Annotated in this window: 35 protein-coding genes (1 of these 35 running past the window's edge); 9 read left to right on the top strand and 26 right to left on the bottom strand. The window is 62.6% G+C overall.

Annotated features, from left to right (window positions below):
• Positions 1-86: 86 nt before the first annotated feature.
• The gene (locus ARC39_RS23610; RefSeq protein ID WP_068118794.1) at positions 87-902 is read right to left on the bottom strand and encodes a sugar phosphate isomerase/epimerase family protein; all 816 of its coding nucleotides are present in this window, start codon (positions 900-902) and stop codon (positions 87-89) included.
• Between the two features lie 234 nt (positions 903-1,136).
• Between ARC39_RS23610 and ARC39_RS23605 the strand changes: the two genes are divergently transcribed.
• From ARC39_RS23605 to ARC39_RS23580, 6 genes are all read left to right on the top strand, one after another.
• The gene (locus tag ARC39_RS23605; protein ID WP_068118789.1) at positions 1,137-1,991 is read left to right on the top strand and encodes a transketolase; all 855 of its coding nucleotides are present in this window, start codon (positions 1,137-1,139) and stop codon (positions 1,989-1,991) included.
• Entirely contained in the window at positions 1,988-3,016 is a 1,029-nt protein-coding gene (locus ARC39_RS23600) for a transketolase family protein (RefSeq protein WP_068118786.1), read from the top strand. The genes ARC39_RS23605 and ARC39_RS23600 overlap by 4 nt, the downstream gene beginning before the upstream one ends.
• 27 nt (positions 3,017-3,043) lie before the next feature.
• On the top strand, positions 3,044-3,796 hold the full coding sequence (locus tag ARC39_RS23595; protein ID WP_068118784.1) for an SDR family NAD(P)-dependent oxidoreductase: 753 nt from the start codon (positions 3,044-3,046) through the stop codon (positions 3,794-3,796).
• Positions 3,797-3,904: 108 nt separating this feature from the next.
• On the top strand, positions 3,905-4,876 hold the full coding sequence (locus ARC39_RS23590) for a TRAP transporter substrate-binding protein (protein ID WP_068118782.1): 972 nt from the start codon (positions 3,905-3,907) through the stop codon (positions 4,874-4,876).
• Positions 4,873-5,445: a TRAP transporter small permease gene (locus ARC39_RS23585; RefSeq protein WP_068118779.1), complete on the top strand. Its 573-nt coding sequence runs from the start codon at positions 4,873-4,875 to the stop codon at positions 5,443-5,445. Before ARC39_RS23590 ends, ARC39_RS23585 begins: the two co-directional genes overlap by 4 nt.
• A 13-nt stretch (positions 5,446-5,458) precedes the next feature.
• The gene (locus ARC39_RS23580; RefSeq protein ID WP_068118777.1) at positions 5,459-6,715 is read left to right on the top strand and encodes a TRAP transporter large permease; all 1,257 of its coding nucleotides are present in this window, start codon (positions 5,459-5,461) and stop codon (positions 6,713-6,715) included.
• On the opposite strand, the gene ARC39_RS23575 is transcribed toward ARC39_RS23580, so the two are convergent.
• The 6 genes from ARC39_RS23575 to ARC39_RS23550 all read right to left on the bottom strand — a co-directional run bounded on the left by ARC39_RS23575 (position 6,709) and on the right by ARC39_RS23550 (position 15,057).
• On the bottom strand, positions 6,709-7,773 hold the full coding sequence (locus ARC39_RS23575; protein ID WP_236545370.1) for a LysR family transcriptional regulator: 1,065 nt from the start codon (positions 7,771-7,773) through the stop codon (positions 6,709-6,711). The genes ARC39_RS23580 and ARC39_RS23575 overlap by 7 nt on opposite strands.
• Before the next feature lie 308 nt (positions 7,774-8,081).
• Complete coding sequence (locus ARC39_RS23570; protein WP_068118774.1) at positions 8,082-8,804, bottom strand: SDR family oxidoreductase; 723 nt, start codon at positions 8,802-8,804, stop codon at positions 8,082-8,084.
• Positions 8,805-8,844: 40 nt separating this feature from the next.
• Positions 8,845-10,302, bottom strand: coding sequence for an aldehyde dehydrogenase family protein (locus tag ARC39_RS23565; protein WP_068118771.1), 1,458 nt, complete (start codon positions 10,300-10,302; stop codon positions 8,845-8,847).
• A 17-nt stretch (positions 10,303-10,319) separates the two neighbouring features.
• On the bottom strand, positions 10,320-12,845 hold the full coding sequence (locus tag ARC39_RS23560) for a branched-chain amino acid ABC transporter ATP-binding protein/permease (RefSeq protein WP_068118768.1): 2,526 nt from the start codon (positions 12,843-12,845) through the stop codon (positions 10,320-10,322).
• A gap of 1 nt (position 12,846) precedes the next feature.
• Complete coding sequence (locus ARC39_RS23555) at positions 12,847-13,725, bottom strand: branched-chain amino acid ABC transporter permease (protein ID WP_068118765.1); 879 nt, start codon at positions 13,723-13,725, stop codon at positions 12,847-12,849.
• 57 nt (positions 13,726-13,782) lie between these two features.
• Complete coding sequence (locus ARC39_RS23550; RefSeq protein WP_201455798.1) at positions 13,783-15,057, bottom strand: ABC transporter substrate-binding protein; 1,275 nt, start codon at positions 15,055-15,057, stop codon at positions 13,783-13,785.
• A 136-nt stretch (positions 15,058-15,193) separates the two neighbouring features.
• Here ARC39_RS23550 and ARC39_RS23545 point away from each other — a divergent pair, with 136 nt between their 5' ends.
• A complete protein-coding gene (locus tag ARC39_RS23545) occupies positions 15,194-16,171 on the top strand; it encodes a LysR substrate-binding domain-containing protein (RefSeq protein WP_068118761.1) in 978 nt (325 codons plus the stop codon).
• A 2-nt stretch (positions 16,172-16,173) separates the two neighbouring features.
• On the opposite strand, the gene ARC39_RS23540 is transcribed toward ARC39_RS23545, so the two are convergent.
• The 9 genes from ARC39_RS23540 to ARC39_RS23500 all read right to left on the bottom strand — a co-directional run bounded on the left by ARC39_RS23540 (position 16,174) and on the right by ARC39_RS23500 (position 28,256).
• A complete protein-coding gene (locus ARC39_RS23540) occupies positions 16,174-16,539 on the bottom strand; it encodes a cupin domain-containing protein (protein WP_068118758.1) in 366 nt (121 codons plus the stop codon).
• A 21-nt stretch (positions 16,540-16,560) separates the two neighbouring features.
• Complete coding sequence (locus ARC39_RS23535) at positions 16,561-18,336, bottom strand: thiamine pyrophosphate-binding protein (protein ID WP_068118751.1); 1,776 nt, start codon at positions 18,334-18,336, stop codon at positions 16,561-16,563.
• 13 nt (positions 18,337-18,349) lie between these two features.
• On the bottom strand, positions 18,350-20,047 hold the full coding sequence (locus tag ARC39_RS23530; protein WP_068118812.1) for an FAD-dependent oxidoreductase: 1,698 nt from the start codon (positions 20,045-20,047) through the stop codon (positions 18,350-18,352).
• A gap of 622 nt (positions 20,048-20,669) precedes the next feature.
• Positions 20,670-22,067, bottom strand: a complete 1,398-nt coding sequence (locus ARC39_RS23525; protein ID WP_068118749.1) for a hypothetical protein — start codon at positions 22,065-22,067, stop codon at positions 20,670-20,672.
• Entirely contained in the window at positions 22,064-24,199 is a 2,136-nt protein-coding gene (locus ARC39_RS23520; protein WP_161471007.1) for a TRAP transporter permease, read from the bottom strand. Before ARC39_RS23520 ends, ARC39_RS23525 begins: the two co-directional genes overlap by 4 nt.
• Positions 24,200-24,227: 28 nt before the next feature.
• Positions 24,228-25,238 (bottom strand): TAXI family TRAP transporter solute-binding subunit, encoded by a 1,011-nt coding sequence (locus tag ARC39_RS23515; RefSeq protein ID WP_078059447.1) that lies wholly within the window; start codon positions 25,236-25,238, stop codon positions 24,228-24,230.
• 37 nt (positions 25,239-25,275) lie between these two features.
• Complete coding sequence (locus tag ARC39_RS23510; protein WP_068118744.1) at positions 25,276-26,178, bottom strand: sugar ABC transporter substrate-binding protein; 903 nt, start codon at positions 26,176-26,178, stop codon at positions 25,276-25,278.
• A 264-nt stretch (positions 26,179-26,442) separates the two neighbouring features.
• Entirely contained in the window at positions 26,443-27,417 is a 975-nt protein-coding gene (locus tag ARC39_RS23505; RefSeq protein WP_068118741.1) for a D-2-hydroxyacid dehydrogenase family protein, read from the bottom strand.
• A 17-nt stretch (positions 27,418-27,434) separates the two neighbouring features.
• On the bottom strand, positions 27,435-28,256 hold the full coding sequence (locus tag ARC39_RS23500; protein WP_068118737.1) for a universal stress protein: 822 nt from the start codon (positions 28,254-28,256) through the stop codon (positions 27,435-27,437).
• A 164-nt stretch (positions 28,257-28,420) separates the two neighbouring features.
• Here ARC39_RS23500 and ARC39_RS23495 point away from each other — a divergent pair, with 164 nt between their 5' ends.
• Positions 28,421-29,311 carry a LysR family transcriptional regulator gene (locus ARC39_RS23495; RefSeq protein ID WP_068118735.1) on the top strand — a complete coding sequence of 297 codons (891 nt, stop codon included), beginning with the start codon at positions 28,421-28,423 and terminating at the stop codon, positions 29,309-29,311.
• A gap of 32 nt (positions 29,312-29,343) precedes the next feature.
• Here ARC39_RS23495 and ARC39_RS23490 read toward each other — a convergent pair whose 3' ends face one another.
• The 7 genes from ARC39_RS23490 to ARC39_RS23465 all read right to left on the bottom strand — a co-directional run bounded on the left by ARC39_RS23490 (position 29,344) and on the right by ARC39_RS23465 (position 38,334).
• The gene (locus ARC39_RS23490) at positions 29,344-31,029 is read right to left on the bottom strand and encodes a thiamine pyrophosphate-binding protein (RefSeq protein WP_068118733.1); all 1,686 of its coding nucleotides are present in this window, start codon (positions 31,027-31,029) and stop codon (positions 29,344-29,346) included.
• Positions 31,026-32,138 (bottom strand): 4-oxalomesaconate tautomerase, encoded by a 1,113-nt coding sequence (locus tag ARC39_RS23485; protein WP_068118732.1) that lies wholly within the window; start codon positions 32,136-32,138, stop codon positions 31,026-31,028. Before ARC39_RS23485 ends, ARC39_RS23490 begins: the two co-directional genes overlap by 4 nt.
• A 9-nt stretch (positions 32,139-32,147) precedes the next feature.
• Complete coding sequence (locus ARC39_RS23480; RefSeq protein WP_068118730.1) at positions 32,148-34,160, bottom strand: tripartite tricarboxylate transporter permease; 2,013 nt, start codon at positions 34,158-34,160, stop codon at positions 32,148-32,150.
• 63 nt (positions 34,161-34,223) lie between these two features.
• The gene (locus tag ARC39_RS26320) at positions 34,224-34,889 is read right to left on the bottom strand and encodes a type 2 periplasmic-binding domain-containing protein (protein WP_236545369.1); all 666 of its coding nucleotides are present in this window, start codon (positions 34,887-34,889) and stop codon (positions 34,224-34,226) included.
• 63 nt (positions 34,890-34,952) lie between these two features.
• A complete protein-coding gene (locus tag ARC39_RS26315; protein ID WP_236545367.1) occupies positions 34,953-35,321 on the bottom strand; it encodes a hypothetical protein in 369 nt (122 codons plus the stop codon).
• Between the two features lie 166 nt (positions 35,322-35,487).
• Entirely contained in the window at positions 35,488-37,290 is a 1,803-nt protein-coding gene (locus ARC39_RS23470) for a gamma-glutamyltransferase family protein (protein ID WP_068118728.1), read from the bottom strand.
• A 12-nt stretch (positions 37,291-37,302) separates the two neighbouring features.
• Positions 37,303-38,334, bottom strand: coding sequence for an AbrB family transcriptional regulator (locus ARC39_RS23465; protein ID WP_236545365.1), 1,032 nt, complete (start codon positions 38,332-38,334; stop codon positions 37,303-37,305).
• 923 nt (positions 38,335-39,257) lie between these two features.
• Here ARC39_RS23465 and ARC39_RS25895 point away from each other — a divergent pair.
• Positions 39,258-39,476, top strand: coding sequence for an Lrp/AsnC family transcriptional regulator (locus ARC39_RS25895; protein ID WP_068118721.1), 219 nt, complete (start codon positions 39,258-39,260; stop codon positions 39,474-39,476).
• 156 nt (positions 39,477-39,632) lie between these two features.
• On the opposite strand, the gene ARC39_RS23450 is transcribed toward ARC39_RS25895, so the two are convergent.
• The 3 genes in view from ARC39_RS23450 to ARC39_RS23440 are tightly spaced (at most 57 nt apart) and all read right to left on the bottom strand, a layout consistent with a single transcriptional unit that may run on beyond the window.
• Complete coding sequence (locus tag ARC39_RS23450; protein ID WP_068118719.1) at positions 39,633-40,409, bottom strand: CPBP family intramembrane glutamic endopeptidase; 777 nt, start codon at positions 40,407-40,409, stop codon at positions 39,633-39,635.
• Positions 40,402-40,983 (bottom strand): hypothetical protein, encoded by a 582-nt coding sequence (locus tag ARC39_RS23445; RefSeq protein WP_068118716.1) that lies wholly within the window; start codon positions 40,981-40,983, stop codon positions 40,402-40,404. Before ARC39_RS23445 ends, ARC39_RS23450 begins: the two co-directional genes overlap by 8 nt.
• 57 nt (positions 40,984-41,040) lie before the next feature.
• Positions 41,041-41,130 carry the final stretch of an alpha/beta fold hydrolase gene (locus ARC39_RS23440; protein WP_068118713.1) on the bottom strand. It continues 1,026 nt past the right edge of the window, so the window shows 90 of its 1,116 coding nt (coding positions 1,027-1,116); its start codon lies beyond the right edge, outside the window; its stop codon occupies positions 41,041-41,043.

Here is a 41,130-nt window from a genome sequence, read left to right as displayed (position 1 = left end):
TTCGATGCTCCGTATCAACCATATCTCTCCTCCCTCGTTCCTGGCGACCAATGGACTCCCCAGCGGGATGCATTGGACGTTGGGTCTCAGCGACCTTCGATGAATTTCCGCGCCGCTGCGACGGTGCGCTCCAGCCACGGTTGTTCCTGCGCGATCGTCTCCTCCAGTGATCCGCCGAGTGGCAACCAATGTTCGAGGATCACGCTCATGTCCTTGGGGCAATGCGCCAGCTGGTCAAGAATCCAGGGAATATCCGCGCGCCCATCTCCAAGCGGCACGCCGCGGACTCGGAAACCCACGCCGTAAGGATCGGGTTCGATGACGTAGTCCTTCAGGTGGAGATTGATGGTGAAGGGAGCCAGCATCCTGATCGTCTCTTCCGGCCACTCCTTGGCGCAGATCGAATTGGCCACATCTAGGCACACACCCAGCGCATCGTCCTTCACGGTTTCCAGAAGCTCCACCATGCGGGGCGACGGATAGTTGAAATGGTTCTCGATGGCGATGCGAATGCCTGCGGATTTCGCGTTATCGACAAGCGGGCGAAGTTGAGCTGCCAGCTCCGGCACCGGGACCTCGCTGTCGGCCGCATCCAGCGCCACGCGCAAGATCTTCGACTCGATGACCCGGCAGATGCCGAGATACTGCGCCACCTGCGTCGCGTTGAAACACTGCGTGCCGACTTCGAGCGTGATGCCCTTCTCACGCGCCATTGCGGCCAGCCGCTCGAGTTCCGTCTCGCTGAGGCTGTCCAATGGCATGTTGTCCGCATACTGGACGAGATCAAGTCCGAGCGCCTCTGCGGCCTCGAGAACATCGAAGGGCGTCATCGACCGCGCCGGTATCTGATCCTTGATTCCGATGCTCCAGCGATAGGCGTAGCTTCCCAGACCAAGGCGCATGTTGTTTCCTCCTCAACCGTCCGCGCGATCATGGGCCGGGACTGCTCCGGCGATGCGCTCGTGCTGCGCCGTGCCGGTGCGCGCAACACTGGCCTCCTTGTTCGACGAAATGAGGATGCGATTATATGTAGCTCTCCTACACAAGATTTTAATTCTAGTTTGTATCCCCCTGGCACATCCTGGCGCATGGTCCTCTCCACCGGATGCACCCGAACGCATCCGAAGGGAGGGGAAATGGCGATCACGGACACGGCCGGCAATCGGTCGAATGTTTCCTTGGCGCGCCGCGCCTACAACATCCGCCGCAAAGCCATTCAGATGGGCGAGGTCCAAGGCCAGGGCTATGTCGGCCAGGCGCTCGGCGTGGCCGATGTGCTGGCGGTGTCCTTCTTCCACGCTGTCGAGTTCCGCGCCGAGGAGCCGGAATGGGAGGGGCGAGACCGCTATCTCCTGTCCATAGGCCACTACGCAATCGCCTTCTATGCCGCCTTGATGGAGGCAGGCATCCTTCCGGAAGAAGAACTCGCTACCTACGGCATGGACGACAGCCGGATGCCGATGTCGGGCATGGCAAGCTACACGCCGGGAATGGAGATGAGCGGCGGCTCACTGGGACTCGGCCTTTCGGTCGCCGTGGGCCGCGCACTTGGCCTCAAGCGCAAGGGGAACCCGGCACTGGTCTTCAACCTGATGTCCGACGGTGAATTGGGCGAGGGATCGACCTGGGAGGCGGCGATGGGTGCCGCGCACCACAAGCTCGATAACCTGGTCTGCATCGTCGATTTCAACAACCAGCAAGCAGATGGCGCCTCGACCGGCATGCTCTCCGCCGAGCCGATAGATGCGAAGTTCACCGCATTCGGTTGGTTCGCCCAACGGGTCGATGGCAACGACATCTCTGCGCTTCGGGAGGCCTTTGATGCCGCCCGCGCTCACAGCGGCCCGGAACCACGGGTGATCGTCTGCGACACGCGGATGTGCAAGGGCGTTCCGTTCCTCGAATCCCGCGAGATCACCCATTTCGTCCGGGTCGAGCCCGACGAGTGGCAGAAGGCCCTCGCAGTGCTGGACGAGGAGGCTCCCGAATGACCGCTGCAACCCGCGCAAGAAAATACGAGCCCCGGAAGGTGCCCGACGGCCGGCAGGCCACCTCCGCCATGATCGCTTCTTTGGAAGCGGAGGGCTATGGCACCGTTTCCGCGCCGTTCGGCAATGCGTTGGCGAAACTTGCGGAGACGGACGACCGGATCGTCGGCCTCTCGGCGGACCTCTCGAAGTACACCGACCTGCATATCTTCGCCCAGGCGCACCCGGATCGGTTCTATCAGATAGGCATGGCCGAGCAGCTCTTGATGGGAGCTGCCGCCGGGCTTGCACACGAAGGGTTCATCCCCTTCGCCACGACCTACGCCGTCTTCGCCTCCCGCAGAGCCTACGACTTTGTCTCGCAGACCATCGCCGAGGAAGGCTTGCCGGTGAAGATCTGTTGCGCGTTGCCCGGGCTGACCTCGGGCTACGGGCCGAGCCACCAAGCCACTGAGGACATCGCGATATTCCGCGGCCTGCCGGACATCGCCATCGTCGATCCCTGCGACGCGACGGACGTGGCGCAGATGGTGCCCGAACTGGTCGCTTGGAACGGCCCGGTCTATGCCCGCCTCCTGCGTGGCCAGGTCGCAAACGTGCTGCAGAAGCACAAACCGGACTACCAATTCAAACTGGGCCGCGCCCAGATGATCCGGGAGGGCAAGGACGCGCTCGTCATTTCCACTGGTATCATGACGATGCGTGCGCTCGACGCGGCCGAAGACCTTGCCCGCGACGGAATCGACGTCGCCGTGCTGCATTGCCCGACGATCAAACCGCTCGACACCGAGACCATCCTGGCCGAGGCCGGCAAGGGGCGCCTCACGGTGGTCGCGGAGAACCACACCCGGCTCGGTGGCCTCGGTGAGGCGGTCGCGACGACGCTGCTCACCGCCGGCGTGCACCCGGTCTTCCGCCAGATCGGCCTTCCGGATGCATTCCTCGAAGCCGGCGCCCTGCCGACGCTGCACGACATGTACGGGATCTCCCGCCGCGCCGTTGCAGAGCAGATCAAGGGCTGGCTCTGACCGCCCAAGCAAGAACGGAGACAGAAGATGGGACTACTTGAAGGAAAATTCGCGGTCGTCACCGGCGCCGCCTCGGCACGCGGCCTCGGCAAGGCGACAGCGAAACTCTTCGCCGAGCATGGCGCGACCGTTGCCATCCTCGATCTCGATCAGGCGCAGGCCGAGGCCGCGGCAGCAGACCTCGGCGAGGGACACGTCGGCATGGCTTGCAACGTCATCGACAAGGCGCAGGTCCAACATGTCATGGAAGCGTTGATCGAAAAGTGGGGCCAGGTCGATATCCTCGTAAACAATGCCGGCATCACCCAGCCGCTGAAGTTCATGGAGATCGAACCGGAGAACTACGACGCGGTGACCGATGTCAGTCTGCGCGGCACGCTCTACTGCTCCCAGGCCGTCGTCCCTCACATGCGCGAGCGCAAGAGCGGCTCGATCATCAACCTGTCCTCGGTGTCCGCACAGCGGGGCGGCGGCATCTTCGGCGGCCCGCACTATTCGGCGGCAAAGGCAGGTATTCTTGGCCTGACAAAAGCCCTTGCGCGCGAGGTCGCCCCAGACAACGTGCGTGTGAACGCCATCTGCCCCGGCTTCATCGCCACAGATATCACCCAAGGAAAGCTCACACCCGAGATGAAGGCGCAGGTGCTTGCGGGGATCCCGATGGGGCGCGCCGGGGAAGCCTCGGACGTCGCCGGCTGTGCGCTCTTTCTGGCATCGGAATTGTCAGCCTACTGCACCGGCACCGAGGTCGATGTGAACGGCGGTTCGCTCATTCACTGACCCCCGAAACCGCGGTCGTCGCCAGCGGAGGATAACAGGCGGCGGCCAAAGGGAAACGGCAGCAACCTTGCTGCGTGAACAACCAATATTCCTAGGAGGAGGAAATCCATGAAAACTGTACTTGTCACCGCGCTGATGGGCGCGACCGTGTTGGCCGGAACGGCCGCGCAGGCGGAAGAGGTCATCTTCGCCCACGGCTCAAACCCCGGAAACCCGCGCTTCGTTGCGGCCGAGAAATGGGCCGAACTTTTCAGCGAGTGCACCGGCGGCGAACACACAGTCAATGTCGCTCCGTCCGCAACACTCGGCGATGATGCTGAAATGCTGACCTCGGCCGCCGCCGGCGTGATACAGATCACCGCCAATAGCCAGGGGCCGATGTCCCAGATCGTGCCGGAGATCGGCCTGCTCGGCCTGCCCTTCCTGTTCAATGATCTGCCGACGGCCTGGGAAGTGCTCGATGGCGACGTCGGAGATATGCTCGACGAGCGTGCACAAAACGCCGGGCTGACAATTCTCGGTTTCTGGGACAACGGCATCCGAAACATCACACACGTCAACAAGAACGTCCCCGAGCCGGGCAGCCTGGCCGGTATGAAGATCCGCACCCCTCCCGACCAGATGACCGTGGACATCTTCGAGGCGCTCGGGGCCGCGCCGGCGCCCCTGGCATGGTCCGAATTGCCGACGGCGCTGCAATCCGGTGTGTTCGACGGGCAGGAAAACCCACTGGTGAACATCTACTCGGCCAAGCTGCACGAGATCACGCCCCACGTCACAATGACCGGCCACAAGTATGAGACGACTCCGGTCGTCGCCGGACTGGCCTGGTGGTCGGGTCTCGACGAAGCCACTCAGGCCTGCGCACTCGAGGCGACGGCGGAAGCCGGTGCGATGCAGCGCCAGATGGTGGCGGACAGCGACGCCGAACTCATGCCAAAAATGGAAGCCGAAGGCGCGATCTTCGCCGAGGCGGACAAGGCGGCGTATCAGGCGGCGACGTCATCGGTCTACGAGAAATACGCGGAAAACTACCCAGAGCTCGTCGCCGCGCTCCGGAAAGCTGCAGGTCTTGAATGACCCCCGGGGACAAGGCATCCCCGGAACAACGGGGGAAGGGGCCAAAGCGCCCCTTCCTCTTCTGGATCACGGGCGTTTCGACGCTTCTTGACTGGAGCGGCCGGATCATTGCCGCCACATGCCTCGGCTTCATGTTCGTCGCGCTTCTTGTGAACGTTATCCTGCGCTATGCCTTTGGTTCGGGCATCGCATGGGCCTATGAAATCCATGCGCTGCTTTTACCGTGGCTCGTGGGTGCAGGCATCGTCATCGCGGCCGCGCGGGGCCGCAATATCTCGATCACACTGATGTCCGACCTGCTGGCGCCGAAGCCGCGCTCAATCCTGTTCCTGGCAATAAACGTGACAATCCTCGTGATCGCGCTCAGCGTCCTGGAGTCGAGCCAACCGATCCTGAAGGCGTCGAAATTCCAAACTCTTTCCACGCTCGGAATCAAACAGATCTGGGGATACTCGAGTCTCGTCTACGCTTTTGCCGGCATGGCCGTGATCGCCTTGATCGACATCATCCGCCTCCTGGCTGGCGACGACACGTACGATACCGGCCCCGAGCGCGCCAGCCTCAGCTGAAAAGGGGACCTCGATGACCGCGCCGTTGATCTGGATTTTCTTCCTGCTGTTGGCTTTCTCTGTGCCAGTGGCACACGCGATGCTGGGCGGGGTGGCCGCGGCGTTGTTCATCGACGGCAAGCCGATGGCGGTGATTGTCCAGCGACTCTACACGCCAACCCAGAGCTTCCCGATGCTGGCGATCCCGTTCTTCATCATGGCCGGAAGCCTGATGATGTCCGGCAAGTTCGGCGTCTATCTCGTCAACATCGCGCGCCTGCTCGTCGGCAACTTCAAGGGCGGGATGGGGCAGGTTTCGATTATCGGTTCCGTGATGTTCGGTGGTGTTTCTGGCTCGGCCGTCGCCGATGCCTCCGCGCTCGGCAATGCGCTGATCCCGGTGCAGCAGAAGGAGGGCTATCCGAGTGGTTTTGCCGCTGCGATCAACTCTGCCTCCTCCACCGTCTCGGTACTGATACCGCCCTCCATACCGCTGATCCTCTACGGGCTGGTCTCCAACGTCTCGATCGTCGATCTCTTCGTTGCCGGGATCCTGCCGGGCTTGTTGCTCGGCACGGGCATGTTCACCATGGTCTGGTTCGTTGCGAACCGGAAGAACCTGCCCCGGTCGCCACTAGCGGGCGGGTTCCGGGCCTTTCGCAGCCAGATCCTGACTGCCATCCCGGCGCTACTCATGCCTGTCTTCGTGATCGGCACCCTCCGCTTCGGCATCGCCACGCCCACCGAGGTCAGCGTCATGGCCGTCGCCTACGCGCTCATTGTCAGTGGCCTCGTCTACCGCGACCTGTCCTGGCGTGGCCTTTGGAATGCGGCGGTCGAAACCGCAATGATGACCGGCGCGGTCATGTTCATCATCATGGCTTCCTCGACCATTCAATGGGTGCTCACCGCGGAACGCGTACCGCAAGACCTCTCGGCGTGGGTCGCGGCCACGTTTTCGGAACCGTGGATGGTGATCCTCGCGCTCAACGTCGTAATGATCGTGGTCGGCGCCTTTCTAGATCTGCCGGCAGCCGTCTTGCTGCTGGGACCACTCTTCGTCACGATCGGCAACGCCATCGGTCTCGATCTTGTGCAGCTTGGCCTGATGATGGTCGTCAACCTGTCGGTTGGCCTCTATACACCACCGGTGGGCACGACCCTGTTCATCTCGACCGCAATCGCGCGATGTCGAGTAGGTGAAACCGTACGGGCGTTGGTACCCTTCTACCTTGTCGCTCTCGTCGTCCTGATGCTGATCTCCTATGTTCCCGCGCTGACCATCTACTGAGTCTCTCTGTGACCGTGACGCGGCGCTCCGGACGCACTCGCCTCGTCCAGCGCTGGCTCCTCTTCGGCAACGATCACACAGCCAAGGCTTTTCAGGTGGTCGCGCACCGCCGTCTCGTGGCGAGCGCCCTCCTCCAGTACCCAGTCGATGAACCGCCGCACGATGCGGCGGTTCGTATGTCTCGGCGGGCAGACCACCCGGTATCCGGTGAACTCGATCACCTCGATATCGCTTGAAAGCGGAACAAGCGCCCCGGAGGAAAGTTCCCGCCAGGCCAGCACTGCGCTTTCTAGCGTCACCCCGGCACCGTCGGCGGCAAGCTGGATTGCCATGGACGAGCGATCGAACCGTAGCGAATACAGCGACGGCAGCGTTACTTCGTGCCCTCGGTTTCGGTCCAGCCAGGCATCCCAGCGATAGCAGGTTTTTACGCTGTCGATCAGTTGGGCGTTCCGAAGCTGCTCCATGGGGTCTGAGCTGATCTCCCTCAGTGCAGCGAGATAGTCTGGCGAGCACATCGGCAGAACGAAATCCTGCATCACGTCCACTTCGTGCAAGCTTGTGCGGGTATCCTTGCCGTAGCGAAGGTCGAGATCCACGACCTCGGTGTCAAAGTCGGAGTACTCCGGCGTTGCGTCGACCCGAACACTCCAACCCTCGTTTTGATCGAGGAAAGACTTGATCCGCAGCCCGAGCCATCGCACGCCAAACGAAGGGCTTACGCGCATGATGAATTGCCGTTGCTGGTGCTGGCGGACGATGGCTGAGTGGACATCCGCCACAGTTCGGAACGCCTTCGAGACCGCAATGTAGAGCCGTTCTCCCTCTTCGGTCGGCACGAGGCGGCGGTTGTCCCGCCGAAAGAGCTTCACTCCGAATTGTTGCTCCAGCAGCCGGATCTGCTGACTCACCGCGGAATCGGTGACGCGAAGCTCTTCGGCCGCCTTGGACACTCGTCCGAGCCTTACAATCGCCTCGAAATACCGCATCGCGTTGAGATTGACATCGTTGAGCATCTGCACATCCAGGAACTGGCCCGCCGTGCTCTGGCTTGCCACTTCCCGACCCTATCACCGCGCAGCGACCCACGTCATCTCCTGAGGTATTGTTGGTGGTGCGGTGGAAGCGCCACCGCTTGGGGAATTGACTGTCTGCGTCCCTGTGCCGAAATCGCGCAAATGCACGGCCAGCACCAGCCGGCGAAATTCGCCTCGCCCGAATGTGCCAATACCGGAACGGCGACGGCTCAAGGCGGTGTTGCCCGCCGTTGGGAGAAAACGTGGCATCTTTCGAGCACCTGTAAGTCGCTCGGACCGACCGGACTATCGATGACCGCTGCGTCGGCCTGGGTCGAATGCACCAGGGCTTAAACGAGCCCGCCGTTGGGCTGGACGATCTGTCCATGTACCCAGGACGCCTTGTCGGAGGCGAGAAAACTTACGACCTCGGCAACTTCCTCTGGCAATCCCACACGGTTGAAGGGGCTCAAGGCGCCGGATCTCTGGATGGCGGCCTCGTCCTTGCCGGAGCGGAAGAGGTCCGTGTCCACCGGGCCTGGCGCCACCCCGTTCACACGGACATTGCGCCCCGCCAGTTCCTTGGACATCGCGCGCAGCAGGCATTCCACGGCGGCCTTGGTTGCCGAATAGGGTCCGAGACCGGGCGCTGCCACACGCACAAGCGACGTGGTCAGGCCGATGATCGTGCCGCCATCGGCGACGTTTGCAGCAGCGGCTTTCAGAACGTTGAAGGCACCGACGATATTGACCTCCACCAGATCTCGAAAACGCTCATCAGGAAAGCTCGCCATCGGTCCGGGCGGCACGTTGATCCCGGCATTGGCGACGACGCAATCGGGTGCCCTGCCATGGCTTGCCGCCACCGCCTCGAACACGGCCGAGACCTCGTCGGCGTTGCGGATATCCGCCCGGTGCAGGCTGATGCTGGCCCCCTCCACCTCGAACGGGGACGGCGGCGTGGCACTGGCATGGGTGAGTGCGACATCGAAGCCGTCGCGGGCGAGTGCCGCGCCGATGGCGGCGCCGATGCCGCGGGATCCTCCGAAGACGATGGCGAGTTTTCGTGTCATGAGATATTCCTTTCGCTGAACCCGGCCCGAATGCGACCGGTCAGGTGGTGATTGTGACGATACGCTGTTCGGTCATTTCCTCGACCGCATATTTCGGCCCCTCGCGCCCGAAGCCGCTGTCCTTCGTGCCTCCGTAGGGCATCAGGTCGACGCGGGAACTCGAGGTCTCGTTGATATGGACCCCGCCAACCTCCAGCCTCCGGGCGAAATCCATTGCGAGGGTCAATTGGTTCGTGAAGATTCCAGTCGCCAGACCGTAAGGCGTGGAGTTGACGATGCGCACCGCTTCATCCTGGCTGTCGAAGGGGATCAGGCATAGCACCGGGCCAAAGATCTCTTCGCTGTAAACCTTCATTTCCGGCGTAACGTCGGTCAGCAGCGTGGGCGGCACGACGGCGCCGTTTCGCGGTCCTCCTGCAAGGCGCGTGGCCCCCTGCGCGATGGCCTCCTCGATCCAACTCTCGACCCGGCACGCTTCGGCCTCGCTGATCAATGGCCCGGTGAGCACTCCGTCGTCAGACGGATCACCATGACGAACTCTCTCGACCTGCGCCTTCAAAAGCTCCACCGTTTCTGCGAACCGGGAGCGGTGGATGAGGGCGATTTGTACCGAAGTACAGACCTGCCCGGCCTTGCGGAAGGATGCGCCAACAAGTTTTGGCACGGCGTCCTCCACCACCGCATCATCACAGAGGATCGTGAAGGCAATCGAACCAAGCTCCATCTGTGTCCGGCGCAACCCGGCGGCGGCCTGAATCTTGCCGCCGACTGCGGTCGAGCCCGTAAAGGCGATGAAGCGCACGCGCGGATCTGCAATAGCCGCCTGTGTGACATCCGCGCCCCCCAAGAGCACCGAAAGGAAACCCGGTGGCAGGCCGGCTTCGACGAGTATCCCGGCCAGCTTCAGCGCCGTCATCGGCGTCGCGCTGGCGGGCTTCACCACCACGGCATTGCCGGCGGCGAATGCCGGGGCAACCTTGTGGGCAACCGTGTTGAGCGGCGAGTTGAAGGGTGTGATGGCCAGCACCACACCAAGAGGAACGCGCAATGTGAAGGCCATGCGGCGGCCCTGGTTCGGGGCACCGGAAACCGGCACCACTTCGCCGCGCAGCCCGCGTGCTTCTTCCGCCGAGAGCCGCAGTGTCTCCAGGCATCGTCTAAGCTCTCCCCTCGCGTCGGCGCGGGTAAACCCGGTTTCCAGTTGGATTATGCGTTGCACTTCCTCCGCCTGTTCGGACAGCAACCGTGCCGCCCGGTCGAGGATCGCTCCGCGTGCATAAGCGGATGGCGCACCGGCGCGAAAGGCCGCCTCAGCTGCATCTAACATCTGCTGCACCTGTCCGGGATCGGCCTCGGTGGCCTCGGCAACAGGCGTTTGCGTGAACTTGTCCAGCACGCGGAAGGGTTCTCCGCGCCCGGCGATGCGCTCTCCGGCAATCAGCAAGTCCAGCCGGGCAAGCGGATTTGCGGTCGTGGCATTGGCGAGATCTTCGCTCATGGCATGTCCCTTCTTCGTCAAAGCCAGAGAATTTCTTTGCGGTAATCGAGATCGTGCAGAAGCTCGGAAGCGTCCCCGTCATGAAAGACGGCACCCTGCTCCATCGCGTAGACCCTGTCCGCAAGCGCAAGAACGAGGTCGAGATTGTGCTCAACGATGACCACCGGAACCTCCGTCCGGAGCCTGTCGAGAACGCGGAACAGGTCTTCGATGACCGCCGGTGCAAGCCCCTCGAAGGGCTCGTCCAGCAGCAACAGCCGGACATCGGCCGAAAGCGCGCGGGCGATGGCCAGCATCTGCTGCTCACCGCCCGAGAGGAAATCAGCGTGTGAGTTGATGCGCTCTTTCAGGCGGGGGAAGAACTCGAAAATCCGCTCCTCGGTCCAGTAGACGCCCGACTGCCCCTTCGGTCGGGCAAGATGGCCAAGCGCGATGTTGTCCCGCACGGTCATGCCGGAGAAGAGGCCCCTGCCCTGCGGTACATAGCCGATCCCGGCGCGGGCGATATCGGGCGCAGGCTGTCCGGCGAGTTCCTGCCCGGCGAAACTAACCCGCCCCTCACGTGGGCGCACCAGTCCAGCAACCGATTTCAGGAAGGTCGATTTGCCAGCGCCATTGCGGCCCAGCAGCGCCACGATCTGGCCCGGGCGCACCTCCAGTTCCGCGCCGTTCAGGATATGGCTCTTGCCGTAATAGGTGTGAAGATTTTCCACCTTGAGCACGGCCTCGCCCTGGGCCGCGTGATGCGGGGCAACGGGCGTCACCGTGGGGGTGCCGCTGCCGGTATAGATCTCCTGAACGCGCTTGTCCGACCGGATCGTTTCAGGCGAGCCCGCGAGCAGAACCGCCCCCTCGTTCATCACCGTCACCACATCCGAGAAGCCGAGGATGCGGTCGATATCATGCTCGACAATCAGCACGGGAATGTATTGCGCCATGGTGGTGACGAGGCGTGAGACGCGCTCGCGTTCGGCCGCTGCCAAGCCCGCCAGCGGCTCGTCCAGCAGCAGCATTTGCGGCTTGGTCGCCAGCGCGATGCCGAGATCCACCAGCCGCTGGCCGCCATAGGAAAGATCTGCGCCAAGCGTTTCCTCGATCCCTTCAAGGCCGAGGAACCGGATCAGTTCGGCGGTCTCGCCGTTGATGTCCTCGAAGCTCTCCGCATCGCGCCAGAAATTGAACCGCGCGGGATGCTTGGCCTGAAAGGAGAGGCGCAGGTTCTCGCGGATCGAGATCCCCTCGAAAAGGCTGGTAATCTGGAAGGAGCGGGCAAGCCCGGCCTGGCTGATCTTCGCCGGAGAAAGACCGTCGATCCGAGTCCCCATCAGCTCCACGGTGCCTTCGCTCGGCGCATGCTCGCCCGAGATCAGGTTGAAGAGCGTGGTCTTTCCGGCGCCGTTCGGGCCAATCAGCGCGTAGATCTGGCCCGGGGCGACGGAGATATCGGCCTCGCGCACCGCACGGATACCGCCGAAGTTCTTCGACACGCCATGCGCGGCCAGCACCTCCGCCCGCTCGGAGGGCGCGGGCCGCAGGGTCTCCGGCAGGTCCAGCCCTTCATAGATCTTGCGCTGGCTCATCGCAGCCCCGGTGGTGGGCGGCGGGTTCAGCCGGTGATGGATTTTGTCCACGATACCGATGATGCCGCCGGGCAGGTACATGACGAAGGCGACGAAGACGAGGCCGAACCAGAAGAGCCAGTCCGACGACCAGGTGGACAGCACCTCGCGGAACATCACGAAGAAGAGCACACCGACAGCGGGGCCGAGGATGCGGCCATGCATGCCGCCGATCACCACCATCGCCAGCAATTCGCCGGAGAATTCGATGGCGGTTGCCTCGGCGGTGACGATGTAATGCTGGAAGCCCGAGAGTGTGCCTGCCAGTGCCGTGACCATGGCCGAGAGCACGAAAACCGCGAGTTTGTAGCGGTCCACCTCGTAGCCCTGGAATTCCGCGCGCGATTGGTTTTCCCGGATCGCAACGAGCACATGGCCGAAGGGCGAGCGCACCACCCGGATGAGCAGGTAGAGCACGCCAAGCCCGAAAGCGGCGGTGAAGTAGTAGAAGGTGAGATTGTTGGAGAGATCGAGCGGCAGCAGCGTCGCGCGGTCGAACCCGCCAAGCCCATCCTCGCCCCCGGTCAGTGCGGTCCAGCGGAATGCGATGGAAAACGTGAGCGCCGAGAGCGCCAGCGTCATCAGCGCGAAATAGACCCCGCGCCGGCGCAGCATCAGCGCGCCCAGCACCAGCGACAAGAGGCCGACGAAAACGGTGCCGAACAGGATCGGCAGCAGGATCTGCCCGTGAAAGACGTGGATCTGGGAGAGCGCCGCCGCGTAGCCGCCGATGCCGAACCACGCGGCATGGCCAAAGGAGACGAGCCCCGTATAGCCCATCATCATGTTCAGCCCGAGGGCTGCGATTGTCAACACCACGATCTGCGTGGCGGTCGAATTGGTGAGGCCGAAGACCGGCATCAGCGCGGGCAGAAGGAGGAGAAAGACGGCGGAACCGAGAAGTGTCAGGTGCTTGCTCTGCATCTCAGCTCTCGAATTTCTGGATGGATTCGCCCAGCAGCCCGCGCGGACGCAGCAGCAGGACAAGGAACATCAGCACATACATGGAAGCCTCGGAGGCCGCTGGCAGGAAGAAGACCGTCACGCCCCGAACGACACCCACCAGCATCGCGGCGGCAACCACGCCCCAGAAGCTGCCAAGCCCGCCGATGATGACGACGACGAAGGCAATGGTCAGGATCTCGGCCCCCATCGCCGGATGTACGGTGGTAATCGGCGCGACCATCGCGCCGCCGAGAGCGGCAAGGCCAACACCGAGCATCACGACCGCCGTCATGTAGGGTTGCAGGCGAATGCCAAGCGCCGCGACCATGTCCGGATCCTGAATGCCGGCGCGGACCACCCGCCCGAAGGAAGTGCGGTTCAGCAGCAGCCAGATCCCGGCAAGAATGCAGGCGATCACGAGAAGCATCAGCAGCCGGTATTTGGAGAAGAGGAAGGAGCCGAAGATCACGGAGCCGCGGATCTCCTGGGGCAAGGTCGCCGGCAGCGGCGCCGAGCCCCAGATCATGCGGATCGCCTGTTCGGCCACCAGCGCGAGGCCGAAGGTCACCAGCAGGCTCAGGATCGGGTCCTTGCGATAGAATTGGCGAAGAACGAAGCGCTCGAAGAGGATCCCGAGCAGCGCAACGAGAAGCGGCGAGATCACCACGGCGCCGGCAAAACCCAGCGTGCCGACGAGCTGCACGAAGACGTAAGCCCCCAGAGCATAAAAGGCGCCATGCGACAGGTTCACGATTCCGCCGACGCTGAAAATCAGCGACAGCCCAAGCGCGATGAGCAAGTAGTAGCCACCCAGAACGAGGCCGTTGACGACCTGTTCCAGCAAGAAGACGATCTGCATTTCAGTCCTGTATGTCGAGGCGGAGCGCGCCCGGCTTCCGGGCGCGCCAGAGTGGTCTCAGAGCTTGCAGGACAAGCCTTCGGTGGAGGGGTAGATTGCCTCCAGCGGTGTGCCCTCTGCCGGAACCGTTGCGTTCAGGTCCAGCATATCATGCACGTCGTCATAGCTGCCCGTTTCCTTGACCGTGAAGGCATAGGCCTCCTGGATCAGCTGGTGATCCTCGGCGCGGAAATGGGCCCGGCGGTTTTTCATGATGTCGAACTCGGCACCGGATTCGAAATACTCGATCAGCGCCGGCGTTTCTGCCCCGCCGGTTTCCATCATGCCCTTGGCAGCAATCTGCATCGCGACATAGGAGATCCAGGAGTGGTTCTCCGGGATCTTGTCGTACTTGGCCTGGAACCGCTCGACGAACGCCTTGCTTTCCGGCGTGTCGAGCGTGTGCAGCCAGACCGTTGGCCAGGTGCCGGAGAGGTTGCCGATGCCCGCCGCCCAGGCGTCTGCGGTGTTCAGGTTGAAGCCCACCATCGGGAAGGGCAAACCGAACTCGGCATATTGCTTGACGAAGTTGGTGACCTGGTTGCCCGCGAGATTGAGGCAAACGACATCCGGGTTGGCCTGACGGACCTTCAGGATGAAGGGGCTGAAGTCCGTGACGTCAGTGGCGATCAGCTCGTCGCCGATCAGTTCCGCATCATTGGCGTCGAAGAAGTTCTTGGCCGCCGCCAGAAGGTCGTGACCGAAGACGTAGTCGGCCGTCAGCGTGAAGAACTTCTTTCCCGCGACCATGCCCTGCTGCTGCAAGGCCGTTCCCACGGCATTGACCATCACGGTGTTTGGAATGTCGGTGCAGAACATGTAGGGCGAGCAGCGTTCGCCGCGCAGCACGTCGGAACGCGGTCCGACGGCGATGAAGAGCTTCTGGTTGCGCGCGGCGACCTCGGAGATCGCAAGCGACGTGGCCGAGCTGATCTCGCCGAGGATGAAATCAGCACCGTCCTGCTCCAGCATCCGCTGCGCCTTTGTGGCGCCGTTCTCGGGGTTGATCGAGTCTTCGCTCATCAGCTCGATCATCCGGCCGTTGATGCCGCCGGCAGCATTGATTTCCTCGGCGGCCATCTGTGCGCCCTCGACGGCCCAGCCCCCGAGCGTGCCGAGAAAGCCGGTCATCGGCGTGAGGTGCCCGATCCGGATCGGGCCGCTCTGGGCCCGCAGAAGGCCGGGCGCGCCAAGCGTGCTCGCAGCGACAGCCCCGGCACCGAGTTTCAAGGCGCTGCGACGATTGAAGCGTGTGAATGACGGTTTCGGGGCCCGTTGTTTTTGATTTGTCACGATTGTCCTCCCTGAGTTGCAGCCACTCGTTGGCGCTGCGCGTCGAGGGTATCAGTCCGCGAAAACGACAAATAATAGGGAATTCGGAAGTGGGTATAAGCTGGACTTATCCCTTTCCGCCGCCGTAAGCTCCGGCATGGATATCCGCCAGTTGCGCTACTTCGCCAAGATCGTCGAACTGGGAAGCCTGTCAAAGGCTTCGCAAGTGCTCCATATTGCCCAGCCAGCCCTGAGCCAGCAGCTTGCGAAACTGGAGGACGAGGTCGGAAAACAGCTTCTCATACGCTCGCCCAAGGGGGTGACGCCCAACGAGGCCGGGCAAGCCCTCTATCATCACGCGCGGCTGATACTGCGCCAATTCGATCAGGCGATGACCATCGCCCGCTCCGACAATGGAGAGATCAAGGGCGTTGCCACGATCGGGCTTCCGGCGACGACGGTCGCGGCGGTCGGTCTGCCGCTGGTCAAACGCGTGCGGGAGAAATTCCCCGGAATCTCCATCAATGTCGTCGAGGCAATGAGCGGCCATTTGGATCACCTGATCCGACAGAACCGGCTCGACCTTGCCGTGCTTTTTACGCGCGACATGCCGTCGGACCTGTCAGTCGAGCCGCTGATGGTGGAGGAATTGTTCCTGATCCTGCCCGATTCCAGCGAGCTTCTGCCCGGACGGACCGAGCTCACGATGGAAGAGATGTCGAAAGTACCGCTGATCCTGCCGACGGCGGATCACGGGTTGCGCAAACGGATCGAAGCCGAATTCGAGAGTCGCGCGCTTTTCCCGAATGTCGTGGCCGAGATCGACTCGCTGTCGCTGCTGATGAACTGCGTGAACGACCATATCGGCGGGACGGTGAAGCCGATGGGCGCAATCATCCAGGAGACACAGCGTGGCCGCAAATTCCGCTGCCTGCGGGTCTCGGACGCGCAACTCCGGCGCTCCAACTTCCTCTATTCGCTGCCACCGGACTCGCTCAGTTCGGCCGCCACGGTGGTTGCGAATGAGCTGCGTATCGTCATTGACAAACTGGTCAAGGGTGGGGAATGGCAAGGCTTTTTGCCGCGCCCTGAACCCGCGCCGGATACGCCGGAGGTGTTGGGCGAACCGGCCTAAGCCTATTCGTCGACAACCGGTGTGGTGACAACGATGAAGGTGAGGTCGCCGAGCCCGGTGTTCTGGATCGAATGCCAGTCACCGGGCGCGATGAAGATGATGTCATTGGCCCGGACGACGAACCGCTCCTCGCCAATCTCCATCAGCCCCTCGCCTGCGAGGATGTGATAAACTTGCTCCTGTACCTTGTGCACATGCCGCTCGACATAGGCCATCGGCTGATACGTCGAGATCCGGTAGTCGACGAGTTTCGAGCCCACCGTGTTCGGCGCGACCAACGCCTTTGACAGGGCCGAGCCGAAATGGCCGGGATATTGCTGCCATGGCTCCTCGGCCATGTTGCGGATGACGCTCTTACGCTCGGGCATGTTTTCTCCTCCTCGAAACTGTCAGGGCCGCCAGGGGCCGCCATAGACCGGCTCCTTGGGCGGCAGCGGCGGCAATTCCCAGGTGCCGGTTGCCGGCGGGCGCACATCGGCATCGACATGGACGTCGATCAGCGCGGGCCGGTTGGATTTGATGGCCGCTTCCAGCGTCCCCGCGAAATCCTGGCTCTTGGTGACGGTGTAGCCATCCACGCCCGCCGCGCGCGCCCAGGCGGCGAAATCGGGGTTGTAGGGCTCGCGGTTCTCGCCGGCATAGAACGCCGTGCCGTATTCGCGGCCTTCGAAATAGCCGTATTGCAGGTCGCGGATCGCGCCCCAGGCGAAGTTGTTCCAGACCACCCAGACCACGGGGATGTCATATTCGACCGCCGTGCAGAGAACATGCGGCACCATGGTGAAGCCGCCATCGCCGCAGATCGAGACGCAGGTGCGCTCAGGTGCGGCGAGCTTGGCGCCGAGGATCGAGGATGGGCCAAAGCCCATGCCGGAATAGCCCCAGGTGTTCAGCATCGACATCGGCCTTCGTGCCTTCCAGAACTGCATGTACCAGTTGTGATGCACGCCGGAATCGAGCGACAGGATGGCGTCCTCCGGCAGCACGCGCTGGCAATCCTCGACGATCCGCCAGGGCGCGATCGGCGCGTGGTGGCTGTTCCAGTTGGGAGCGAGCCAGGCTTCCCATTCGTCGCGCCAACCCGCGATATCCGCTAGCCAACCGGCATAGCGCGGGGCGAACGCGTTGCGCCCTTCGAGTTCGGCCAGAAGCTGGCGCAGGAAGGCGCGCGCATCGGCGAGCACGGCGAGATCCGGCGGATAGTTCCGCCCGAGTTCTCCATGATCCAGATCGACATGGACCAGCCGGGTTTTCGGGAAGTTCCACGAATAGCCCGGTTTCCACGAGGATGCCGAGCGGTCGTCGAACCGCGCACCGATGGCGAGCACGAGATCGGCATGGCGCCCGGCCTGGTTGGCCTGATAGGCGCCGTTGCGTCCGATGAAGCCGAGCGAGAGCGGGTCTGTCATGTCGATGCAGCCCATGCCGTTGGGCGAGCTGATCACTGGAATGCCGAGGCCCTTGGCCAATGCGGTCAATTCTGTGGAAGCCTCCGACAAGGCGACACCGTGGCCGATGAACAGCACCGGGCGCTCGGCGGAGAGCAGCCAGTCGGCGACCTTGGCGACATCCTCCGTGCTGGCGCCGCTGCGCCGCTTGCCGAAAGCGCTGCCCGCAGGCTCGCGGTCGACCTCCGCTTCCTCCTGAAAGAGGTTGTAGGGGATATCGAGATTGACAGGGCCCGGGCGACCGGTGGTCATGGTCGCCGCCGCCTGACGCATCGCCAGCGGTAGCATATCCACCCGGGAGGGCTGGAAGCTGCGCTTCACCACAGGCTTGATAACATTGTTAAAATCCGCATGGTGATGCATGTAGAGTTCCTGGAACGGCCCGCGGTTGAACTGCGAGGTCGGCACATTCGCCGTCATCGAGAAGACCGCCGAGCTGTCCGTCTGCGCCACCGCCAGCGCCATGATCTGGTTCGCGGAGCCGGGCCCGGTGGAGGTCAGCGTCGCGGCCGGCCGATGCGAGACGCGAAAGAACCCGTCAGCCATATGAACCGCCGTCTGCTCGTGCCGCGGGGAGATCAGCTTGATCTCGTCCCGCCGCGCGTGCAGGCAGTCCAGAAGCCCCACATTCCCGTGCCCGCAGATGCCGAAGACATGATCAATACCTTCGTTGATCAGGGTCTCCGCGATCAACTCGCCGCCCTTTACCTTTGCCATCTGTCCTCCCTCCTCAAGTCTTGGCCCCGGCGGCATGCCGTGCCGCGATCCAGCCGAATGTCATCGCCTGCCCAAGCTGTGCCCCCGCGCCGGGGTATTCGCCCCCGAACGCTGACTGCATGTCATTGCCGCAGACATAGAGGCCGCTGATCGCCTCGCCGTTCGCATCGAGCGCCCGCGCTTGTATGTCGGTGACCAGCCCCCGACTCGTACCGAGCGGCGTCGGCTCCAGCTTTACGGCGAAGACAGGACCCTGCCCGATTGGGCCGAGGCAAGGGTTCGGTCCATACTCCGGATCGCCATTCGCGCGGTCATAGATTGACTCGCCGCGCCCAAAATCATCGTCTCTGCCAATCTCGGCGAAGTCGTTGAACCTTACGACCGTCTCCATCAACGTCTGCGCAGGCAGGCCCAACGTTTCGGCCAGTCCGATTATGTCGTGCGCCTGTGCGAGATAGCCATCGCGTACATATGGGCCAAGATTACGCGTGCGGGGCCGGATCAGGCCGAGCCCGTATCGGCGGATGAAGTCACGGTCGCAGATCATCCAGCATGGCACGGCATTGGCGCGATACATCGCCCGGACGAATTCGTGATAGGACACGGCTTCATTCACGAAGCGTCGCCCAGTCCGGTCAACGACCAGTGAGCCCGGTTTCGCCCGGTCGAGCACAATATGCGGGTAGACCGCGAGTGACCCATCGCGCCGCCGCATCGTTGAACTTGGGAACCACAGTGCGTTGTCCTCCCCTGCCGGGCCGAACTGCGAGCCCGCCGCGCGGCCAAGTTCGAGCGTGCGCCCCACGGCACCCGGAGAGGCCGGGCTGTTCTCGGCCACTGGTGCGGGCAACTCCCTCGCGCGCCAATCGGCACTGGCCGGAAAGCCGCCACCTGCAAGGACGACGCCGCGCCGGGCGGTGATCTCGCGTGACAGGTCACCGGATCGGATTTCAACGCCGACGATCCGCGCCTTTTCACGCCGGAGCGCGACAGTGTCGATCCGGGGAATAATCTCAACGCCCCTCATGAGACAGGCCTGTATCAGCCTGGCGACCAAGGCGTTTCCGAGTACGAGCCGCGTACCGCGCCCGTGACTTAGCCTGTCGACAAGAAACCGGCCTACCAGCCGCGCGCCGAGTGCGGCGGATGAGAGCGAGCGGTCGGCCCGGAGGAGTTTCGCCGCTTCCGCCCGAGTAACCATCATACCGCCAAGTAGCATCAGTTCCGGCAACGGCGGGGCCAGTTCCGCGAAGCGCTCCCCCAGCAAACGGCCATCGAACGGCAACGGCTCCAGCGCACGCCAGCCCGGCGCCGCGCCCGGCATATCCTGCCGGTAATCCGGCGCCGCAGGATAAGGACGGAAACCGATACCGGCGCGATCCTCAAGATCCGCCTGCATACGCGGCGCGATTTCAAGGAATGCCATTCGCATTTCACGCGGAGCGCGGTCGCCGACAAGCGCATCGAGATAGGCGCGCGCCGCTGACCCGTCTTCCGGCTGGCCTGCCTCGCGCATGTAGCGATTGTCCGGAAGCCAGACTGTACCGGAAGACCGGGCCGAGGTTCCGCCGATGACAGGCAAATGCTCCAGCACCATGCAGCGCAACCCTTCCAACGCCGCCGTCAACGCCGCCGTCAGCCCCGCCACACCGCTCCCGAGAACGACCAGGTCGGTTTCGTGCGGCGGCGCTGCCACCGTCGCTGCGTTCATGGAGTCGCCTCCGCTCGCGATGCTGGCTTGCGCGCCTCGGCAGGCATCGGCGCTGTCCTTCCCCATCCGTTCCATTGCTCACGAAAGTCATACGCGATGCCTGCCAGCGGACCAAAAAACGAAATTCCGATGCCCCTATAAGCCTTCGATATAGCAACGTTGGTGGATGTTGCGCGTCCTGCTTGAGCTTGCCCAAGCGCCGGAGTCCCGAGGCCCGGCGCCAGTGGTGAATTGGTGCCAGCCGTCTGGGGCGGGAGACCCGGATGCGCAATACGCTCGTCCGAGCGCGCATCTATGCATGCACAGGCAAATTGCTCGGCCCGTGCGGCAAACAGCCGGCCCCGGCTTGCGTATCGTTTCGGCCCAACATCCCCGCTCTCGTCGTAGCTGTTCGACAACATGGAGAGCAGGCCGTGATCAACGTTACATGTTCGGCGATCTTCTCCTGCGCGCGGGCTGACTGCCCCGTTCCGGATCTCTGCCAGCATGCGCTGATTGCCGTCCTTCCTGTGTCGGCTCACGACAACCCTCTGGACTTCTGGCATCCCTCACTCCCTGCCCAAGCCAGGAAACACCTGGTTTTGACAAGCGTTCTCTGCGAACCGCACGCGTTCCCCGCCCGTCACGACGCAATCGCCAGAACCGCCGCTGGCCAGATGGCAGCCGAAAGGAAGAAGACCCCGTTCCAGCGCCAGGCGATGGTAAAGGAGGACGCTTGGGACATCTGGGAGAGGAACAATGTGGTCCCCGAGAGCGGCGAGACGGAAGTGCCCATGCCCCAAAGCGTCATCATCGTCGCGCCGAGCACCGGCAGGGGCACGCCAAGCGACGCCGGATCGACCATTGTGGTAAAGACCACCAGCAAAACGATTGGATGGAAACCGAGGGCACAGATCGCCAGATAAAGCCAGATCGCGAGCAGGGTATTGCCGAAGTCACCCATTGGCGGGGCCGCAATGCCGTCCGCGGTCAATCCCCCGACCGGTAGCGACGCGGAAATTGCAGCGCCGAAGACATTTGCCGCGACGAAGAGAGTCGTCTCAGTACGCATCCCCGGGTAGCCGAGGATGACGTTGCCGGCGATCTTTCCGATCTTTGCCCGCCCGGACGTGCCGTGAACGAGCAGAAGCCAGCAGAGCGCGAAAGCCGGCCCGGCCAGCGCGATGGCGGTAGTCAACGCCAACCCGACGCCTTCGACCAGCGCCAGTGTGATCGCGAAGAGAACGGCGATGGCCGCGAGCAACCGCGATGCCGGCACTGCCAGTGGCCGAGAAATAACAGGGGGTGGGGCACGGACGTCGGTGCGGCGCCGCATGAAACGGTCGTAGGCAATTGCGTAGGCGAGGAAGCCCACGGCCAGGACGATGCCGTAAGGCAGCACATGGCGCCACTGGAGCGAGGGCATCGTCGCCAGCACCGCCGCGGTGCCGACAAAGAACGGAGACCAGCAAGTTGCTGCCGCAAAGCCCCACATGATCGCGCATCTGAGCCGCATGGCGTCCCACGGACCGTCCCGCGCATCGTCCAGCATCGGTGCCAGCAGACCAACGCCAGCAAGGTTGAAACCGGCGCCCATCGCATGTGCGCTCAACGAGAATGCCGCGAACCGGCGCCCCGCCCCGAGGTTTGCAAGTCCGGCTCGCAACGCTGTGACGGAGGGACTCTCCGACGCTGCAGCGCGCAGCCAACCAACCGCGGCGAAGACAAGCAGGAAGGGCAACGTCTTCAGGACACCGGCAAACAGGATCGTCGCGACCTCGCCAGGACGCGAAATGCCCGCAAGCACAGCGGCCAGAGCCAGCAGGATGAGTGCCGCAATCTTCTGAACACGGGGAATGCGCGGGAACTCAAGAAAGACGAAACCGATTAATGCTGCCGCGGCCAGCGACAAGATGCTGTGCAGCCCCAACAGCGCGCCGACAGTGGCAAAACAGGCAGCCGCGGTGAATAGGACCGACGAGAGCCCTGTTCGGCGCCGGGTGTCGCGCCACCATTTCGAGGTCGCGATGTCCGTGTTCACGTTTCCACCGCGCTTGGCGATGGTTGACGCGGAAGTCCTGTCGATGCGCGCCGCAAACGCCAATCCTGTCCGACCCAAACGACATAGGCCAGTAGCACGGGCAGCTTCAGAATAGCGGCGAGCGGCCAAAGCAACACAACCCCGAATCCTACTGCCACCAGCCGCCCGAACGGGCCCAGCGGCCTTTCCAACATACCCATCATCGCCGCGCTCAACGCGTGCAGGCCAAAGACCGCCGGTACGAAGACTGTCAGCATCTCGCCCCAGTCCCCGCTCAAGATTGGCGTGAAGGCGAAGAGCAGAGGGATGATGTAGAGCGCCTTACAGAGCCGGAAGGCGGCGAACCCCGTTGCCATTGGCGGGCTATGGGCGATTGCCGCCGCCACGAAGGCTGGCAGGCAGACCGGCGGCGTCACGTTGCTGTCCTGCGAAACCCAGAAGATGATCATATGCGCCGCGAGCAGCGAGGCCAGAATCACCTCCTGGTCCAGCATCTCCGGCCGCAATGCCGCGCGCAACTCCACCGGCAGGCTGGCGAGCAGTTCCCGCGCCTCGGCCGGGCCGAGCCCTGCGGCGATCTTCGTCCCGATCTCGGGATCGACCAGCGTAAGCATCATCGTCACGCTCTCGGGCACGGCGCCGCTCGTCAGCGCCTCGACCATGTTCGAAGTGGTGATCAGATCCGCCAGCGACGGCGCGGAGATCGTCGCCAGCACGATATAGGCCGCCGTCACCGGAAGCCCCATGCCGAGCAGGAGCGAAACCATTGTGATCAGGAGGAGCATCAGCAGCAGGTTTCCTCCCGACCAGTCGATGATCATCAGCGAGAAGGTCGGCCCAAAACCCGTCGTGCCGAGAACGCCCACCAGCAGGCCGATGGAGATCAGAAGGATGGCGGTCGGCGTGGCGTTCCGGACCCCGGTGATGGTGGCGTCCATCACCGCGCGCAGCCCCATCCGGTTCGGCGTCAGCCAGGAGAAGGCAATGGTCGCAATGATCGCGCCCGCAGCGGCATAGGTGGCTGTATAGCCCACCACGAGAAGCACGATCAGCATGACGACGGGGGCGAGCGTCAGCCCGCCCTCGCGCAGCACGGCGAGGATCGGGCGCGCATCCTCGTCTTCGAAATCCACCAGCCCGTCTTTCAGCGCCTGCATCCGGATCAGGTAGATCACTGACAGAAAGTAGAGGATCGCCGGCAGCAGGGCCATCGCGGCGATGGTGAGATATGAAATCTGCGTGTAGCTGGCCATGACGAAGGCGCCCGCGCCCATGATCGGCGGCAGCAGCGGGCCCCCGGTGGAGGCGGCGGTTTCGACCGCGGCGGCGAAGGTCGGCCGGTAGCCAGAGCGTTTCATCAGCGGGATTGTCACGACACCGGTTGTCGCGATGTTTGCAACTGCCGCGCCCGAGATCGAGCCCATCATTGCCGAGCCAAGAACGGCAACGATCCCCGACCCGCCGATGGCGCGCCGGGCCAGCGCGCGCGACAGATCGATGATGAATTCCGAGGCGCCGGATTTGACGAGGAAACTGCCGAAGAGCACGAACATGAAAACATAGGTCATCGAGATCTGGGCAATGTCGCCGAAGAGCCCGAGATCGACGAAATAGGATCGCGCGATCAACTCCTCGACAGAGATACCGGGAAAACGGAAGACGCCTGAAATGTGTTGGCCCCAGAAAGCGGCATAGCTCAGCGCCACGAGGATCAGAATGGGAATGAAGATGCCCATCACGCGCCGGAGCAGTTCGAGCGCGAGAAGGATCGAGAGCAGTGCGACGTAGATGTCCGCCCCCTCCATCTTCCCGCCACGCGCCCAGTAGGCATCCTCCGCGACGAGGAAATACAACCCGCACCCGAGCGCCGCGATGCCGAGCACCGCGTCCAGCGCGAACAGAAGCCGGCTGTGTTCGCGCGCCGGGTGGATCGGGTAGATCAGCGCACAGATCAGGCCAAAGAACCCGAAATGCAGCGCCGCGAAGCTCAGCTCAGAGATCAACCCGATTGAGTTGTAGTAGAGATGGACGGCGGCGGTCACCAGTGCCGCGCCGGCCGTGAAACCTGCGAGCGCGCGGGGAGTGCCAGATGTCGCGCCCTCCCCGCCGCCGGGTGCTATTGTCCGTTTCACTGTCGCCACCGGCTCTGCCCGCCCCGTATCAGGCTGGTTTCATGGCGTCCGGCACCTCGATGCCGATTTCCTCATAGTATCGGATGGCTCCCGGATGCAGCGGAACGGTGATCCCCTTCAGGGCGTTCTCCGTGTTCAGATCGTTGAGGGAGCCATGCACGCTGCGCAGGAACGGCAGGTTCTCATACATGGTCTTCACAACTTCATAGACCACGTCTTCCGGCACATCGGCACCGGCGACCAGCAGGTTCGGTTGCGCGACCGTCGCCACGTCCTCACCCTGTCCCGGATAGGTTCCCGCCGGAATCGTGTAGGGACCCCAGACCGTGCCATCGGTGACCTTCGCGATCTCCTCGGGTGTGAATCCGAGCAGCTTGACCTTGCCCTCCAGGCTCGACAGCGCCAGCGTGACCGAGGAATTGGGCACACCCGAGGTCAGGTTGATCCCGTCGAGATTGCCATTGATGAGCGCCTCTGCCCGCTGGCGGAAACCCATGTAGCTTTCCTCGAAGAAGCCCTCGCCCACGGGCGCGCCGAGCTTCTGGATGAACATACGGTATTCCAGCAGCCCGCCGGAATTCTTCGCCCCCAGCACGACCTTGTCGCCTTCCATGGCAAGGATATCACTGATCGAGCCGGTCGGAGCGTTCTCGTTGAAGGTGATGAACTGGTTGGTGTTGAACATCAGCGCCGAGACCGCGCGTAGGTTCTCCTTGGGCGTACCTTCGAAGTCGCCGGTCCCATGATAGCCGAAATCGGTCATCAGCGACTGGATGATACCGAAGTCCGCCCGTCCGTCGGACAGGATGTTGACGTTGTCATACGAGCCCTGCGAGGTCAGCGCGGAGAGGTTGATCTTGTTTTCCGGACGGGTGCCGAGCTTGAGCTTTACCAGTGTCGCGATGCCGACGCCGACCGGGTAGAATGAACCGCCCGTCCCAGCCGTCGAGATCAGGAAATCGCGTGTATCCTGTGCTTGGGCCGCTGTCGCCATCACGAGCGCCATCGCTCCGGCTGCGAGCTTTCTACGAAATTTCATGGTCTTGTCCTCCCCTTTCGTGTTCCGTTCTTGTCCTTCAACCCGTGGCGACCTCCTCCCAGGTCGGTAGTGGGCGGTCGTTGTAGTCCCGGTTCCAGTCCGCGCAGTTCTCCGCGGTGACGATTTCAACCGGCAGAATGATCTCGCGCGGGATCTGTTTTCCCTCGAGCAACCGGATTGTCGCCAACGTCCCGGCGCAGGCGATCTTCATCGCGTCGAAGGCGGCAGTCGCCAGAAGCGCCCCCGACAACAGTGCCGAAATCGCTTGAGGCATCGCATTGACACTCACCACAGGCATGGACCTGCCAGCCCTTCGGATTGCTTCAATGACGCCAAGCGCCATGAAATCATTCGCAACCATCGCGCCATCCAGATGCGCTTGGTTGGCAAGGATCTTTTCCATTGCCGCTTCCGCGTCGGCGCGCTGGTAATAGCCCACCGCCTGCGCCGCGAGCTCGATGCCCGGTGCGGCGGAAATGGCCTTCAGAAACCCCTCCGTGCGCGGCGCACTGGTTTCGGAGGCAGGATTGCCCTCAATGATCGCGACACGGCCTTCGCCTCCGATCTCGGCTATGAGATGCGCACCAATCGTCTCCGCCAGCGCGCCATTATCGGAGGTCACGAAACAGGCAGGCGCGATCGCCGCTGACCGACTGACGAAGGAAATCACCGGCAGCCCGGCTTCCTGCACATCGGCAAGCACCGGGTCCAGAGCCGCGGGATCCGCCGCTGCAAGCATGATCGCATCCGGGTTCATTCGTAGCGCCTCGGCCAGCAGCGCCGATTGTTCCACGGCGTCGTCCGGCTGGGTCGGATAGAGCGATGTCATCCCGTAGCCCGCCGCCGCAGCCACCCTGCGAGCACCGATCCGGGCGCCCTCATAGGCAGGGTTGGTCCCGTTCTTGGTGATGCAAACGATATGCCCTGCCCGTTGCGCCATGTTCGTAGCGGTTGCTCCGTTTCCGTCGGTTGCGACGGTAGTTCACGTCGGCGGCTTCGGCGAAAAACGAAATATCAATGCGTGTATAAGAAAACCTGATATGCGCACGTGCAGCAGGGTCGGCGCTGCCAGAGTGTCCGTTCCCTCAGCTTGCCTAACCGCTTCACCCCGCCAGCCAGGATTGCCCTTCGCCTTCGTCTCGTAAGCGTTTCGGACCATGGGGTTAGCCCCCATGCCCATGACCGGACAGGCCGCGACACGCCCTCATCGATCAATGGTCTCCGGGTTGATCACGTTGATCGGTTCACCGGACGCGAATGCCTCCACCTGGTCGAAAATATCGGAGAACTGGACCTCGAATTCGTCCTCTGTGACATAACCGATGTGGGGTGTTGCCAGCACGTTGGATCGGTTCAGGAGGGGATGGGACGGATCGAGCAGCGGTTCCTCATCGAAGACATCAATCGCAGCAAACCCAGGCCGGCCAAGCTCAAGCGCCTTTTCCAGAACGCCCGGCCCCATCAACCCTGACCGCGATGTATTGACCAACAATGCATCCGGCCGCATCCGGGCGAGATCCTCCGCGGTGACAATGCCCCGGGTCCCCGGCTTGAGTCTCAGATGCAGGCTCACGATATCGGGTTCGGCAAAGAAAGCCTCCCGGTTCGCCGCGACGCTGGCACCATCGGCCCGCGCCTGCGCCCGCCCGTCTTTTGACGCCCACCAGATCACGCGCATGCCGAGTGAATCGGCATATCCGGCGACTGCCCGGGCAATTCGCCCATAGCCGTACAGGCCGATTGTCCGGCCCCTCAGACTGCGTCCAACGCCGGACATCCAGTTGCCGGACTTAAGGGACTGGACCTGTTGTGGGAGCTGCCGGAAGCTTGCCAGTATCAGCGCAAGAGTCAGTTCCGCCGCCGCGAAATTGGGTCCGTCGGCCTTCATGTTCGAACAGACCAGGACACCGTTTCGCGTGCAGGCCGGCACATCGATATGGGGATACGCGCTTCGCTGACTGATCAACTTGAGATTGGGCAGGCGCTCCAGAAGTTCCGCGGATATCGCGGTACGTTCCCGAAACAGAACCAGCGCCTCGGCCTCCTGCAGCCGCTCGGCCAGAATGGCCGGATCGGAAATATGATCCGTCCAGACCGTGACATCGTGCCGGTCGAGCTTCGAAAAACACGACAGCCCGCGAAGCGTGTCGAACCAGTCGTCCAGAATGTGAACCTTCATTCTCTCAATCCCTTCGATCAATGCGACATCAGCACAGGCAGTCGTGCCGAACCGATCACGGCCGATGTCACCCCGCCGACCAGTTCCACGCGGAACTTCGAATGTTCATAGGCACCCATGACCAACAGGTCTGGCCTGTGCGCGTCGCACCAGCCAAGGATTTCGGAGGCGATGCCAGCCTCTCCCGGAAGGTGGATGTGATCTCCCTCCAGACCGTGGCGCGCAAGAAATGAAAGCGTTTCCGCTGTCGACACGGGCAATTCAGCGCCGCCGCCCGTGAGCAGGGTCACTCGGTATCCGATCCCGAGGATCTGGATCGCATCCGACAGCGCGCGTGCAGCGGCGCGTTTTCCGTCCCAGGTGACGGCCGCATTCCCGTTTCGGAAAAATGACTCGGCACTTCCCGGAACGATCAGGATCGGCCGCCCGCTGCGCAAAGCAATCTGGTCGGGATGCAATTGCACATGTGGATCAACCCCCTCGCCCAGAGGTTCCCCAAGAACAAGGAGGTCATGTGCCCGAGACATCCTGCACAGAACGTCATCGACCTTCCCCTGCACGGCCTGAAACGTGACCCTGTCCCCGAGGTCCAATTCAGTCACCTGCGCGGCATAGGCGGTTTCAATCTGCGCGATGGTCTCGGCGTTGGCCCGCCGGATGATGTTGCGTGCGGTCTCCGGTATCCAGCGGCCCTCGAACGCGTAGTCTTCATTCGCCGCATGGGCGAGAAGAACCTTGATATGCGCCGCGTGCCGCTTGGCGAGATACGCGGCGCATGTAAGGGCGTTCCGGGATGCGAGCGTGCCATTATAGCCAACGAGTATGGTTCGGAGGGTCATTGCAGCGTCCTTTGGCGAGGGAGGCTCACTGGCGGATCAACATTACGCGTTGAAGGCGTTTTCCCGATAGCACCGATGGAGCAATAGCAACATGATCGAAAATCATGTATACATCCCATTCGTGAATTACGTTCATACCAATATCCGCCGTGGGAGATCTCGAATTGCGAACCGACTACCTTGGGCTCGAAGCCTTCGTGGCAATCGCCGAACTCGGCAGTTTCAAGAACGCGGCGACCTATCTCAACCTGACCCAAACGGCCCTCAGTCATCGCATCCGGAAACTGGAAGCGAATCTTGGCGTCCAGCTTCTTGTCCGGACAACCCGCGAATTGTCGCTGACCAGGGACGCACAGGATCTTCTGCCGCAGGTGCGGCGGGATCTGAGCCGGTTGTCCGACGCCTACGAATCCCTGCGCAACAGAGGTCGGGCGCAACAGAAGTTGTTGTCCTTCGCCTGTGTTCCGACGGTCGCCTACTCGCATCTCCCTGCGATTCTTCCGCAATTCTCGGCGGAGTTTCCGGAAATCGCGGTCAAACTCCATGATCAACCCATTTCCGGGATCTACAACCTCGTCGAAGAAGGGGAGGTCGAGTTCGGAATCTCGTTGATCGCTGCCCAGCGAAGCGACCTGCACATAGAGGTGCTTTGCCGGGAGCGGTATGTTCTGCTCATTCCGCACAAGCACCCTCTGGCTCGGAAAGCCAGTGTCACCCGCCGGGACCTTGCAGGGCAGACCTTCGCAAGGATTTCCACCCAATCCGCCAACCGGCAATTGGTCGATCGTTCGCTTGGCGACGTTCGGGACGAGATAGACTGGCGCTACGAGGTGCAGAACCCCGCGATGGCCATGAGCCTTGTGGCCGCGGGCGCGGCGCTGACGATCTTGCCCGAGATTACGGCCAGGCTGGCGTGGGACACGCTTGTCACTCGACGATTCAGCGACGTCGAGATGACGCGCACCCTCGGCGTCCTGACCCGCCGGGGCATGCCGGTTTCGGGGCCGGGCCAGCGGATGCTCGAAATGATCGGCCGGAGCCTTGTTTCCGATTGATTCAACTCTCGTGGGCGCCGTTGGCACCGAATTCACCTCGTGCTCTTGGGTTGGACAAGTTGCGGATGGGCGCGACGAATGACGGGCGAAACGACGCGATCCGACACCGGGATGTCCCAGACCGCCGCGCCTTCCTCCGTTCGAAAGGTCTCCTGCAATCGGGGAATTTGAGCGAGATCGTGGAGCGTCTCTCCGACGACTCCGAAGCCTCGTGAGATAGATGCAAGGTCAGTGTGGCCGAAGACGGCTCCGGAATCGCTCAGCCCCTCGGCGCGCAGCTTGTGGATTTCCGACCCATATGCGCCGTCATTCATCACCACGATCAGTATCTTCAGGCCATGCCGCCTGATCGTCTCCAGTTCCTGCACGTGCATCAACAGGCTGCCATCGCCATCAAACAGGACAACCGGTCGGTCCGGACGCGCCGCCGCAACGCCCATGGCAAAGGAAATACCATTCCCGATGGCGCCAAACTCACGGATCGTCAGGAACCGGTCATTGGGCCGCGATGGCATGTGGGCGAAGAAAAACGAGCAGTGGCCGGAGGAATTGACCAGTTCCCAATCCATGGGAAGGCTGGATTCGAGCGCGGCAACCACGGCGCGCGGGTCATGCCGGTCAGGTTCGATCTCGAACGGGTGACTGTCGGGCGGTTGGGTCGCGATGCGGTCGCGAAGGTGGACCGTGCGCCACTTTGGAGGACGATGCGGGACGCGTTCAATCAAGGCCTCCACGCCGAGGCGAGCATCCGCTCGCAGATGCGCGTCCGCCGCGATCCGTCCCTGGCTGACCGAAACGGGCGAAACATCCACCTGCAGGAGGCGTGCTTTCGACCACAGGTTCCCGTTGTCGGAATTGTGCCTCGCCAGCGAACAGCCGACGGCAATTACCAGATCAGCATCGGCCAGGCATTCCCGGGCAATTTCGGAGGAGAACCCGCCCGCAACGCCGAGCGAGAACGGATCGTCGCAAAAGAGACCGCGCGCTGGCAGGGTCGTCGCAAGCAACCCATCACATTGTTCGGCAAGTGCCTTACAGGCGGGGCCGGCGCCCGCCTCGACGGCGCCCATGCCCGCCATGACGACGACCCGCCCGGCACCTTGGATCACGTCGGCGGCACGCGTCACGTCATCCGGGTTTGCCGCCATCGGGGCTACCGCAGGAAGCAGGGTCCCGGACGGGGCCGGCAAATCCATCGGGCCGGTCCATGGCAGCGCCTGCAAATCGAAGGGAACACCGAGAACGATCGGGCGCCGTTCCTGCCGTGCCTGAAGAAAGGCGTCGCGAACGGCAACCGGCATTCGCGGCGGGTGATGCAACGTGTGATAGGCCGCGCCCGTTGCCGTGACCAGCGGCCCCTGGTCGATGGCTTGATTGTACCAGCCGGCGCCGAGCGGTGCCTCGCCGGCAAAGACGACAAGAGGCAGACTAGCCCGGACGGCCGCAGGCAGGGCTGTCATCAACTGCGTGAGACCCGGCCCGCAGGTGACGGTCGCAACGCCAACGCCGCCCGTCTTGCGCGCATAAGCCATCGCCGAGACCACGGCACAATGCTCGTGCCGGACATAGATCATTCGGCATCCAGTCTCCGCCAGACGGGTGCCCCAGTGCATGTTCGCATCGCCAAGAAGCGCAAAACAAGTGTCCACGCCTTCCTGGCGGAAGGCTCTCGCCAGCATGTCATACACGCGAAGGCCACCGTGTTGGGGAATACTCATGCGAGACCTCCGGAACCCGGTTCGCGTGCCAGCGCGGCATCCGGCACAAACACTTCGCCGCGCGCAATGAGCCGGGCAGTGCGAATGACCCCTGCCGAACGAAAGTCGAGCGCGCCTCCAACGCAGCGGTAGTCGACAGTCACCTCGGTCATTCCAACCGGATTCTCGATCCGAACGACGGCCGGCGACCGGGCGATAGGCTCCGCTATGCCCTCGGCGACCGTGCCCGGGCACAGGGCACAGGCGGCAAGACATTGCGAGCCGGTGATTGCCAACGTCGGGTGGCACGCCCAGGGCATGAAATAGCGCGCGCGGAAATGTCCGCCCGCGACCGGTTTCGAGATCAGACCGATCTTCGGGGTCACCGATTTAGAGACCTCCCCAAGCCCCATGCGTCGGCCGGCTTCGCGCCGGAGCGGCTCCATTTTTTCGAACAGAGGCCCGTTTCCGTCCAGTTCGACCTGGCTCTCGCCGCCGGTGACCCCGAAGTCCTCCGCACGCGCGATGACCATGGGCATCGCCACGTCCATGCAGGTGACGTCGATTCCGTTGATGGTTTCTTTCAGGTTCCCAGTGGGCAGCATCGCACCCGTTTTTGACCCGACGACGCCAAGGAAGTTGAGCGTAATCGGGGCCGCCCGTCCGGGCACGCCATCAACTGCGATGTTCCCCTCATAGGTTACCCGCCGTTCCGGCGTCTCCACGATCGCCTCGATCAGAGCCCCGGTATTGACCGCCCGGATGCGCACGGGCGTCTTTCCGTCGCGCGCCTCCACCAGCCCCATCTCGATGGCTGCCGGACCGACGCCGACGAGGATGTTGCCGCAGGTCGGTCCGAAATCGACCAAGGCCTCCTCGACCGCGACCTGCGCGAAGAAGTAATCGACATCCGCCTCCGCGTCCGTCGACCGGCTCAGTATGGCAACCTTGGTCGTCACCGCATTGCCGCCGCCGATCCCGTCGATGTTGAGCGGATTTCCAGCACCGATGACAGAGACCAGCACCTTGGCCAGCGTGTCGCGATCGTCCGGCAGATCCCGCCGCCGGAAATACGGACCGCGAGAGGTGCCACCGCGGAGGAACCAATAGGGAATGGCAGTCTGACTCATGGTCTCTCCTTAGGTGAATGGCCAGGGAAGCCGGACGAATTCTTGCAGCAGACCGGGCGGAAAATCCCGGTGCAAGATACCGGCCATCGAGCAGAGAAAGCCGAGCCCCGCCGCCGTGAGCAGAAGGGTACGCGTCCAACTGACACCCGCCCGCACTCGGAGGAAGGCGATGAAGAACACTACCAACGCCAGGATAAACCCGACCAGCGCCGACAATCCGAGAAGGAAGAGCAACCAGGCGAGTGATGCCCAGAGGCCATGTGGCGCGTCTCCATCTTCGCCGGTCTCCCGGTCGGCAAAAATCGCATCGGAGTCGGGTGCGCGCATCATTCGGAAGAGAAGTACGAGGCAACACAGGATGGTCACGAACGAGATCGTCACGGGAAAAACCTTGTCGCTCGTTAACCCGATGGACATGGCGTCGGCCCAGGCCACGACGAGGTAGGCCGTCACCAGCAACAGAAACACCACGGGCGCACGCTTTCTGCCCGTCGCGACGTCGCCCTCGGGCAGGATCTGTTTCGATTGCCGCACACCGAGGATGACCGACACGATTGTGAGCGCCAGGATCCCCAGCACGAGTGGCGACGCGACATAGTCCAGCCCCTGCTCCATCCCCTTGCGGAATTTCGCGCCGGCCACCTGATTTGCCATATTGGTGAAATTCTCGGCCTGGTAGGACAGGACGAAGCCGATCAGGAAAGCCGGCCGCGACCAGTCGAAACGGCGCAGGAAGATCCCCAGCGCTCCGACACAGACCAATGCCACGAGATCACCCAGCGACTGGCGCGACTGGAACGCGGCAAAGGAGATCATCATGAACAGGAAGGGCGCGAGAAGAGTGAAGCGAATGGTCGTCAGCCGCGCAATCGGACCCGAGAGCAGGATACACAGCCCCGCCCCGACCACGTTCGCCAGCGCCAGCGACCACACGATCGTATAGGTCACATCCAGATCGTTTCGGATCATTTGTGGCCCGGCGTCATAGCCAACCAGCCCCAGCCCGCCCAGAAAAATCGCCATTGAACCCGAGCCGGGTATGCCGAAGATCAGCGTGGGTACAAGCCCGCCGCCCTCCTTGGCGTTGTTCGAGCTTTCCGGGCCGATCACGCCGCGGATGTCGCCGGAGCCGAAGGCGGTTTTGTCCTTGGCCGACTGCACCGTGTGCCCATAAGCGATCCAGTCCACGACCGAGCCGCCAAGCCCCGGAATGACGCCTACGATCACACCGATGATCGAACAGCGAATGGACAGGAAGATATTTGCCAACCAGTGCCGAATGCCGTGAACCCAACCTGAGCCGAGCGCGCCGCTACGGGAGATGGCTTGATCGCGACGCAGGAGCGCGACGATCTCAGGCACCGCGAAAATGCCAAGGCCCACGACCACCAGTGACAGCCCGTCGATCAGGTAGGGGATGTCATAGGTTGCCATGCGCAGGCTTCCCCCTGCACCCGCCTCACCAATCGTTCCCACCATGAGCCCCAGACCGGCGGCTGCCACGCCCTTGAGCGGAATCCGTCCCGCCAGAATGGCCACCATCGACAGCCCCAAAAGGGTGATCATCAGCATTTCTGGCAGACCGAACGCCAGAACGAGCGGGCGCGCGATCAGAATGAAGAACGTGAGCACGCTCGCACCGAGCAACCCGCCAAAAAGGGAGGAGACAAATGCCGCCGAGAGCGCGCGTGCCGCCTCGCCCTTCTTTGCCAGTGGAAAGCCGTCCAGCACTGTCGCCTGGCTTGCCGAAGACCCCGGGATGCCCATGAGAACGGAGGCAAACGTGTCCGATGTCGGGATCACGGCGATCAGCCCGACCATCAGCGCAAGCCCCGAGACGGGTTCCATGCCGAACATGAACGGTAACACCAGCGACAAGCCGGCAATGCCGCCGAGACCGGGGAAGACCCCGACGGACAAGCCCAACAGAACACCCAGCACGAGGAATGCCAATTGCTGCGGGTGCAGGATCAAGCCGAAAGCGTCGCCCAGCGCGGGAAGGGCGGTCGACAGAAGCTCCATGAACGGATCTCTCTCGTGAACGGTTTCTGCCCGCCACGATGCCAGTCGCAGCGGGCAGTACCATCAATTCAGTTCGACGCCGTAGCGTTCCTTGAGCCAGTTCTGGACGAACGCCTTTGCGTCGTCGTTCACGACAGTCCCGAGCGTCAGCGTTTTCCTGGCCGCTTCGCCAGTCATCTGCGGATAGATGCCGAGCGTCGCCTCGCTCAGTTCGGCAAAATCCTCCCGCGCCAGTACGGCGTCGAATGCGACGGTATACGTATCGATCGCCTCCTGCGGTGCACCATTGGGCAGGAACACCATCTTCTGAGCCGGGAAGCCCGCGATCATGAACGCCTTCCAAGCATCCCAGGCCTCGCCTGACGTCTCGCAGGCAGGTGTCGCTTCGCAGACTTCCTTGAAGGACGGCACATCGGGAAATGTCGGGTCGCGGACAACGTTGCCATCGCCATCCAATGCACCCCAGGTCATCATCGGCACGGCATCGCCCTGCTCGACCAGCGGCACCACACCCTTCAAGTAGGCGGCTGAGGTCTGGTAGTCGATATTGGCCTCACCACGTTCGAACATCAGCCGGCCATCGCCCCGCCCCTTGATGCCGAACACGGGCTCAACCGACATGCCAAGCATTTCCCATGCCAGAAGTGGCACGAGATCCAACCGGGTCGCCCCCTGGCTGCCCCAGATGAAATCCGTATCGGCCAACCCGGAGGCGTCGAGCCCATCCACCTTTTCAGCGAGATCGGGCGGAAGGAAAGCGACGCCACCCGTGCCCGAAGCAAGAACGACATTTCAGTCGCTGTACTCATACTTCACACGGGGATCGCCGAGAAGGTAGGGAAACTGCGTCGATCCAGAGGAGCCGAAAACCAGTGTTCCATCCTCGTACTCCTGGTCCTGGAACCAGTTCGCGCCCTTGGTGGACCCTGCCCCCGGCATGTATTTCACGACCACCGTGGGATTACCGGGCAGCGCCTCGCTCAGCAGCGGCGCAAAAAAGTTCGCCCATTTCGCCGAACCACCGGATTCCGAGAAGGGAATGACGAATTCTACCGTCTGGCCGCTCAGATCGAGCCCATCGCCAGTTGCCGATGTCGCGCCTGCGATTATGGATGCAGAAAGAAGCAGGCCGCCGAAGGCAGCCGGTCGCCGATTGGTCATTGTGTCCTCCCAATGTGCCGGCCCATTGCCAAACCGGCTTTGATGCAATCGCGGATATTGACCGGGCCGCGTTTCTTGCCCTTTCCGCTTGTTGCCTCAGGAGGATGGCATTCCAATCCAATGCCAACAAATTCTAGTTTTTGGCCTATTAATGAAAATCTCTCATCTATCTTCCGATGGCATAGGCCTGCATCAGCCTCGGCGTCGCCGCGGCGCCGAGCAGCCCGCCCGCATCGCGCCGTGTTGCCGTCAATCTGCCGATGGCCCAGGGTGAAGACACCTCGATATCATGGCCGCGACGGCGCAGGTCGTCGACAACTGCCTCGTTGAAGGCTGGCTCCATCATCAGATGGCCGGGTCGGCTCGCCCGCGGGTAGAAACTCGCCTGAAGGTGCGCCGTGTGGAACAGGGGCGCGTCGATTGCCTGCTGAAGGTTCATGCCGTGATGGATCAGCCGCATCAGGAACGCCAGTTGCCATTGATCCTGCTGGTCGCCACCGGGCGTGCCAAAGGCAAGGCGGGCGCCATCCGGACCCATAGCCATCGACGGTGACAATGTCGTTCTGGGGCGGCGGCCGGGCGCCAGGGACGTGGGCAAACCCTCCTCCAGCCAGAACATCTGCGCCCGGCTGTTGAGCGGCACGCCGAGGCCCGGAACGACGGGCGAGGATTGCAGCCATCCACCGGAAGGCGTTGCCGAGACCATGTTGCCCCAACGGTCGATTACATCGATATGAACCGTGTCACCCTGCCTCTCGGAAAGGTGCGCCATCGTCGGCTCGCCGACACCGACGCCGACTGCGGAATCGATCGCCAGCGTAGATCGGCGCAGAAACGCCTCGGCCTGCCGCTCGAAACCGGCAATCCGTCCGGGACGTTGCGAAACCGACGCAACCGCTTCGACTTGCTGCCGCCTTTGCCGTCCATAGTCGCGCGAGAGCAGCTGTTGCATGGGGATGTTGCTGAATTTCGGATCGCCGAAGTAGGTCTCACGGTCGGCGAATGCAAGCTTCAGACACTCCGTCAGCAGATGGACGAAATCCGCACCTTGCGGATCTAAACCAGCGATGCTGTCCCCTTCGAGAAGTCTCAACGCCTGAAGCAGCACAGGCCCCTGGCTCCAGGGACCGCATTTCCAGACTGTCCACCCGTGATGATCGACCGAAAGGGCGGGCTCGTACGCCGCCTCCCAGCTCGCCATATCCTGCCCAGTCAGCACGCCGCGGCGACGCTCTCCGGTGGAATCCATGACGCAGGCATCTCGAAGAAACGCATCAATGGCCTCAGCGACGAACCCCTCTCGAAAGGCGCGCCGGGCGGCCTCGATCTGCGCAACGCGGCCGGATTTCGTTTCTGCCTCGGCAAGGAGGTTTTGCCAGAACCGGGCGAGCTGCGGGTTTCTGAAAAGGGCGCCCGGCGCGGGCGCCCTGTCTCCGGGCAGCCAGACCGCCGCAGATGTGGGCCACTCTTTTCGGAAGGCTTCGGACAAGCCATCAATAACGTTCGCCGCGCTTGCCAGCATGGGATGACCATGTTCCGCGTAATGAATGGCCGGCTCAAGAACGTCCCGCAAGGACAAACGCCCATGATCCCGCAAGATCAGCATCCAGGCGTCAAAGGCGCCGGGAACAACCGTGGCCAGAAGCCCCGAGCCCGGCACGAGATCCAATCCCTGCGAACGGTAATTGTCGATCGTCGCATCCGCGGGCGCAACGCCCTGCCCGCATACCACGGTCGGCTCCGGCATGCCTTCCGGCCAGATCAGCGCTGGCATGTCGCCCAGCGGCCCGTTCAGATGTGGCTCCACGACGTTGAGCGTGAACCCCATGCCAACAGCCGCATCGAATGCCGTTCCGCCAGCCTCGAGCAGTTTCATCCCCACGGCCGAGGCAATCCAGTGCGTCGAGGCGACAACGCCGAATGTCCCGGTGATTTCAGGCCGCGTGGTGAAGGGTATGTCCATTGTCATTGTTTCATCGCTTCATGGGTCCGACTTCGATCTCTGCACAATCGGAGCCCCCACGATGACTGTTACCATCCGCACGAGGTGATGGGTAATGACATAGGCAATGTCGGCTCCCGCCACGATTGCAAGCACCGCCATCTCAGCCTGCCCACCAGGTGAAAATGCAAGGATCGCTTCGGTCATTGGCGCGAAGCCAGCCCAATAGGCGATGCTCGCAAATATCGCGGAAAGAACCGACAGGATCGCAACGTATCCCAACGCGGCCAGAACGACCCGGCGAAGTTCACCGACGGTGATACCGACATATTTCACCCCGACCGTCGCCCCAATGAAAAACTGTGCCGCAAGGATCGCCTCGACTGGCGGGCGATGGTGAATAACACCTGTCAAACTCGCAATCGCCGCGAGGATCAAGGGTCCGAGAATGGACGCGCCAAAGAGCCCAACAGCTTTCGCCCCCCACCATCCGGCAATGGCAATCACGACCATCAACACCAACTCCAACGCGGGAATATCGGCAGCCGGTTCCCCTGGTGGGCGATCCAACGGAACGTCGAGTGCCCAACTCAGGATCAAGGGCAACACGGTGACGATCACGAGGATTCTGGTGGCATGGACAAGGCTCAGAACGCGGGGCGAACCTCCGGCTTCTTCGCCAAAAACGAGCATGTCCTGCAATCCCCCTGGCATCGACGCGTAGTAACTCGTGGCCGGGTCGAAGCCCCAAAGCCGCCGAAAATACGGATACCCGGTCAATCCGATGCACAGAATGAACGGCGGGATCAGGGCAATGGAAAGAACCATCTCGCCGATCTGATCGACGAGGGATGGCGTGAGGGACGCTCCAACGGCGACGCCCAGTACAGTCCGCATCGCCGTGCTGATCCGTGGAGCGCCAGCAAGGCGCACCCCCGCAAATGCGGCCAAGAGGCAAGCGAACATGGGTCCAAGGAGCCAGGGAAGTGGTAGCCCCAGGAATCGGAACACTGCAACACCGAGCAGCGCAATTGCAAAGGATGCCAGTTTCCGTTTCGTTTGCTGGGTCATTCGCCGAGGCATCCTGGTCGGTGCTGAGGGTTCGTCTCTCTATGCGTCGCGGCTGTTCTCCCCGCAGCCGTGACGAATCCTCGGTGAAATCTCGGATCCAAGCGCGCCACCTTGGGTGCGTCAAACCCAGCAACCAACAACCCGTCAAACACGTCGACTGGTCCGGCGAGTTCGTTGACCGGCGCAAGCCGTGCCTCAAAAGGCGCAACAACTCGGTCGAAGATGACACGCCTATCAAAGCGCCCAACGGTTTCCGACCTTGCGAAAGTTCGGATAGCCGCGCCAATGCGCAGACGGTGCTCTGCTTTGTCGCCGTTCCTCACGCGCTTGCCCGGGCAACAAATGCCGGAACGTGAGAACTCATCAAGCAGCTCATAGGCCAATCCGCTTTGCATTGGGCGAGTATGATCCGATCTGACCCCACCAATTTGGCCCGCAACCAGGAGTCCGAAGACATTGTATGCAATCGGATGCGAATGGATGCAATCCGTCTTGGCTCACTACTGACGCGCGCGACTGAGAGCGACGGCTGCGTACGAAGAGCGCGAATGCAGTGCCGGTCCATTTGGGTCCTCTGACGGGTGGAGAACGGCGGCATGCGCTTGACGGAGTACCAATGGCCGTCGCGCCATCCAATCTGCTGTTCGTCGCGACTTCACCGAGAAGACACTTGGTCCAACCCGGAACGAATGCCCGTGCTGCGAACCTTATTCTGCAAATCGCTGGTGGTGTGCGACCGCTGCGGTCCACCTGGGACGCTTCGCCTGCAGCCGCGCCGATCCGGCGTCTGTCGGCAGGCGAGGCACGGGTGCGCACAGCCGTCCTCAACGACGACACCGCGCTCGGCATCTCTGTCACAGAGGCCGTGGGATAAGTCCGCCCAGCGGAAGGGGAACCTCGGCCATCAGCCGAAGGGCGCCGACATGGATACGCTGGATGATTTCGACCGGAAGCTGCTGGAGCTGCTCAGTATCGACAGCCGGCAGACCGGGCAGCAACTCTCAGGCAAAGTCAGACTCTCTGCCGCCGCCTGCCTGCGCCGTGTTCAGCGGTTGCGAAAGATTGGTGCCATCGAGCGGGAGGCGGCCATCGTTTCACCCCGGGCGGCTGGCCCATCGGTCACTCTGCAGGCGATGCTTTAACTTACCCGTGGCCAGCCCGACCGGATCGACCGGCTCCGGCGCAAGCTCCTGCGCCTGCCACAGGTGGAGAAGCTAAACCACGTAACCGGCGACTTGGACCGCTCACTTTTGACACCAAGGACAAACCGTAGCCGCGAATGAAGGGTGTGGACAGCATCACAACCCGACCCCAGCCGCTACGGAGATCGCGCCAATGATCACGAAGGTCCCCTCGAAGCCGTGCAGGATGATGGGAAACCAGATGCTCCGAAAACGTTTGGCAGGCCAGACCCAGGCCATTGTGCCGAGGATGAAGCCAAGCATCTGGGTCGGTCGGTGCAGGTGATACAGCGCAAACAACACCGAGTTCGCAACCCAGTCCCAGTCGCCGAAAACGCCGTTCATCTTTGGCAGGAGCACGCCCCGGAACAACAGTTCCTCGCCGAGGAGGTAGTTGAACAGGCAAGAGATCAGCGCAACACCGACCAACCACCAGGCGCCTTCGAGCTCCGGCACAGCCAGAATGGACAGGTCGAGTAGAGGCAGGTTTGCGAGGGCCGGGAAAGGAATGAGGATCAGCTCTCCGATGAACACTCCGATCGGCGATACTTCGAGCGCCACATAGAGGACGAACATCGGAATCAGCCACAGAAAGAGCCAGTAATTGGCCACGCCTGTCTTTGGGTCTCGCGGCGCTTTCAGCCAGATGCGCTCCTTGACGGCCGTCCAGGTGAATTGCTCGAGCTCCTGTGAAAGCAAGATCACCGAGAGGACGAACTGCCAGACCATGCCGCCGATCAGCAGGTACCAAACCAGGAGAATCCACTCCACGGATCCGATCTCCGCCATCGCGGGCGCCACGCCAAAGGCGAGGATCGGCATCGGGATCGAGACCGCCGCCCAAATGAGGAGGATCTTGCCCAATCCGTATTGGGCTTCTGTGTCGCTATTCACTGTCCAGGACCTCCGGATTGTCCATTCGCTCCACCGGCCGTGTCCCGTCGCCGGGCCTGAAAACTACGGCAAGACCCGCGACGATCAGGGTCAGCCCGGCAACCAGCCCCAAGGTCAGGTTCGACAGAATTCCGTATCCGCTGATGCCGATCACAAGTTCGAAGACGGCGGCGGCAGCGAGGAATGCCAGCAAGCCAAAGAACACAAGCGGGCGACCGTCGGCGATGGCTGCCGGATCGTCATGGACAATCCCGAACAGCCACCAAGCGGCCCCGGCGGCAACGGGGCCAGTCAGGATCCAGGCGTAAGCCCAGCTCTGGAAGTGGTTGGCCAAGTCCTGGTAGCCAAGGACGGCACCGGTGACGAGTGTTGCCATCCCGAGCGTTGCGAGCGCCCTGGTCTGATCACCGGTCATCATGCCTAGTGCCATGACCAGGGCTCCGGGGATCATGATGAAGAACGACCAATGCATCGACAGGGTGAACAGGTCACCGGAGAATGTGTTCAGGACCAGCAGAATTGCGCCAAGGGCGACGAGGCCGATGCCGGCGGGTTTTCCAAGGGGATTAATCATGGCTGTTTCCACTGCGGTTGGGCGGGTGGACCGTGCATTCGCGCTGTGCTGGATGCGTCAGCGGGACAGCAGGGTCCGATCCTTGATTGCGATCATCGTCTCGGTCCAGGCGTCTGGTTGGTCGAACATGACCATATGAGCCGCACC

The sequence above is a fragment of the Tropicimonas marinistellae genome, assembly GCF_001509585.1.
GTDB classification, from domain to species: Bacteria; Pseudomonadota; Alphaproteobacteria; order Rhodobacterales; family Rhodobacteraceae; genus Tropicimonas; species Tropicimonas marinistellae.
This window is presented reverse-complemented; position numbering and strand designations above follow the sequence as displayed.

Excerpts from the sequence above, each read along its gene's own strand:
- ARC39_RS23610 (WP_068118794.1), bottom strand. The coding sequence starts at position 902 with ATGCGCCTTGGTCTGGGAAGCTACGCCTATCGCTGGAGCATCGGAATC.
- ARC39_RS23605 (WP_068118789.1), top strand. The coding sequence starts at position 1,137 with ATGGCGATCACGGACACGGCCGGCAATCGGTCGAATGTTTCCTTGGCG.
- ARC39_RS23600 (WP_068118786.1), top strand. The coding sequence starts at position 1,988 with ATGACCGCTGCAACCCGCGCAAGAAAATACGAGCCCCGGAAGGTGCCC.
- ARC39_RS23595 (WP_068118784.1), top strand. The coding sequence starts at position 3,044 with ATGGGACTACTTGAAGGAAAATTCGCGGTCGTCACCGGCGCCGCCTCG.
- ARC39_RS23590 (WP_068118782.1), top strand. The coding sequence starts at position 3,905 with ATGAAAACTGTACTTGTCACCGCGCTGATGGGCGCGACCGTGTTGGCC.
- ARC39_RS23585 (WP_068118779.1), top strand. The coding sequence starts at position 4,873 with ATGACCCCCGGGGACAAGGCATCCCCGGAACAACGGGGGAAGGGGCCA.
- ARC39_RS23580 (WP_068118777.1), top strand. The coding sequence starts at position 5,459 with ATGACCGCGCCGTTGATCTGGATTTTCTTCCTGCTGTTGGCTTTCTCT.
- ARC39_RS23570 (WP_068118774.1), bottom strand. The coding sequence starts at position 8,804 with ATGACACGAAAACTCGCCATCGTCTTCGGAGGATCCCGCGGCATCGGC.
- ARC39_RS23565 (WP_068118771.1), bottom strand. The coding sequence starts at position 10,302 with ATGAGCGAAGATCTCGCCAATGCCACGACCGCAAATCCGCTTGCCCGG.
- ARC39_RS23560 (WP_068118768.1), bottom strand. The coding sequence starts at position 12,845 with ATGCAGAGCAAGCACCTGACACTTCTCGGTTCCGCCGTCTTTCTCCTC.
- ARC39_RS23555 (WP_068118765.1), bottom strand. The coding sequence starts at position 13,725 with ATGCAGATCGTCTTCTTGCTGGAACAGGTCGTCAACGGCCTCGTTCTG.
- ARC39_RS23545 (WP_068118761.1), top strand. The coding sequence starts at position 15,194 with ATGGATATCCGCCAGTTGCGCTACTTCGCCAAGATCGTCGAACTGGGA.
- ARC39_RS23540 (WP_068118758.1), bottom strand. The coding sequence starts at position 16,539 with ATGCCCGAGCGTAAGAGCGTCATCCGCAACATGGCCGAGGAGCCATGG.
- ARC39_RS23535 (WP_068118751.1), bottom strand. The coding sequence starts at position 18,336 with ATGGCAAAGGTAAAGGGCGGCGAGTTGATCGCGGAGACCCTGATCAAC.
- ARC39_RS23530 (WP_068118812.1), bottom strand. The coding sequence starts at position 20,047 with ATGAACGCAGCGACGGTGGCAGCGCCGCCGCACGAAACCGACCTGGTC.
- ARC39_RS23515 (WP_078059447.1), bottom strand. The coding sequence starts at position 25,238 with ATGAAATTTCGTAGAAAGCTCGCAGCCGGAGCGATGGCGCTCGTGATG.
- ARC39_RS23510 (WP_068118744.1), bottom strand. The coding sequence starts at position 26,178 with ATGGCGCAACGGGCAGGGCATATCGTTTGCATCACCAAGAACGGGACC.
- ARC39_RS23505 (WP_068118741.1), bottom strand. The coding sequence starts at position 27,417 with ATGAAGGTTCACATTCTGGACGACTGGTTCGACACGCTTCGCGGGCTG.
- ARC39_RS23500 (WP_068118737.1), bottom strand. The coding sequence starts at position 28,256 with ATGACCCTCCGAACCATACTCGTTGGCTATAATGGCACGCTCGCATCC.
- ARC39_RS23490 (WP_068118733.1), bottom strand. The coding sequence starts at position 31,029 with ATGAGTATTCCCCAACACGGTGGCCTTCGCGTGTATGACATGCTGGCG.
- ARC39_RS23485 (WP_068118732.1), bottom strand. The coding sequence starts at position 32,138 with ATGAGTCAGACTGCCATTCCCTATTGGTTCCTCCGCGGTGGCACCTCT.
- ARC39_RS23480 (WP_068118730.1), bottom strand. The coding sequence starts at position 34,160 with ATGGAGCTTCTGTCGACCGCCCTTCCCGCGCTGGGCGACGCTTTCGGC.
- ARC39_RS26315 (WP_236545367.1), bottom strand. The coding sequence starts at position 35,321 with ATGACCAATCGGCGACCGGCTGCCTTCGGCGGCCTGCTTCTTTCTGCA.
- ARC39_RS23470 (WP_068118728.1), bottom strand. The coding sequence starts at position 37,290 with ATGACAATGGACATACCCTTCACCACGCGGCCTGAAATCACCGGGACA.
- ARC39_RS23465 (WP_236545365.1), bottom strand. The coding sequence starts at position 38,334 with ATGACCCAGCAAACGAAACGGAAACTGGCATCCTTTGCAATTGCGCTG.
- ARC39_RS25895 (WP_068118721.1), top strand. The coding sequence starts at position 39,258 with ATGGATACGCTGGATGATTTCGACCGGAAGCTGCTGGAGCTGCTCAGT.
- ARC39_RS23445 (WP_068118716.1), bottom strand. The coding sequence starts at position 40,983 with ATGATTAATCCCCTTGGAAAACCCGCCGGCATCGGCCTCGTCGCCCTT.